The sequence below is a fragment of the Pontibacter populi genome (assembly GCF_019336435.1).
Classification (GTDB): domain Bacteria; phylum Bacteroidota; class Bacteroidia; order Cytophagales; family Hymenobacteraceae; genus Pontibacter; species Pontibacter humidus.
The window spans coordinates 1-57671 of sequence record NZ_JAHWXQ010000009.1 but is presented as its reverse complement, the minus strand read 5'-3'; the positions used below and the strand labels follow the sequence as shown (position 1 = coordinate 57671).

At 45.4% G+C, this 57671-nt stretch carries 50 protein-coding genes (1 of these 50 running past the window's edge); 22 read left to right on the top strand and 28 right to left on the bottom strand.

The features are described from left to right. From feoB to KYK27_RS18255, 3 genes are all read right to left on the bottom strand, one after another. Positions 1-1611 carry the 5' portion of a ferrous iron transport protein B gene (feoB, locus tag KYK27_RS18265; RefSeq protein ID WP_199111757.1) on the bottom strand. The gene continues 543 nt to the left of window position 1, outside the view, so the window shows 1611 of its 2154 coding nt (coding positions 1-1611); it begins with the start codon at positions 1609-1611; its stop codon lies beyond the left edge, outside the window. Positions 1612-1626: 15 nt separating this feature from the next. Beyond that, a complete protein-coding gene (locus KYK27_RS18260) occupies positions 1627-1875 on the bottom strand; it encodes a ferrous iron transport protein A (RefSeq protein WP_199111756.1) in 249 nt (82 codons plus the stop codon). Between the two features lie 187 nt (positions 1876-2062). Then, positions 2063-4531: a bifunctional UDP-N-acetylmuramoyl-tripeptide:D-alanyl-D-alanine ligase/alanine racemase gene (locus tag KYK27_RS18255; RefSeq protein ID WP_199111755.1), complete on the bottom strand. Its 2469-nt coding sequence runs from the start codon at positions 4529-4531 to the stop codon at positions 2063-2065. A gap of 204 nt (positions 4532-4735) precedes the next feature. Between KYK27_RS18255 and KYK27_RS18250 the strand changes: the two genes are divergently transcribed. Next, positions 4736-5686 carry an EamA family transporter gene (locus tag KYK27_RS18250; protein ID WP_199111754.1) on the top strand — a complete coding sequence of 317 codons (951 nt, stop codon included), beginning with the start codon at positions 4736-4738 and terminating at the stop codon, positions 5684-5686. Positions 5687-6458: 772 nt separating this feature from the next. Here KYK27_RS18250 and KYK27_RS18245 read toward each other — a convergent pair. The 3 genes from KYK27_RS18245 to KYK27_RS18235 all read right to left on the bottom strand — a co-directional run bounded on the left by KYK27_RS18245 (position 6459) and on the right by KYK27_RS18235 (position 10390). Then, positions 6459-6761, bottom strand: a complete 303-nt coding sequence (locus KYK27_RS18245; protein WP_199111753.1) for a hypothetical protein — start codon at positions 6759-6761, stop codon at positions 6459-6461. Between the two features lie 66 nt (positions 6762-6827). Continuing rightward, positions 6828-9422, bottom strand: a complete 2595-nt coding sequence (locus KYK27_RS18240; RefSeq protein ID WP_199111752.1) for a DUF5686 and carboxypeptidase regulatory-like domain-containing protein — start codon at positions 9420-9422, stop codon at positions 6828-6830. Between the two features lie 98 nt (positions 9423-9520). Next, positions 9521-10390, bottom strand: a complete 870-nt coding sequence (locus tag KYK27_RS18235; protein WP_199111751.1) for a DMT family transporter — start codon at positions 10388-10390, stop codon at positions 9521-9523. A 238-nt stretch (positions 10391-10628) separates the two neighbouring features. Here KYK27_RS18235 and KYK27_RS18230 point away from each other — a divergent pair, with 238 nt between their 5' ends. From KYK27_RS18230 to KYK27_RS18205, 6 genes are all read left to right on the top strand, one after another. Further along, complete coding sequence (locus tag KYK27_RS18230; RefSeq protein ID WP_199111750.1) at positions 10629-11108, top strand: regulatory protein RecX; 480 nt, start codon at positions 10629-10631, stop codon at positions 11106-11108. Positions 11109-11262: 154 nt separating this feature from the next. Continuing rightward, positions 11263-11655 carry a hypothetical protein gene (locus KYK27_RS18225; RefSeq protein ID WP_199111749.1) on the top strand — a complete coding sequence of 131 codons (393 nt, stop codon included), beginning with the start codon at positions 11263-11265 and terminating at the stop codon, positions 11653-11655. Positions 11656-11768: 113 nt separating this feature from the next. Continuing rightward, complete coding sequence (locus tag KYK27_RS18220) at positions 11769-13790, top strand: copper-translocating P-type ATPase (protein ID WP_199111748.1); 2022 nt, start codon at positions 11769-11771, stop codon at positions 13788-13790. 134 nt (positions 13791-13924) lie between these two features. Next, entirely contained in the window at positions 13925-14188 is a 264-nt protein-coding gene (locus tag KYK27_RS18615) for a PLD nuclease N-terminal domain-containing protein (RefSeq protein WP_219337376.1), read from the top strand. Positions 14189-14218: 30 nt separating this feature from the next. Continuing rightward, positions 14219-14461 carry a PLDc N-terminal domain-containing protein gene (locus tag KYK27_RS18610; protein WP_199111746.1) on the top strand — a complete coding sequence of 81 codons (243 nt, stop codon included), beginning with the start codon at positions 14219-14221 and terminating at the stop codon, positions 14459-14461. 14 nt (positions 14462-14475) lie between these two features. Beyond that, positions 14476-15156 carry an energy transducer TonB gene (locus KYK27_RS18205; RefSeq protein WP_199111745.1) on the top strand — a complete coding sequence of 227 codons (681 nt, stop codon included), beginning with the start codon at positions 14476-14478 and terminating at the stop codon, positions 15154-15156. A 32-nt stretch (positions 15157-15188) separates the two neighbouring features. Here KYK27_RS18205 and KYK27_RS18200 read toward each other — a convergent pair whose 3' ends face one another. The 5 genes from KYK27_RS18200 to KYK27_RS18180 form a co-directional block, all read right to left on the bottom strand. After that, positions 15189-15821 carry a DUF4230 domain-containing protein gene (locus KYK27_RS18200; RefSeq protein WP_199111744.1) on the bottom strand — a complete coding sequence of 211 codons (633 nt, stop codon included), beginning with the start codon at positions 15819-15821 and terminating at the stop codon, positions 15189-15191. Positions 15822-15901: 80 nt separating this feature from the next. Further along, positions 15902-16801: a 1-aminocyclopropane-1-carboxylate deaminase/D-cysteine desulfhydrase gene (locus tag KYK27_RS18195; protein ID WP_199111743.1), complete on the bottom strand. Its 900-nt coding sequence runs from the start codon at positions 16799-16801 to the stop codon at positions 15902-15904. Positions 16802-16960: 159 nt separating this feature from the next. Then, positions 16961-19393: a YfhO family protein gene (locus KYK27_RS18190; RefSeq protein WP_199111742.1), complete on the bottom strand. Its 2433-nt coding sequence runs from the start codon at positions 19391-19393 to the stop codon at positions 16961-16963. Positions 19394-19828: 435 nt separating this feature from the next. After that, entirely contained in the window at positions 19829-20752 is a 924-nt protein-coding gene (locus KYK27_RS18185; RefSeq protein ID WP_199111741.1) for a hypothetical protein, read from the bottom strand. 81 nt (positions 20753-20833) lie between these two features. Further along, positions 20834-21109, bottom strand: a complete 276-nt coding sequence (locus KYK27_RS18180; RefSeq protein ID WP_199111740.1) for a DUF4834 family protein — start codon at positions 21107-21109, stop codon at positions 20834-20836. Between the two features lie 263 nt (positions 21110-21372). Here KYK27_RS18180 and KYK27_RS18175 point away from each other — a divergent pair, with 263 nt between their 5' ends. Further along, a complete protein-coding gene (locus KYK27_RS18175) occupies positions 21373-23310 on the top strand; it encodes an LTA synthase family protein (RefSeq protein ID WP_199111739.1) in 1938 nt (645 codons plus the stop codon). Between the two features lie 632 nt (positions 23311-23942). On the opposite strand, the gene carB is transcribed toward KYK27_RS18175, so the two are convergent. The 3 genes from carB to KYK27_RS18160 all read right to left on the bottom strand — a co-directional run bounded on the left by carB (position 23943) and on the right by KYK27_RS18160 (position 27808). Beyond that, a complete protein-coding gene (carB, locus tag KYK27_RS18170; protein ID WP_199111738.1) occupies positions 23943-26756 on the bottom strand; it encodes a carbamoyl-phosphate synthase large subunit in 2814 nt (937 codons plus the stop codon). 385 nt (positions 26757-27141) lie between these two features. Continuing rightward, a complete protein-coding gene (locus KYK27_RS18165) occupies positions 27142-27342 on the bottom strand; it encodes a helix-turn-helix transcriptional regulator (protein WP_199111737.1) in 201 nt (66 codons plus the stop codon). Further along, positions 27332-27808, bottom strand: a complete 477-nt coding sequence (locus KYK27_RS18160; protein ID WP_199111736.1) for a hypothetical protein — start codon at positions 27806-27808, stop codon at positions 27332-27334. The genes KYK27_RS18165 and KYK27_RS18160 overlap by 11 nt, the downstream gene beginning before the upstream one ends. 187 nt (positions 27809-27995) lie before the next feature. On the opposite strand from KYK27_RS18160, the gene KYK27_RS18155 reads away from it, so the two are divergent. The 5 genes from KYK27_RS18155 to KYK27_RS18135 all read left to right on the top strand — a co-directional run bounded on the left by KYK27_RS18155 (position 27996) and on the right by KYK27_RS18135 (position 31525). Further along, complete coding sequence (locus KYK27_RS18155) at positions 27996-28241, top strand: hypothetical protein (RefSeq protein ID WP_199111735.1); 246 nt, start codon at positions 27996-27998, stop codon at positions 28239-28241. Positions 28242-28428: 187 nt separating this feature from the next. Continuing rightward, positions 28429-28839, top strand: a complete 411-nt coding sequence (locus KYK27_RS18150; protein ID WP_199111734.1) for a hypothetical protein — start codon at positions 28429-28431, stop codon at positions 28837-28839. A gap of 119 nt (positions 28840-28958) precedes the next feature. Continuing rightward, positions 28959-29873, top strand: a complete 915-nt coding sequence (locus KYK27_RS18145) for a M28 family peptidase (protein ID WP_199111733.1) — start codon at positions 28959-28961, stop codon at positions 29871-29873. Between the two features lies 1 nt (position 29874). Further along, complete coding sequence (locus KYK27_RS18140) at positions 29875-31218, top strand: lysophospholipid acyltransferase family protein (RefSeq protein ID WP_199111732.1); 1344 nt, start codon at positions 29875-29877, stop codon at positions 31216-31218. A 109-nt stretch (positions 31219-31327) separates the two neighbouring features. Beyond that, entirely contained in the window at positions 31328-31525 is a 198-nt protein-coding gene (locus tag KYK27_RS18135; protein ID WP_199111731.1) for a hypothetical protein, read from the top strand. Between the two features lie 60 nt (positions 31526-31585). Here the strand turns inward: KYK27_RS18135 and KYK27_RS18130 are convergent, their stop codons facing one another. The 5 genes from KYK27_RS18130 to KYK27_RS18110 form a co-directional block, all read right to left on the bottom strand. Further along, positions 31586-32026 (bottom strand): hypothetical protein, encoded by a 441-nt coding sequence (locus KYK27_RS18130; protein ID WP_199111730.1) that lies wholly within the window; start codon positions 32024-32026, stop codon positions 31586-31588. Positions 32027-32079: 53 nt separating this feature from the next. Further along, positions 32080-33165 (bottom strand): DUF3616 domain-containing protein, encoded by a 1086-nt coding sequence (locus KYK27_RS18125; RefSeq protein WP_199111729.1) that lies wholly within the window; start codon positions 33163-33165, stop codon positions 32080-32082. Between the two features lie 166 nt (positions 33166-33331). Continuing rightward, complete coding sequence (locus KYK27_RS18120) at positions 33332-33772, bottom strand: hypothetical protein (protein ID WP_199111728.1); 441 nt, start codon at positions 33770-33772, stop codon at positions 33332-33334. Positions 33773-33939: 167 nt separating this feature from the next. Next, positions 33940-35220, bottom strand: a complete 1281-nt coding sequence (locus KYK27_RS18115) for a zinc dependent phospholipase C family protein (protein ID WP_199111727.1) — start codon at positions 35218-35220, stop codon at positions 33940-33942. A gap of 51 nt (positions 35221-35271) precedes the next feature. Further along, on the bottom strand, positions 35272-36051 hold the full coding sequence (locus KYK27_RS18110; RefSeq protein WP_199111726.1) for a phosphatase PAP2 family protein: 780 nt from the start codon (positions 36049-36051) through the stop codon (positions 35272-35274). Between the two features lie 111 nt (positions 36052-36162). Here KYK27_RS18110 and KYK27_RS18105 point away from each other — a divergent pair, with 111 nt between their 5' ends. Next, positions 36163-36723: a DUF4864 domain-containing protein gene (locus tag KYK27_RS18105; RefSeq protein ID WP_199111725.1), complete on the top strand. Its 561-nt coding sequence runs from the start codon at positions 36163-36165 to the stop codon at positions 36721-36723. A gap of 12 nt (positions 36724-36735) precedes the next feature. Here KYK27_RS18105 and KYK27_RS18100 read toward each other — a convergent pair whose 3' ends face one another. Next, positions 36736-37212, bottom strand: a complete 477-nt coding sequence (locus KYK27_RS18100) for a GNAT family N-acetyltransferase (RefSeq protein ID WP_199111724.1) — start codon at positions 37210-37212, stop codon at positions 36736-36738. Positions 37213-37321: 109 nt separating this feature from the next. Beyond that, positions 37322-37822, bottom strand: coding sequence for a CHRD domain-containing protein (locus KYK27_RS18095; RefSeq protein WP_199111723.1), 501 nt, complete (start codon positions 37820-37822; stop codon positions 37322-37324). Between the two features lie 244 nt (positions 37823-38066). On the opposite strand from KYK27_RS18095, the gene KYK27_RS18090 reads away from it, so the two are divergent. Further along, positions 38067-38666 (top strand): hypothetical protein, encoded by a 600-nt coding sequence (locus KYK27_RS18090; RefSeq protein WP_199111722.1) that lies wholly within the window; start codon positions 38067-38069, stop codon positions 38664-38666. Between the two features lie 59 nt (positions 38667-38725). On the opposite strand, the gene KYK27_RS18085 is transcribed toward KYK27_RS18090, so the two are convergent. The 3 genes from KYK27_RS18085 to KYK27_RS18075 form a co-directional block, all read right to left on the bottom strand. Next, positions 38726-39517 (bottom strand): pentapeptide repeat-containing protein, encoded by a 792-nt coding sequence (locus KYK27_RS18085; RefSeq protein ID WP_199111721.1) that lies wholly within the window; start codon positions 39515-39517, stop codon positions 38726-38728. Between the two features lie 114 nt (positions 39518-39631). Next, positions 39632-40390 (bottom strand): LytR/AlgR family response regulator transcription factor, encoded by a 759-nt coding sequence (locus KYK27_RS18080; protein ID WP_199111720.1) that lies wholly within the window; start codon positions 40388-40390, stop codon positions 39632-39634. A 15-nt stretch (positions 40391-40405) separates the two neighbouring features. After that, a complete protein-coding gene (locus tag KYK27_RS18075) occupies positions 40406-41503 on the bottom strand; it encodes a sensor histidine kinase (RefSeq protein WP_199111719.1) in 1098 nt (365 codons plus the stop codon). 220 nt (positions 41504-41723) lie between these two features. On the opposite strand from KYK27_RS18075, the gene KYK27_RS18070 reads away from it, so the two are divergent. Beyond that, entirely contained in the window at positions 41724-42716 is a 993-nt protein-coding gene (locus KYK27_RS18070) for a S41 family peptidase (RefSeq protein WP_199111718.1), read from the top strand. Positions 42717-42792: 76 nt separating this feature from the next. Here the strand turns inward: KYK27_RS18070 and lpdA are convergent, their stop codons facing one another. From lpdA to KYK27_RS18050, 4 genes are all read right to left on the bottom strand, one after another. After that, a complete protein-coding gene (lpdA, locus tag KYK27_RS18065; RefSeq protein WP_199111717.1) occupies positions 42793-44196 on the bottom strand; it encodes a dihydrolipoyl dehydrogenase in 1404 nt (467 codons plus the stop codon). 31 nt (positions 44197-44227) lie between these two features. Next, complete coding sequence (locus KYK27_RS18060; RefSeq protein ID WP_199111716.1) at positions 44228-44593, bottom strand: four helix bundle protein; 366 nt, start codon at positions 44591-44593, stop codon at positions 44228-44230. A gap of 37 nt (positions 44594-44630) precedes the next feature. Next, positions 44631-46217: a 2-oxoglutarate dehydrogenase complex dihydrolipoyllysine-residue succinyltransferase gene (gene odhB, locus KYK27_RS18055; RefSeq protein ID WP_199111715.1), complete on the bottom strand. Its 1587-nt coding sequence runs from the start codon at positions 46215-46217 to the stop codon at positions 44631-44633. A 113-nt stretch (positions 46218-46330) separates the two neighbouring features. Then, entirely contained in the window at positions 46331-49084 is a 2754-nt protein-coding gene (locus tag KYK27_RS18050; RefSeq protein WP_199111714.1) for a 2-oxoglutarate dehydrogenase E1 component, read from the bottom strand. Positions 49085-49606: 522 nt separating this feature from the next. Here KYK27_RS18050 and KYK27_RS18045 point away from each other — a divergent pair. From KYK27_RS18045 to aspA, 6 genes are all read left to right on the top strand, one after another. Next, positions 49607-49912: a hypothetical protein gene (locus KYK27_RS18045; protein ID WP_199111713.1), complete on the top strand. Its 306-nt coding sequence runs from the start codon at positions 49607-49609 to the stop codon at positions 49910-49912. 239 nt (positions 49913-50151) lie between these two features. Next, a complete protein-coding gene (locus KYK27_RS18040; RefSeq protein ID WP_199111712.1) occupies positions 50152-52167 on the top strand; it encodes a T9SS type A sorting domain-containing protein in 2016 nt (671 codons plus the stop codon). 118 nt (positions 52168-52285) lie between these two features. Next, positions 52286-54061, top strand: coding sequence for a M28 family metallopeptidase (locus tag KYK27_RS18035; RefSeq protein ID WP_199111711.1), 1776 nt, complete (start codon positions 52286-52288; stop codon positions 54059-54061). Between the two features lie 261 nt (positions 54062-54322). Beyond that, positions 54323-54550 (top strand): hypothetical protein, encoded by a 228-nt coding sequence (locus KYK27_RS18030; protein WP_199111710.1) that lies wholly within the window; start codon positions 54323-54325, stop codon positions 54548-54550. A 149-nt stretch (positions 54551-54699) separates the two neighbouring features. Further along, positions 54700-55872 carry a ribonuclease D gene (locus tag KYK27_RS18025; RefSeq protein WP_199111709.1) on the top strand — a complete coding sequence of 391 codons (1173 nt, stop codon included), beginning with the start codon at positions 54700-54702 and terminating at the stop codon, positions 55870-55872. A gap of 39 nt (positions 55873-55911) precedes the next feature. After that, the gene (aspA, locus tag KYK27_RS18020; protein WP_370583664.1) at positions 55912-57324 is read left to right on the top strand and encodes an aspartate ammonia-lyase; all 1413 of its coding nucleotides are present in this window, start codon (positions 55912-55914) and stop codon (positions 57322-57324) included. The last annotated feature ends 347 nt before the right edge of the window (positions 57325-57671 follow it).

Here is a 57671-nt window from a genome sequence, read left to right as displayed (position 1 = left end):
AACAATTACTTTACCGGCTTCAAATACAAATGCCTTTACTTTTTCAACTATAGTTAAGCCTACGTTTTTCCAGCGGGGCATTTTATACACCGGGAATTCCATAATAAAGTAGCTGCGTTCGCGGGCTTTCAGGATCACTTTTAATAATAAGGCAGAGAAAATGGCAGCCAGGAAACCGATCAGGTATAAGGCCATCAGTACCAGACCTTGTAAATTCAGGAACCCGAAGTAGTAGGTTTCCGGAACGACAAGGGCGATAAGAACAGTGTAAACCGGGATACGGGCCGAACAGCTCATGAGCGGCGTTACAAAAATGGTGATCATCCTGTCTTTCCAGTTCTCAATCGTTCGGGCCGACATAACAGCCGGAACTGCGCAGGCCACACCGGAGATCAAGGGAACGACGCTCTTACCATTCAGGCCAAATTTACGCATGATCTTATCCATCATAAACGTAACGCGGGCCATATACCCGGTCTCTTCCAGCACCGCAATAAAAGCAAACAGAATTGCAATCTGTGGTATAAAGACCATTACACCACCCAAACCGGCAATTATGCCTTCGGTTAATAAGTTTATGAGCGGGCCACTAAAGTTGTCCTGTATCAACCCGTTCAGGCTGGTGAAGCCCTGGTCAATCATGTCCATCGGGTAACTGGCCCAGGTAAAGATGGCCTGGAAGACCAGGAACAGGATAGCCATGAAGATCAGGTAGCCGAAAACTTTATGGGTAAGCACCTGGTCGAGGCGGTTACTGAATTTTTCGTCTTTCTCGACGCGCTCCACACGTACTACATCCAGCAGCAACTCATTTATATAAGTATAGCGGGCTATAGTTTCGTCGGCCTGGGCTACATTAGATTTAAACTCATGTGTTTCCAGTAAAGCACCGATCCACTCCGCTTCTTCGGCAGATAAGAATTTCAGGCTCTTGTACTGATGCGCATAATGCAGGGCCAGGTAATCTGAATCAAGGCCGAAGCGGGCTTTTATAGTTTCAGTTACCGGTTTCAGCGCATCGGGCACGGTATAAAACTGCACCGGCGTAGGCTCTAGGTGCTGCAATATCAAGATCTTAAGGGCCGCAACGCCAATCCCTTTGCGGGCATTCATAGGTATTACCGGTACACCCAGGCCTTTATGTAAAGCGGGAATGTCTATTTTCACACCTTCCTGCTCCGCCACATCCACCATGTTAAGGGCAAGTATAGCAGGTATTTTAAGGTCGGCGAGTTGAGTAAATAGCAGTAGGTTACGCTTCAGGTTTGAGGCATCTGCCGTAACTACAACAAGATCAGGGTAATGGGCAGAAGCCGAATCGTAAAGCAGGTCAATAATTACGCGCTCATCCAGCGACTTCGGGTATAAACTATACGTACCAGGCAAATCTATGATCTGTACCTTCTGGTTAGCGCTAAGCTGGCACGTACCTGTTTTCTTATCTACTGTAACGCCCGGGAAATTGCCGACCTTCTGGTTAAGGCCTGTAAGCTGATTGAATAAAGAGGTTTTTCCTGAGTTTGGGTTACCTACCAACGCCACACGCGCAACCTCACTCCGGGGTGTAGTCTGCGACGCTTCTCTAATCTCAGGTTGGGCTACTACAGTCATGGTAAATGTAATGTGCTATTTCAGCATTATAGTTTCAGCTTCGTCGAGGCGCAGCGATAAAGTGTAGTCGTTCACAATAATCGTGATTGGGTCTCCGAGTGGTGCGCGGCTGTTCAGTTTAACCTGCGTACCTGGCAAACAACCCATTTCGAGAAGCTTCAGGCCCATTTCCGGGTCTTTAAGGCAGCAAATAATGCCACACTCTCCTAATTTAAGGTCGCGTACACTTTTCTTGTCGATATGCTCTTCTTCCCTTTTCTGCACCGTAAGCTGTTTTTATTTAGACTGTTTATAAACAACCGCAAGTTACAAGGTGTTCATCGTTAAAGCAAAAGTTTTAGCCAAATGGTTAGAGGTGCCTGTTAAATGGCTAAAAGTGGAAGGTTTACGCCTCAACACACATACGCTACAACAATTAACATTTAAGAGTTTAACCTAAAGCAATTAAAAATTACTCTGAAAAGAAGATGCGTTTTACGCGTGAACTTACATTTGTGAGGAGTTCGTAAGGTATAGTTCCGATGCGGGCAGCCATATCAACCAGCGTTAATTTGGGTCCAAAGATGATTGCTTCGTCGCCAGGTTTTACACTCAGTCCTGTTACATCAACCATACACATATCCATACACACATTGCCGATGATAGGGCACCGTTTGCCGTTGATGATCACCTGCCCGCCTCCGTTACCGAAACGCCGGTCGTAACCGTCAGCATACCCAATGGCTATAGTTGCAATGGTTTTATCAGAGTCGGCAATGCCTTTGCGGCTGTAGCCTACTGTTTCTCCTTTAACTATAGTTTTAACCTGCGACACAGTGGTTTTCAGAACACTAACCGACTTAAGGGCTTGCTGCTCGGAGCCGGTTGCCTCTACGCCATACAAGCCAATGCCCAGGCGAACCATATCCAACTGGTGTTCCGGGAAACGAACAATGCCCGCCGAGTTGAGCACATGTTTGATGACCTTATAGTTTAACCTTGCTTCCACCTCAGCAGCCATTGCCCTAAAGTTGCTGATCTGCATCTGCGAAAAATCGTTGTGCAGTGCTTCGTCGGCGCCGGCCAAATGAGTGAACGTGCTGACTACCTGCACCTGCGGGTATTGCTGCAACAATGGAAACAGCGCGTCAAAGTCTTCGGAAGTAAAACCGAGGCGGTGCATGCCGGTATCCAGTTTTAGGTGGATGCGGTGGCGTGAGTTATCGGCAGGAAGGTCTTTCAGGTATTGTTCCAGCAGCTCCAGTGAGTAAATTTCCGGCTCCAGGTTGTACTGTCGTAATTTGGCAAAGCTGTCCGGCGAAGGGTTCATGACCATAACCGGGAGGGTAATTCCGTTCTCGCGCAGCATCACGCCTTCATCGGCATAGGCCACGGCCAGGTAATCTACCCGGTGGAACTGCAACAGATTGGCCACTTCGAAACTTCCGCTACCATAGGCAAAGGCTTTTACCATTACCATTAGTTTGGTATCCGGGGCAAGTTTAGATCTATAGTAGTTCAGGTTGTGTACCAGCGCATCGAGGTTAACTTCCAGCACAGTGCCATGTACTTTCTGCTGAAACGCATGCACAATCCGCTCAAACTCAAACACGCGCGCGCCTTTCACCAGTATCAGCTCGTTCCGGAAATCATCGGCTTTAAACTGTGCCAGGAAATCTGCGGTACTACTATAGAAAATCGCTGTTTCTGAAAACTTAGATTTATGATGACTTATAGTTGAGCCAATGCCGATCACTTTTTCAACGCCACGGTTTTTTATAAGTGCAGCCACTTGCCCGTACAAAGCTTCTTCCGGCAAACCAGACTCCAGAAGATCAGAAAGAATAATGGTGCGCTTGCCACGCTGCGGTTGGTTGCCCAGAAATTGTAACGCTATGGCCAGACCCGCCAGGTCATTATTATAGGTATCGTCGATCAGGTAACACCCGTTAATAGCTTCCTTCATTTCCAATCGCATGGCAACGGGGTGCAGGCGGTCTAACCGGTCCTGGATTTCGGCAAAAGGCACTTGGCGGTAAAGTAGTGTAGCCAGGCAATGCAGGGCGTTCTCTACAGATGCTTCGTCGGTAAACGGAATAGCCAGGCGTTGTTTCTCACCCTTGTAAGTAAATACAACTATTGTTTTATGGCCGGCAGCAGTAGTAGCATTTATAGTTACGTCAGCGCTGTGATGCCGGCTCCAGGTAAAAGTATGTATAGTTTGGGCCTGAATTTCGTGGTCTAGCAGTTTGTGGTCGGTGCAGTAAATGAGCACATCCACGTTGGTAAACAGCTTCAGTTTTTCCTGCACCTTTTGCTCACGCGATGTAAAGCCTTCGTCGTGGGCGGTGCCGATGTTGGTAAATATGCCTATCGTTGGCTGGATGATGTGTTGCAGTTTCTCCATTTCGCCGGGCAGCGAAATGCCAGCTTCGAAAATGCCCAGCGTATGGTTGCTGTTTAACTGCCAAACTGAAAGCGGAACCCCCAGCTGCGAATTATAACTGCGCGGACTTTTGACCACCATTTCATCCGGGCTCAGTAACTGCGCCAGCCATTCCTTAACTATAGTTTTGCCATTGCTCCCTGTTATGCCAACTATAGGAATAGTGAACTTCGACCGATGCCATGCGGCCAGTTCCTGCAAAGCGTTTAAACTATCCTTCACCAGCAACAGATTTGCTTCCGGGTACAGCTGGCTATAGTTACGGCCTTTTTCATCCAGCTCTTTTTCAACTATAAACTGCCTGACACCCAGCTCATATAAAGCGGGCAGGTACTTATGACCGTCGTTGAACTTGCCTGTTACTGCAAAAAACAAGGTGCCCGTCGGCTGCGACAATTTGCGGCTGTCGGTAAGCAGGTTTATAACCGAGTGTGCCTGCACAAACTGCAGTACAGTACCATTAGTTATAGTTGCAAGTTCCTGGAAAGTGAGCATAAGCGGTCAATCTGATTGCGGGCTGAAAGTTAGGAGATAATTCAGTTAGAAATTTAAAAAGTTTGAAAGTTAGAAAGGTGATTCAGTTTAGGAGCTAAAGAATTAGCAATCCCGTTTATCCTCTAATCCTGCAAATCCTGATTCTGACAATTCAACAATTTAACTACCAACAATTAACTACCTTTGCCCACTTTTTATTCTTACATGAAACTACTTAAAGCAAATCCCTTTTATGCGGCGGGCATCACGGCTTTCATTATCTGGGGTTTTATACCTTTTCCGTTAAAGGCGCTGGCCGACTACCCGAGCGGGCTTATTCTTTATTTCCGGGTGGCGTTGTCGGTAACGTTGCTGTTATTTATTTGCCTGTTCTTCAGGAGGGACACTATAAAGCAGACCTATAGTTTAGTAAAAGCTTCGGAAGGTAAAGAGAAGCGACGTTTTATAGTTTATACGCTGCTGGGGGGCATACTACTAACTATAAACTGGCTTACGTTTATCTACGTGGTCAACCATATTGATATTCAGACCGGCTCTTTCTCGTATCTGCTTTGCCCTATACTTACAGCGGTGCTTGGTTTTTTATTATTAAAAGAAGAGTTGCGGCCAAACCAGTGGCTGGCTATCGGCCTGGGTATTATCAGTTGTGTGCTTATCGGGACCGGCGAGCTGACCAGCCTTTTGTTTAGTTTGATGATCGCGCTGAGTTATGCATTTTATCTGATCACGCAGCGCATTTTGCGGGCTTATGACAAAATCGTACTGCTGACCCTACAGTTGCTGCTGGCTTTCCTGTTTATCGGGCCGTTCTATAGTTTCTTCAAAGGCGACTCAACGATAGTGCTGGATGGCGGCTTTTTTCTGAAGGTGAGTATCCTGAGTGCTCTGTTTACGGTATTACCCTTGTTCCTGAACCTGTTTGCATTAAAAGAGCTTACTTCCGGCACCATCGGCATTCTCATGTACATAAACCCGATCATGAACTTCGTGATAGCCTTTGTGTATTTTAATGAAGAGACTTCTTTGGTGAAAGCAATGGCTTATGTGCTCATTTTTATCTCTTTGATTATCTATAATATTAATCTAAAAAAGCGCCGGAAAACTGCGAGCGGTATGCCGGTTCCGCCTACTTCGGCGGCTACTATTATAGAGTAGATTTTTTCTCTCTCAAGTGGGATACTTATCTGCTACTATAGTTTTATTTATGGTTTTATAGTTGGAGTTTTAACCCACCCCTGCCCCTCCCAAGAGGGGAATTTCTGTTGTTGCTATAGGTTGAGTTATCGTGCTATAGTTTGTGTGGTCCAACCACCCCAACCCCTCAGAGCTACGCTCGCTACCTTCGAAATCACTTCTCGGTAGTCTAAGGAGGGGAGCTTTGCCTTAGCTATAGATTAAGTTATAGTTCAATAGTTACAGCTCACGAACAGGGCAGGTTTACCTGGCCCCTCAAAATTATGAGCACGATAAAGCGACGCAACTATAGCAGTTCCTTAAACTATAGAATAAACTATCGAACTGATATCAGTCTTGGGGTTGAGCGCCTTGTAGATTTCTGGTGCCGCCAGGCATTGTGAGGAACGAACAAAAGAAATGTACACCGCGCGATGCCCGAAGACGGGGCCTCCCGGCCGTGAGGGCACCAAAGCCAACTATAAAACTGTAGGCAAGTAGAGCTCCCAGGATTATAGAAAGTTTGAAAGGATAACTTGGTTCGGATTTGAGAGATCTCAACTATAAGCTGAGATAGATTTCTCTCTGCGTTCGAAATGACAAAGTAGAAACCATAGGACATATAAGATCCTTCACAGCTACGGTCTGGATGACAAAAGAGAATTTCTGAATTAACCACGATAGATATTAGATAACAAAACAGCCTTACCACAAATAGTGGCAAGGCTGTTTTGTTATGGTTTATAGTTGTAACCTATGGTCTTTGGTCTCCCTGTTTCTTTTGCTCATCTAGCTTGTGCAAAGCGCGCGCTGCCGAATCCTGATTCGGATTCATTTCGCCAAACTGGTCGGCCTGGTTAGCAGTTACCGAAGTATCTCCTATTGGTGCCGGGCGCGGGTTGTTCAGGTTTGCTGCCGAGGAGTCTCCTTCTACTATAGCTTCGGCTGTTCCGGTGTCATGCTCAGCGGTGGTATCCTGCTCGCCGCAACCATAACCAACTACGGCTGCAAAGGCTATGGCTAGTCCTGTTTTAAATATAGATAGTCTCGTTTTCATTGTCATTTCAGTTATAATTCCTGCCATTTTTAACGGCTGTGCAATCAATAAGTTATAAACTGAACCTTAGAAGCCGAGCCCTATCGTTATGCCAGTCCGTGCTTTCTCCCCTTCCTGGAACGATGTTACGAAATCAACACGAAGTACTTTAAAGATATGCTCTACCCCCACACCAAGCTCCAGGTAATTTCTTGATTGCTGCGTGTTCAGGTAGTTCAAGCTCATAACTTCCTGCAGTTTCAACTTACGGAAGAGCGGGATTTTATTGAATAGGAAGCCATTGAAGTGATGCTCGTAATGTGCTTCGAGGTAATTGTTGTTGGTACTGTACCGGTAGTAGTCGAGTAACTGAAAACCGTCGTAGGCACCTGCAAAAATGGTTCTGTTGCCTTTAAAGTGGCGGTAATCCATTAGGGTCATGCTCTCTTTGTTCCAGAAAACACCTGCAGCTGCACTATAGCTGCTGCTACCCAGTAACCCGAAACTCACTTCATCGCTTACGCCCAATGCTGCTGTGCTGTATTTTATGTCGCCGCCAAATGCTTTCAGGCCGGTTCGGTATGCCAGGCTTATAGTTGGGTATTTTGAGCCCAGGTTTATTTTTTGATTAGGACGGGTAATGTAACGCTGCCCCGGTTTAATACTTAAGCTGAAAGATGCCATCAGTACCTCATGTGGCGTGAAGCTTGCATCTGCTAACTCTGCATTTACAGGCACATTAGAGGTAAAAGTACTTATGCCTTCCGGGTTAGGATCTTTAAAGCTATAGAAGGTAGTGTTCTGCATTGGCATGCGGTGCGCGTATTCCAGGTTAGCCGTAAGCTGCAGGCCGTTTGCCAGTTCGCCGCGGTGTGCCAGCCGTACAAAGTCGCGCTGGTATAGTTTCATATAGTTTTTGCCAGCCGCCAGTGTATAAACGGAGTTCACAAACGACGAGATCGGGCTGTTTATATTGATCTGATCAACGTATCGACCGCCTTCCAGCTGTATTGTGCTGTTGGTAGTGGTGTTGTAAACATAAGCGGCCCGAAGTTTGGCATTGAATTTTTCGTTTGAGAAACCATAGCGCACGGTTGGCTCTATAATGTAGCGGCGGCGGTCATCGAAGCGTCGGCCATAACTAACTTTTACATCGGCTACTACACCCTCTACTGTATTATATTGCAGAATGCTGCTATTGGTTGGGCTGATGATCGGGTCGAAGCGCAGGTAATTACCCTCAAAGCTGTTGTTGTAGGTATAGCCACTCAAAAACAGGTTGCCAAATGTCGGTTTGTTCCGGATGCGGTCCAGTGAATCCTGGTACACTTTAGATTCTTTGATGATCTCCAGGCTATCTTTTTTTACATAGTCTTTGGACTCTTCTTTGGTAAGGGGTGTTGGTCTGATCTTGTCCCAGTAAAGCGAGTCGCGTTTGTTTGCATCTTTGTCAACAACCAGTATCTCTTTCGTGAATAGCTTATCGTTATGGATAGGTTTTTCCTGCGGATCTGCTTTTTCGGGCTCTATAATTTTAAAACGTGGCTTGGGCGTTGACTTTGGAGTTTGCGCGTTGGCAACTATAGTTTCTTCGGGCTCGGGCTCTACTTCTTCCAGCACCGGTGGTTTTTTGTAAGCTGCCTGCACTTTATAGTTGGAGTAAACGCCCGTAATGTAGCCCCGGCCTTTAAAACCTAAGCCTGCTGCCTCAAAGGTAAATTTCTGCGATACCGGCATCCAGACGTGTTCCAGCACCGGCTCGTACACCTGCCGCACCCGAATAAAATCCACAAACTCAATTCCTGCTCTTTTGGTTAGCTTCAGGTCGGTGCTATGGATGCGCCAGGTGCCATCCACGATATAAATGCTGCCTTCAAAAACAGGGTCGTTGCGGCGGCGTGGAGTTACTTTAATCTTGTTTATAGTCAGGCCATTTTCCTCAAAAGCGCCCATGTACTGGAAACGGTAAAAAAACAGCGCATTGTTGGCCAGCGGCGACACAAAACCGCGTTCGTTCAGTCCTTCTATCTTCAGCAGGTTCTCATAAAAGCTGATGTTCATTTCCGAAGCCTGGTTAAAACTGAAGCCTTTTTTCTGGCCGCTCACCCGCGACGAAATCACTTTCTCATTTACTTTATTGGGGCGCTTGAAATGCAACTGCGATACCGACTCGGAAAGGTAAACAATACCCGTATCCACATCTACTACCCTTACACCCAACACTTTACTTGGCACTTTATCCATGCGGGCAACGCTTTTCATGTACACGCGGGCGCTCCAGGCCAGGGCTTCGTTGAGGTGGTATTTCCGCAACCGGATGGCATTGCGCATGATCGGGTAAGCCGGATCTTCGTCGGAGGCGTGCACTACTACTTCTTTCAGGTTAAGCACTTCGGGCAGAAGCTGCACATTCAACTCCACAGGATGGCCGTTTATCTTTACCACCTGCGTTTTGGCTTTGTAGCCTACGTACTTAAACTCTAATGTGTAAGTGCCTGAATCGAGCTGCAGTTGGTAATAACCGCTCTCGTTGGTAGCGGTGCCGCTGGAGGTTTCTTTAATGTAGATGCTGGCAAAAGGCAGGCCTTGTCCGTTCTCATCGGTAAGGCGACCGCGCAAGGTACCGCCAAAGCAGAACAGAGGAGCGAATAAAAGCAGGAACAAAAACCAGGTGAAGCGCATGTAAGGTTAGATTAGCTTTTGGCCTTATATGGTGTAAATATAGCTAACGTTACATATTATACGCTTATTTCACATTTTATCTGACTTTTATACTTATATTATTTTGAAACTGCCTCTAACTCGGCAGTTTTGGCAAGTTTGCTTTTATACCGGATATTCAGAATTACGCCTACCAGCACCAGTGCCATCCCCACATACGAGCCGATAGTGAAGGTCTCATCGAACATGATAAACCCTAATAGCAGGGCGTAAAAAATACCGATATAGTTCAGGTGAGCCACTTTAGAGAGTTCTTCGGTCTGGTACGACATGGTCATGTAATACTGCGCCAGCTGCGTGAAAACGCCAACCAGTAACAAAATAGCCCAGTCCCAGCCCATCGGCTGTACCCAATCAAACAAACTATAAATACCCGAAAAAGGCAGCGCCACCATCGGGAAATAAAACACAATGACCAGCGGGTGCTCACGGGTATTCAGCTTGCGGATAATGTTGTAGGAAATACCCGAAATGGCCGCGCCAGCTACGCCTATAGTTAAGTAAAACGGCGAAATGCGCACATCTACCCCTTCAATAACCAGGATACCGATAAACGATACCAGGAAGAAGATCCATTGCCATGGTTTTACCTTTTCTTTAACTATGAAAATGCCCAGTATGGTCGTGAAGATCGGTGAGAGGTATTGTATAGTTACCGCCGTAGCCAGCGGAATATTCTGCAGGGTGGTAAAGTATAGAACGAGCGCGATAGCACCAGTTATACCCCTTGTTATAAGTAAGCCTTTGTTAGTGCCCCAGATGTTCACCTGCTGCCTTCGCAACACCAGATAGCTCATTACCACAGAGATAACCGACCTGAAAAAGATAATCTCTATAGCCGGAATATGCGGAACCAACTTTATGCACACATTCATCAGCGCAAAAAACAGCGTCGATAGCAACATGTACTGCACTCCCTTCGAAAACATAGGCTCGTTATAGTTTACCGCTGCAAAGGTAATTGATTGTTGATTGTTAGTTGTTGATTGTTGTCTGAATCAGGATTTACAGGATTAAAGGATTTGCAGGATTTCTAACTTCTAAACTTTTTAACTCTTTAACTAAAATCAACTTTCTAACTTTCTAACTTCTATAACTCCCAAACTCACTAACTCCCAAACTCTTTAACTTTGTCGTATGTTTATAGTTAAGTAAAGGACTTATAGTTTGGAGAAGAAGAAACAGAAAACCTATACCCCAAAAGAAGCGCTGATAAAAGCCGCTGCCTACTGCGCCTACCAGGACCGCACCCAACAGGAAGTGCGCACAAAGCTCTATAGTTATGGTTTAGAGCCCGACGATGTAGAAGAACTGATTATGCGCCTGAGCCAGGAAAAACTGATTGATGAGGAGCGCTATGCCCAAAGCTATGTGCGCGGTAAATATGGCCTGAAGCGCTGGGGCCGACGCAAGATTATGCAAGGCTTAAAGTCGAAGGGCATTTCGGATTACTGCATTAAGCAAGGCATGAAAGAGATAGACCCTGAACTATACGAACAAAACCTGCTGCACCTGCTCGAAAAAAAGAACACCACCGAAAAAGAGAAAAACCCCTTCACCCGCCGTCAAAAACTGAGCTTTTACCTCATGAGCAAAGGTTATGAAAGTGACTTGGTGCAAGACGCGCTGAAAAGTCTTGAATCTTAAACAATTAGCTGAGTTTATTTAAGGATAATTTAATATATTAGCTATAGCTTATATATGAGCCATCGGCTGAGTTTACTGAACTATAGTTATAGTGCAGATAAGCGTATATTTTTGTTAAACTGGTAGTAAGCATTTATTAATAAGACAACAAATTATGTCAAGAGCTTTAATTGCTTCATTCATATTCTTACAAATCTTAACAAGCTGTTCTCAGAAAGTATCCAGCCAAAGTAGTGAAATATCAAATGCTTCTCTTTCCCAATCTGATATAAGGGCATTTATTCTTAAGGAAACGGAAGAAGGAGGTAAATTCGACTTCTTCACACCAATTAAGGGGCACGAATACGACGGGATACAGATAAAACCTGGGATTTACGATACGAAAATAGGATTGGCAATTTATAAATGGGGTAAAGTAAACTATGATTCTGGTGTAAAGTCTCTAGACGAGGTTTACGCCATTTACTCTGAGTACAAGAAGCGTCCAGTAAATGACATAGAAAAGACCTACCTTAAAATGGGGTTTGGTAGAGAACTAGAAAAATAACAGGTGCTAGCAAGATATAAAGTCACCTCAACCGACGGCTTTCGGCGTCTTTTGTACTAGACTTTCTCAACCTTACTAGCATACCACACACGAAGTAAACCATTCACAAAAAGGTGGAACAGCATACTTCACATTCAGGACATGCACACCATGAGCATGGGCAGCATTCCGATCATAGTGAGAGCGGACATGATAAACATGCAGGACACAATGTTGCCGATTTCTGGAAGCGGTTTATAATATGTTCTATAGTCTCGGTTCCGGTGCTTGCACTATCGCATATGATCCAGCAATGGCTGGGGTTTGAGCTGACTTTTGCAGGAGATAAATATGTCCTGGCTATTCTTTCAACTTTCATCTTTTTCTATGGCGGCTATCCTTTTTTAAAAGGTTTGTATGATGAAGTAAAGGACAACGCAATTGGAATGATGACACTCATCGGTGTAGCAATTACAGTTGCCTGGGCCTATAGTTTGGCAATTACTTTTGGCTTGCAGGGGATGGACTTTTATTGGGAAATGGCCACCCTGATAGACATTATGCTAATCGGGCATTACTTCGAGATGAAGTCGGTAATGGGAGCTTCCCGTTCGCTGGAATTACTTGTAAAAATGATGCCCTCCACAGCTCATCATATCAAAAACGGACACATACACGATATGCTGGTGAGTGAATTGAGAATTGGAGATATGGTAATGGTAAAGCCGGGCGAAAAGGTGCCTGTGGACGGCATTGTCACAGAGGGCGATAGTTACGTGGATGAGAGTATGCTCACAGGAGAAAGCAAACCCGTCAAAAAAGAGAAGAACGACAAAGTCATTGGCGGTGCAGTTAATGGCAATGGCTCCCTAACTATTAAAGTAACCAGCACGGGAAAAGACAGCTATCTGAATAAAGTGGTGAGACTGGTAGAAGATGCTCAGAAAGTAAAATCCAGAACGCAGAATTTTGCTGACCGTGCCGCAAAAATGCTGACTTTTGTTGCTTTAGGTGGCGGTGTGCTTACCTTGGTTGTCTGGCTGCTTTTGGGCTTTCCGTTTGTGTTTGCCCTGGAGAGAATGGTGACAGTTATGGTTATTTCCTGTCCGCATGCTTTAGGCCTGGCAGTTCCGTTGGTCGTGGCAATCTCAACTTCTATCTCTGCTCAAAAAGGGTTACTTATCCGCAACAGAACAGCATTCGAAAATGCAAGACTCATATCTACCATCATTTTCGACAAGACAGGCACACTTACAAAGGGTTCTCACGAATTGCAGGACGTTAAGGTATTAAATCAAAACTTTAATGAAAAAGAGTTATTGCGTCTGGCATCAGGAATCGAGCAACACTCAGAGCATTATATCGCCACAGGCCTGTTACGGAAAGTAAAAGAGCTGCATATAGAGGTCCCCAGATCAGAAAGCTTTAATTACTTACCCGGCAAAGGGCTGGAAGGGATTGTAGATGGAAAAGAAATAAAAGTAGTAGGCCCTAATTACCTTAAAGAACAAACTATAGATTTCCCGGAAACAGATGATGCATTTACAGGCACAGTCGTTTATATTTTAATAGCTAACGAAGTTGCAGGGTATTTCACTTTTTCGGACCAGATAAGAGAAAGCTCTTTTGAGGCTATCCGGATACTTAAAGAAGCAGGAATTAAGAACTTACTTCTTACAGGCGATAATGAAAGGGTAGCAGAAAAAGTAAGCAATGAATTAAAAATGGACGGCTACCTGGCTAATGTGTTACCGCACGATAAATTAGAGAAAGTAAAAGAACTCCAGGAAAGAGGCGAATACGTTGCCATGACAGGCGATGGCGTAAATGATGCTCCGGCATTGGCACAAGCCGATGTAGGCATTGCCGTTGGTTCAGGCACAGATGTAGCCGCAGAAACAGCAGACATTATACTTGTAAACTCTGACCCAAAAGATATTGCCAACCTGATTTTATTCGGGAAAGCCACCTACAATAAAATGATTCAAAACCTGTGGTGGGCAGCGGGATATAACATACTTGCTATTCCTTTGGCAGCAGGTGTGTTATATAACTGGGGGTTTATGCTTAGTCCGGCAGTTGGGGCGGTACTAATGAGTTTAAGCACCATTGTAGTAGCTATAAATGCACAACTCTTAAAAAAAAGCTTGGCTTAGCTATTTACTTTACCCAGAAGAAAAGAAATACCAACAGCGGCTAAAGTATTGCCAAGAACGTGAATAAGGTGTTACTACGCTGGTTAAATACTCAACATACTTTATTTATTAAAATAACCTAAAACACTACTCCCATGCCTGAAACAACTTTACTTTATCTTACCGGATTCAGCTTAGAAAGCTTACTTTATATGATCCTTTTCTTAGCTATTCCCTTTGGTTTATGGCTTGGGGCGCTCATTGATCTACTACGGAGCAATTTTGCAGACAGCATTACCAAACTTATCTGGTTAGTAGTAATTGTTTTTATACCTGTTTTGGGAGCTATACTTTACTTATTTATCGGCCGGAAACAAAAAGTTAATACTATAAACCAGCACAGTAACACTTTTCAGTAACAACGTTTAACAAACTATAACGACAAACTTATGCCAGAAACAACTCTACTCTTCATTGGCGGAATTGGCCCTGTTGAAATTATATTTCTGTTGCTTTTCATAGCCGCACCATTGGTTCTATGGTTGTGGGCTTTGATTGATTTATTGAGAAGCAATTTTTCCGATAACATAACCAAACTGATCTGGGCCGTTGTGATCATTTTTATTCCACTTCTAGGGGCACTGCTGTACCTGTTAATAGGCAGGAATCAGAAAGTTAAACCGGTAAATTAACGCGTAAACCTCTTATGCTTAAGAAAGCGCCCATAGAAAACATAACCCTGTCTTTTACTTGTAACAAGGATTGGAACGGAATGCAGCCATGCGTCAGCGGCAAGCACTGTGCATCCTGTAACAAAACGGTGTTCGATTTCACAGCTAAAGGTATAGCTGAGTTACACGAGACAATAGAAAAGGAAGGAAATGTTTGTGGTCGCTTCAGCCAGTCCCAGCTGTTCAGGGCTAAGGGTAATCAGTGGTTTAGCTTTAAACGGATTGCGGCAAGCGTATTAATAACACTCGGCTTTACTACTTTTTCAAAAGAACTTAAGGCACAATCCGTTAGCACTGCCAATAGAAACCAGAATAATGTACAATCCCAACCCATAGTGTTTGGTATGATACAGGAAACTCATCCTGTGTATAAACATGGTGGCGACCAAGGCATGTTAGACTTCATCCGAAAGAATTTACGACAACCATCTAATGAGAACATCAATGGGTTAGTAGCCATTTCTTTCATTATTGATACAACCGGTAGCGTAACTCAGCCCAAAATTTTGAAAGGTCTTTCTAAGAAAGCAGACGAAGAAGCCTTAAGAGTGGTGAAACTTTTAGAATTTTACCCAAGCATTCTGGATGGAAAGAAAGTACCTGTGCGGTATACCCTACCAGTAAAATTTAATGCTGAAACAAGAAGAGAAGAATAGCCCTGCTAACAATCACCTATTTAGTTGCCTGACTACAGTTTGCGGGGAAGTTCCGGATTCTGGATGCGGCGTTGTGGCACGAGCACCACACGTTTGCCGGTAATTTCTTCCAGCATTGGTTTCAGTATCTTTTCTGCATTTTCTGTTGTCTGACGAAGGATCCCAGAGTTTAGTGCAGCGCGTTTTACGTTGTTCTCAGCATATTTAAAGCTTTCTTCTACCAGTTCGGCATCCTGGAAATAGGTATTCTCTTTGCTGAAAACTTTGGACTGGCTGTGGTCTACTTTATAGTAGCATAGTTCTGGCTCCGGCAGCGCAATCTGAACTATAGAGTCGCCTTCAAACACAATATCGCCAGCCTGTATTTTTGTAAAATCTACACACCCCACCGCTTCGCCGGCTACAATCAACACCACTTTAGAGTCAGGGATATAACGCGATACTTCCTTTTTGTATTCTACCACATCCTTGAAGTTATAACGCACCAGTTCCATTTTACCCAACTCTTCTACCGATGTAAGGATCGTGTTATAGTTTACTGATATAGCAGGTGTTTCTTTCTCATCCGTACCAAAAAAATCCTTAAAGCTGCGCCAGATAAAGATACCAACCGTGATCACCAGTATCCATGGAAGCAGGCGTATTAAAACTCGAAGTAAGGGCATGTGGTTGTTTGGTTAAGTATGATTTCAGGATAAGAACCCTGCAACTATAGTTATGGTTACAAAAACTGTTCCTGTTATAACTATACGTCAATGCCTAGTCGCTCTTTGAAACCTGCATTGCCCTGCAAGCCGCCTGTGTGCACGGCAATTATGCGCGTACCTCTTGTAAAATAACCTTTCGAGATAAGATCGAAGAGGCCGAAAAATAGTTTACCTGTGTAAATCGGCTCCAGCGGAATGTTGTGCTGCTCCTGAAACTGATGAATGAATTCCAGCAGTTCCGGTTTTACTTTGGCATAGCCCCCAAAATGATAATCTGTGATAAGCTGCCAGTTGCTGTAGTGCTGTCCGCTATAGTTGTAAACCAGCTGCTCGATCTCTTCTTTCAGGAAATCGCCACCTTTAAGTGCGGGAAAGCCTAACACCTGCTTCTGACCTTTTAAACCAGCGATAAGTCCTGCTATAGTTCCGCCTGTTCCGCTTGCACAACAGATCACATCAAAATCAATCGATATGTCATCCACAATTTCGGTGCAGCCTTTTACGGCCAGTAGGTTAGTTCCACCTTCAGGCACCAGGTAAGGGTCATTAAATTTCTCTTCGAGTTCAGCTAAAAATGCAGGTTCAGCTTTGGTGCGGTATAGTTCGCGGCTGATGTAATGCAGCTCCATACCCTGCTCCGTAGCGAATTGTAAGGTTGGGTTTAAAGGTAAATGTTCTTCCCCACGAATAACGCCGATGGTTTTAAAACCAAACTCCGCGCCGGCTGCGGCCGTTGCTGCAATGTGGTTGGAATAAGCCCCACCAAACGTAACTATAGTTTTCTTGCCCTGTGCTTTTGCTTCCTGCAGGTTATACTTTAGTTTTCGCCACTTATTGCCTGATATGTGCGGATGCAGCAGATCTTCGCGCTTTACCCAAAGGGTAAGCTCGTGTTTTTGTAGAAGCGGATGCTGTAATTGTTGCAATGGTGCCTGCATGGTGTTAGTTACGCAAAAGCCCCGGCTTTTTATAGTCGGGGCTTTTATGGTTAAATATTATATTCTTAATCGTCATTCCGAGCGCAGCCGAGGAATCTTATACAGCAGGTGGGCACATAAGATGTCTCGACTACGCTCGACATGACAACACAGTATTGTTTATGCCGTTATCGCTTCTTCTCTTTGCTTCTTCTTGAAACCGTAAGCAATGGCTCCGGCAATTACCAATAGTAAAATGATAGAAGAAATAAGCGACACCGTATTACCTATAGTATAGGTCTTCGGCTCAAAACGGAATTCTATCGTGTGCTTACCGGCTGGTACCTGCATAGCGCGCAGTATATAGTTTGCACGGATATGATCCACTGGCTTTCCATCTAAATAAGCCTGCCAGCCTGCCGGGTAATAGATCTCCGAGAACACTACAAAGCCTGGCTGCGCTGCCTGGTATTCATATTTCAGGTAATCCGGCTCGTAAGTGGTCAGTTTTATAGTTGCATTTCCGGCATCGAACTTATCTTGCTGCACCGGGAACTTGGTAACGTCAACTATAGCTGTAGTCTCAGCATCAAAACCTGTCAGGGCATCCAGTTCGGCATCCGGAGTATTCACTTTATCGATGTTCTCCACAAACCAGGCATTCCCTAACGCACCCGGCACACGCTGCACAGGCTGTTTCGGGTCCCCGGTAATGGCATAGCGCGTATTCAGCATACGCAGCACTTCCAGGTTATTTTGTGAGATGTGGCGGTCTATCACATCCTGGTAACGGCGCAACTTGGCACCATGGTAACCACCCACCGATTTATGAAAATAAGAAGCTCGCGCACTGTTGAACGGATTGGTCGCATCAAATACACGGTAATCATCTTTATCCTGCAGAATGATTTGGTCGGCCTGTGTTGGCTGGAAGTAGTTAGCGATCACCTGCTCTTTAAAATCATCGTTGTTCAGGTAGCGTTTGTCAACTGTCCAGAGATCAACCAGCACTAAAACACCTACACCTGCAATAGCTATAGTTGCAGAAAGCTTGTTTTTAACATAGAAATATAGAATAGCCAAGGCCAAAACTATAAAGGCAAACGAACGGAAAGCATCAGCTTTCATCATACCTTCGCGGTCGGCACGGATAGCATCTACCGGATATTGCGCCTGCAGCAATTGTGCATCTACTGCCGAAGCAAAACTTGCCATGCCACCAAACAACCAAACCAGCAAACAGATACCAGCCGTAATGCCACCAGCCATCAGTAGTTTTCTGTCCAGTTCCTTTATCACGTCGCGGTCGCGGATAACTCTCCAAAGCGCCAGCATCGCCAGCAACGGAATGGTAATCTGCGCAATTACCAATGCCGACGAAACCGCCCTGAACTTATTATAGCCCGGGAAGTGATCGAACATAAAGTAATTGAAAGATGAGAAATGGTATCCCCAGGCCAGCATAAGCGAAAGGATAGTTCCGGCTACCAGCCAGCTCGTCCAGCGACGATCCACTATAAACAGGCCTAACACAAACAGGAAACAAACGATAGCCCCTGCATAAACTGGTCCGCTCGTCATAGGTTGTGGGCCCCAGTACGTTGGCATGCCCTGACTCACGATCTGTTCGGCTTGCACCGGCGGCGCGCCCATTCCTACAAAAGCTTTATATGTTTCAGAATCTTTATCTAGAGGAGTGCTACTTGCGCCACCGTAAAAGTCCGGAATAAGCAGTGTTATGGTTTCGCCGACGCCGTAGCTCCAGTTAAAGGCATATTCTCTGTCCAGGCCGCTGCTGGTTTTGTCGCCACTGTTTGGCGCCGTTAATTCAGACTTACCACGGATGCTGTATTTGCTGTATTCTGCGGTTGTTGCCAGTCGGCCAAAGTTTACGCCAACTGCCAGAATTGCTGCCAGTAACAGTACAGAGCCACGCTTCAGGAGCTCAACTATAGCTCCGTTCTTAACTGCGTAAATTACCTCAACTATTCCCCAAACAATCACCAGCAGCAGCATGTAGTAGGTCATCTGCAGGTGGTTGAAGTGCAGGTTTAGCGTGAGGCCAAGTGCAAACAGGGCGGCTCCTAACCATAGGTTTTTACGCAAGGCATAGAACAAACCGGCCAGCACCATTGGTATGTAAGCTATCGTCAGCGATTTAGTGTTGTGACCTGCTTCCAGAATGATGATGTTGTAAGAGGTAAACGCAAAAGCAATGGCGCCAACTATAGCCAGCCACGAGCGCATTCCCAGTGTTACCAGCAAAATGTAGCCACAAAGCAGTGTTATAAAGATATTACCCGCCATTGCCGGCAGGTTCAACGAAAGCACTGTATGGATAGCACCTGACAGATCGCCGGGATAACGCGTGTTGATCAGGTAAGACGGCATACCCCCGAACATAGAATTGGTCCAGAGGGCCTCTTCGCCGGTCTTTTCGCGGTGCTGCATAATTTCCTGGGCACCGCCCCGGAACTGCAGAATATCGTGCTGCGCCATGCCTTTGTCTTCGAACACGACCGGGGCAAAATACACTACTGTAAGTAACAAGAAAACAAGAACCGCGATCAGGTGAGGTAGTATGTCGCGTTTAAAGTTAATAGAAGCTGTCATATCTGTTTTAGATGCGTCAATATAGAGGATGAAAGATATGACTTTTATTTTATTTCTGCATTATGGAGCGGCAGCGTAGGCGTTTTTCATGGCAAACTATAGTTGAGTTGAACGTGAGTTGCCTTCGCTCGCGTCCCACGAGTGTGCGCTATTTCGTGGCGTCTCACCAAGTTGTCCAACTATAGTTCAAGTGATGTCTTCGGATATATATTCCTGTGGCCGGAGTCCGCTGGTAGCGCACACTCGTGGGACGCGAGCGAGGGCACAGAAGGCTAGTGGAAGTGTAAAAACAAAAGTGGCAGAAACAATTTCACTTGTTTCTGCCACTTCCTTCTAGTTATAGTCCCTTTATCACAGCGAGTCTGGAGACTCGCACTCACCCTTCGTCACCGGATAGATTCCGGCGCCAGGGAAGAGTCTTCCTTAGTTCATAGTTTACCTTGTTCTGGCACCTCGGCCGCCGCCAAAGTTTGCCTGCAAGCCTATGGATGGAATAATGGTTACACCTGAGAAATCAAACTGCTTGCCTTCCAGGAAATCGTACGTGCCATAGTCCTGGTAGTACATCGTTAACGATGGCAGCACATACAGAAACTTAAACCCGATCTTGCCATTCACGAACAAGCCAAACGATGGAAAGTTCTTTTTCGCAAAAACACCATCTACCGGCACTTTTTCGCCGGCGGCATCTTTTACAATCCGGCTCGGGTCAAAGCCATATTTTATGAAGGTGTGGTTGTAAACCGGACCAAACGAGATGTTACCGATCTCTTCTTCCGGGCCAAAAGACTTACTGAACACCAAGGGAATAACTATATCACGACGTGTGGCCGAAAACTCCAGCACTGGGATCAGTTTGTCTAAGTATAGTTTATCAAAAATGCCGGAACTCTGGCCTGAATACTGCAACCCTACGCTGCCATACCAATCACCTACGCCTGGGTTCTCAGGCGTGCCGGTCGGGCCCATAAACTGGTACATCGCATCAAAAACGTGCACCCCTGTTGCATATTTGTAGCCTACATCCACACGCTCGGCCACACCATAGCGCAGGTAAAAATCGAAAGTGGTACCAACCGGATCCAGGGCATACGCTACGAGGCCTTTCGAGAGTACATCGATCTGCTCGCTGTATTCCACTTCCTCTTTGTTGGCAATGGCATCTACAGCGGCTTCGGTTATATCGTCGAGCTGGGCAAGCGGCTCGCTGGCAATGTTGCCGCCCATGTTAAAACCGGCTTTAAACTGGCCTTTGGGCGTTACTTTACCCGAATGGATAACAGAACGTGGCGCTGTGCAGCTTACCACGGAGGCAGCCATTAGTACAGCAAAAAAATAGAGGTAAAATTGCTTCCGCATAAACTGCTTTTGTAAGGTACAAACTATAGATTTATAGAAATAGCAGTTCACAAGTATCGTGCCTGCGAAAACAAAACCGGTTTATTTTACTTCTTCGTAATCCACATACTCACCACCCTGAAAATCTTTACGATCGCCCTGGTTAGGAATGTAATCTATCTTAACATCGCCTTTTGCTCTGCCATTGCTGGCATTACCGTTCGGTTGCGGGCGTTGCTGCTGATACATGTTGGTAAAAAACGTACCGTTACGCATGCTTTTTTTCAGGAACATCCCCAGTAAAAAGCGGAATAGAACCGGTGCCACCAACCGGAGAAACATGATAACGAGAATAGAGATAATTATGAACTTGAGCATTTATTTTTAAGTTATTAGCCAGTATGATCGGAGTTTATAGTTACTTATACTACACAACTACCTTACCAAAAGTTTATTGCTGACAGTTTGCCAGCCACTTTTACAAAGGTAAAACATTTGCTCCTAACAGACGAAGGTCTATGGTTTGTGAGAGCATTTATCCTTTAAACACCAAAATTCGTCCTAAAATAACCTAATTTTGCACCGCACTTTTTAGCAAACTATAGCTTAAGATGTGCGCATATTTATAGTTCGGAATAACAATGCTTGCAGATAAAAAATTTACGTGGCAAAATGTGCACGTAGCGCTGGGTTTGTACCTGAGCCTGGCCATGTTGCTTTACACCATTACCCGCATCCTGTTCTTTGTTTTTAACAGGGATATATTTGAGGCGACAACTATAGCTGACTTCGCTTACCTGCTGCTGGCCGGCCTACGCTTCGACCTGTCTACGGTGCTGTATACCAACCTGCTGTTTATGGCGCTCATGCTCCTGCCCTTCAGGTTCCGGTATAACACAGGCTACCGCAAGCTGCTGAAGTATATTTTTATAGTTACTAACAGCATTGCCCTTTCTGCTAACCTGATCGATATTGTTTATTACCGCTTTACACTGCGCCGCACCACCTGGAGCGTGTTGCAGGAGTTTGCCAACGAGAACGGCGGCGCACTGGCCGGTAGTTTTATTGTTGATTTCTGGTACATTCCGCTGCTTTGGATCCTGGTAATCGCGTTTATGGTGTGGCTGTACGATAAAATAAAGATGCAGTCGCCGCCAAGGGTGTCGTCGTGGGTGTATTACCCGGCGCATACAGCGGTTATGGGCCTGGTGGTTTTTCTGTCGATTGGGGGCATGCGCGGCGGTTTTGCACACAGCACCCGTCCTATTACGCTCAGCAACGCCGGGGAATATGTGAAGCGCCCCAACGAAATGTACCTGGTGCTCAATACGCCTTTCTCGATGCTGCGAACTATAGGCAAAACAAACTATAGCAAGGTCAGTTATTTCGATGAGCAGCAACTGGATTCAATCTACTCTCCTATTCATACACCTGCCGATACTGCCGCTTTCCGGAAAAAAAATGTGGTCATTATAGTTCTGGAGAGCTTTGGGAAAGAGGTGATGGGCGGCTATAACCCAAACAGAATAGGCAAAGACGGCTACCAGAGTTATACCCCGTTCCTGGACCAACTCATGCCTGATAGCAAAGTATACTGGCATTCGTTCGCGAGTGGCAGAAAATCTATTGATGCGCTGCCTTCTATCCTTACCAGCATACCAAGCATACAGGAACCTTTTGTACTTACGCCATACGCCAGTAACGACCTGCCAAGTTTGCCGCGCACTTTAAACGCCGAAGGTTACCACACTGCTTTTTTTCATGGAGCGCCTAATGGCTCTATGGGCTTTAAAGCATTCATGAACCTGATCGGCATGAAGGAATATTATGGCAAGGATGAATACAACAACGATGCTGATTTTGATGGCATGTGGGGCATCTGGGACGAGGAGTTCCTGCAATTCACGGCAGATAAGCTGAATACTTTTAAGGAGCCGTTTCTGGGAACTGTTTTCACGCTGTCGTCGCACCACCCTTACAAAGTACCGGAGCGCTACGAAGGCAAACTTAAGAAAGGCCCGTTACCGTTATTCCAGGGCATTAACTATACCGACATGGCGCTGCAGAAATTCTTTGAAAAAGCCAGCAAAATGCCGTGGTACAAAAACACGCTTTTCGTAATCACGGCCGACCACGCCGGTGCGCCACGTCACTACCCGGAATATAATACCGACTGGGGTGCTTTCTCCATCCCTATCCTTTTCTATGCTCCCGGCGATACTACGTTTAAAGGCACAGAGCCCCGCATAGTTCAGCAACTCGACATTATGCCCACTGTGCTTAGTTATCTCAACTATAATAAACCGTACTTCTCGTTCGGTAAAAACATGCTGGATAACTCAGTGCAGGACTTTGCCGTGAACTATAACGCCGGTGTGTACCAATGGTTTGAAGGCAAGCTGTTGCTCCAGTTTGATGGTACCAAAACGATAGCGCTCTACAATTACCAGCAGGACATTATGCTGAAGCAGGATCTGAAAGACAGCCTCCCGAAACAGCGTATACAGTTAGAGAATCGCGTGAAAGCGTTTATACAGCAGTACAATAACCGCATGATCGAGAACAGGTTGCTGAAGTAAGTATTTAGGGCTGGTAGTTATTATCGTTTTATAGTTATCGTTTTAACCCACCCCTACCCCTCCCTAGAGGGGATTTTCTGCCATAGCTAATTTCTAAGCTACAGTTCTATAGTTACAATCCACGAAAGGACAGGTTTACCTGTCCCTTCGAAAATACTACCACGATAAATTTCGAAGCTTACCGATTCAAACTATAGACAAACTATGGCTATGCGAAAGATCTCAGTCTTTGGGTTGAGCGCCTTGTAGATTTCTGGTGCCGCCAGGCATTTCGAGGTACGAGAAAAGGAAATGTACACCGCGCGATGCCCGAAGACGGGGCCTCCCGGCCATGAGGGCACCAAAGCTAACTATAAAACTGTAGGCAAGTAGAGCTCCCAGGATGAAAGAAAGTTTAAAAGGAAGGCTTGGCTCGGATTACAAAAGACGTCAACTATAAGTTGAAATAGATTTCTCGCTACACTCGAAATGACAAAAGTAGTACTATAGCCCAGACGCTAGCAGGAGCTGCGCACACTGCTAGGTCTTAACAGTACAGCAAATCATTCGATCTTGGCAACCTTGATTCAGACAAACAAAAAGCCCTTTGCTAAACTATAGCAAAGGGCTTTTATCAATTTTATCCTTCGAGCTTACTTACTCATATACATGTTCCTTTCAGAATATACATTGGTAAAGTAATCGTCCTGCAGGTCATCTATAAAATAAATGGCTTCGCCGGTAGATTTCATCTCAGGGCCGAGCTCCTTGTTTACTTCCGGGAATTTGTTGTAAGAGAATACCGGAACTTTGATGGCGTAGCCCTTCTTATATGGGTTAAAGGTAAAGTCCTTCACCTTGGCGTGGCCCAACATAATTTTGGTAGCGTAGTTAATGTACGGCTCACGGTAAGCCTTGGCAATGAACGGGAAGGTTCGTGATGCACGTGGGTTTGCCTCGATGATGTACACTACCTCATCTTTAATAGCAAACTGAATGTTGATTACACCAACCGTATTCAAGGCAACAGCGATCTTTTTCGTGTGGTCTTCTATCTGGCGCATCACGTTCTCGCTCAGGTCGAAAGGAGGCAGCACAGCGTATGAGTCTCCGGAGTGAATACCGGCCGGCTCGATGTGCTCCATGATACCGCAGATATACACGTCTTCGCCGTCACAAATAGCATCAGCTTCCGCTTCAATGGCTCTATCCAGGAAGTGGTCTAAGAGTACTTTGTTACCCGGGTGATCCTTCAGCAGGTCAATCACGTGGGCTTCGAGTTCTTTCTCGTTTATTACGATCTTCATGTTCTGGCCACCTAGTACGTAGCTTGGGCGCACCAGCAGCGGGAACTTAAGTTGCTTGCACATTTCCAGCGCCTCTTCTGCCGTCTCGATCACAGCAAACGGAGGATATGGAATGTTTAGGTCGCGCAGCATAGAAGAAAACGAACCGCGGTCTTCGGCAAGGTCAAGGGCTTTGTAGCTTGTACCCAGCACTTTTATGCCATAACGATCCAGTTTCTCAGCCAGTTTCAGAGCAGTTTGTCCGCCCAACTGCACAATAACACCTTCCGGTTTTTCGTGCAGGATGATATCGTAAATATGCTCCCAGAAAACAGGCTCAAAGTATAGTTTATCCGAAATATCGAAGTCTGTACTTACTGTTTCAGGGTTGCAGTTGATCATGATAGTTTCGTAGCCCAGCTCTTTGGCAGCCAGCACCCCGTGCACGCAACTATAGTCGAACTCAATGCCCTGCCCGATTCGGTTCGGACCAGAGCCCAGTACCACTACTTTTTTCTTTTCTGTAACGATGCTTTCGTTCTCGCCTTCAAAAGTGCTGTAGAAGTATGGTGTTTTTGCCTCGAACTCAGCAGCACAGGTATCTACCATTTTAAATACCCGCTTAATGCCCATTTCAGTTCTTAAAGCATGCACCTCACTTTCGCGGCAGCGCAGCAGGTGTGCAATCTGGCGGTCTGCGTAGCCTTTTACTTTGGCTTCGCGCAGCAGATCAGCCGGGATATTGGCTAGGGTATACTTCTCGATTTCCTTCTCCATCATGTCCAGCTCCTCAATCTGGGCCAGGAACCATGGGTCTATCTTGGTAATCTTCTGAATCGTACTCGTTGGTATACCAATGCGCATAGCATCTTTTATACTGAACAGGCGGTTCCAGCTGGCATTGGTAAGGCTATCGATCAGGTAGTTATAGTCTGTTTTTTCTTTACCATCGGCACCAAGTCCGTTACGCTTTATCTCCAGGCTTTGGCAAGCCTTCTGCAGCGCTTCCTGGAACGTACGGCCAATACCCATCACTTCACCCACCGATTTCATCTGCAGGCCGAGTTTACGGTCGGCACCCGGGAATTTATCGAAGTTCCAGCGCGGTATCTTAACGATAACGTAGTCCAGAGCAGGCTCGAAGTAAGCGGATGTAGTTTTGGTGATGGCGTTTTTCAGCTCATCCAGGTTATAACCAATTGCCAGTTTAGCTGCAATTTTAGCGATCGGGTAACCGGTTGCTTTAGAGGCCAGAGCAGATGAACGAGACACACGCGGGTTGATCTCAATAGCAATGATAGTATCATCATCCGGGTTAACAGAGAACTGTACGTTACAGCCACCTGCAAATTGCCCGATGCCGTTCATCATTTTGATAGCCAGGTCGCGCATTTTCTGGTACACAGTGTCTGGCAGCGTCATGGCCGGTGCTACGGTTATCGAGTCGCCGGTATGGATACCCATCGGGTCGAAGTTCTCGATAGAGCAGATGATGATGATGTTGCCAATGTTATCGCGCAGCAATTCCAGTTCGTACTCTTTCCAGCCAAGGATGCTTTGCTCCACCAGTACCTCGTGGGTTGGAGAAGCGTGCAGGCCGCGTGTTAAAGCAACGTCAAATTCTTCGGGCGTATTAACAAAGCCGCCGCCAAAGCCGCCCAGTGTAAACGAAGGACGAATTACAAGCGGGAAACCAATTTCCTGAGCAATTTCCTTTCCTTCCAGGAACGATGTGGCTGTTTCGCCTTTACAAACGTTAACGCCAAGCTCCAGCATTTTCAGTCGGAACTGCTCGCGGTCTTCTGTGGTCTCAATAGCTTTGATATCTACACCAATAATGCGGACACCATATTTTTTCCAGATACCAGCCTTTTCACAATCGATGGCCAGGTTCAGAGCAGTTTGTCCGCCCATAGTTGGCAACACGGCATCAATTTTATGCTTCTCCAGTATCTCGATGATGTATTTCTTCTCCAGTGGCTTCAGATAGACATTATCGGCAGTAACCGGGTCTGTCATGATAGTAGCAGGGTTGGAGTTGATGAGCGTTACTTCTATTCCCTCTTCTCTTAAAGAACGGGCGGCCTGGGAGCCTGAATAATCGAATTCGCAAGCTTGTCCGATAACAATGGGACCGGAACCGATAATGAGAACTGATTTAATACTGGTGTCTTTTGGCATAGTAAGAAAGTGTGGCAGGTATAAATTGCCCAAAGTTAAGGCAAAATGTTGGGGCAGACAAAGAGAAACCAATTAAAGGCTAATTTAATTTCGGATTACCGGGCTATAGTTGGTGCGTTGGCTGGCTATAGTTTGCTTCCCATTATGGCTATATGCGACAGAAATTCCTGCTATAGTTGGGGTTCCGTGCATAACCTTAGGTTAAAGAAAAGATTGCTGTTTTGGACATCTGTGTCCGAAACGTTGCCTGCTGCGGACTTCAGAGTCCGTGTAAATGGGCAGCTGGGTACGGGGATTAGGAAATCCCCGGCAGAGTGCTTTCGGACCTGGAAGTCCGAAAGAGCAACAGCGGGAATGACAACTCAAGAACTATAGTTTAAACCTACTAATCTCCTTCTTCCAGTATAAAAAGCTCGTTAACGGTTACGCCAAACAAAGCCGACATTTTAAGGGCAAGCAGTGTAGAGGGCAGATATTTATTTTTTTCGATGGCATTTATAGTTTGGCGGGTAACACCAAGCGTTTCGGCTAGTTGTTCCTGGGTCAGGTCTTTTTTGGCCCGCTCTACCTTTATGTTATTCTTCATCTGTTTCCAGGGCCCTGCGTGTGCGGTGCAGGTTGTATTTAAATGAAAGGTAGGTATAGAACAGAAGCATGAACAGCGCACCGAGCATGCCGCCAACATCTGGCATTTCAATCCTATTACCTTCGAGCAACGCAACCATACTGCTAAACACCGGCAAAAGCAGCAGCGCTATTACCAGAAAAAACACGCCGCTCACAAAGGCTTTGTAGCGCAGGTTCTGTACCATCTCGTCTTCCTGTTTCTCTTTTGAAAAAACGAGCAGCGCCATCCCGATTATGATCGGATAATATACCAGGGTGTCATTCCACTCATCAAAGAAAGACCTGGAATCGGTGATCATGCCTGTACTTTTAAACAGATAAACTATAGCTGCAACTATAGGCAAGCCTAAGATCAGGATCCAGAAGCCATACTTCTTGTAGGCATAAGGTAATAGCTGTACCTGGAATGTAGTTTCATTTATCATAATAAATCCGTTTAGTATGTATAAATTAGTTTACCAAATGTAAAATATAATTTACATAAAGTAAATACTTATTTCCATTCATTTTGTTGCCAGAGTAGCAGCTAAAATTCAGCCGATAATAAACAGAGCATCAGCTTAAACTATGTGCTGCATTTGCGTACCTATAAGTGTACTAAACTATACAACTATGGAAACCCCCAAAGAAGACGATATCATAACAAATGCTGATGAAGGTAAGCGCCTGCCGGATGAGAACCCGGAACCGCTGGAAGGCGTGAAAAAAGATGAAGTGGAAATTAAATCTCCTAAATCGGAAGACATACTGGACCCGGAGCCCGAAGGCAAGGAAGTAGGTGGCAATGTAGCAGCCAAAGACGAAAAAGATACCCGTGAACTGGACGGCAGCAACGCCAACAACCTGCGCACCAAGTAAATTGTCTATTTATAAACTGTAGCAGCCCTGCGTTAGTCTAAAAACTGGCGCAGGGCTTTATTTCAGGTATTATACTGCGGCCAACTATAAATTTGAGCATCAGCAGTTACGTATATATTAATTTTTATAAAACACTTTGAAAACCAATTAATTATAATTAATATTATACAACCTAACACTTAAAGGCATGGTGTATTTTCAGACGGATTACCTGCAGGTTGAGCATCATGAGGCGAATAATGTTTTAATTACCCAGTGGTATAGCGACTGCAGCAGCCTGCAATACCGCCAGGCACTTATAAACATCGCCCGGATTGCGCGCGAACTACAGGTAGAATATGCAGTGATGGACAGACGTCTGCTTCAGCCCGTTTCGGAAGAAGACCTGCACTGGACCTGCACCATTTTTGCCAAAGCCTACACTAAGCTCCCATTAAAGAAAGTAGCTGTTATTCATCCCTTTCATCCCGAAACGGAGTTGCAGCAACAGCTATTCTATAAACAACTGGAATCTTATATCGAAACCCGCTCCTTCAGCGACCTCACCTCTGCCTACGACTGGCTCACAACCGTACCTTCGGTTAAGAGACATTCCTGATTCATGCCAGCAGTTCCATCTTACATCTGCTATTTCGCTGTGGCTTGCCCCTTGCTTTAGATAGTGGTTATCTACTATAAATTGCTATCTTGGTCATTATATTTATTTCTAAAATTCTGATGAAGGCATTATTTGTATGGCTGGCTTGCTTTGTATGTACTACATCTGCATTTGCCGGCAATGCAGACACCGTAAAGCTAAAACAGCACCTGCTTGCCATTACCGGGACAGCGCAGCCACGCAACCACCAGCACACCGATGCACTTAACCAGGTAGCAGCCTATATCCGCCACGAGTTTGAACAACTGAACGGGCAGGTACAGGAGCAGGTGTATACCGTGGCCGGAAAAGAATATCGGAATGTTATATTTTCGGCAGGGCCTGCAGATGCGCCACGGCTGGTGGTAGGAGCACATTATGATGTATGTGAAGACCAACCCGGCGCAGATGATAATGCCAGCGGTGTAGCAGGCTTGCTGGAACTTGCCAGGTTACTCAATACCCATACGTTGCCTTTCAGGATAGATTTTGTTGCCTACACGCTGGAAGAGCCTCCGTACTTCCGGACAGAGCACATGGGCAGCTACGTGCATGCCAACTCGCTTTATGAGCAACAGGCCAAGCTAATGGGTATGATCTCTCTGGAAATGATAGGTTATTTTAAAGATGAGAAAGGCACACAACGTTATCCCTTAGCTCCTATGAAACTTTTGTATGGTAGTCGCGGCAACTACATTGCCGTAGTGCAGCGCTTTGGTAATGGCAGTTTCGGGCGAAGCATGTTGCGCAACTATAAAAAGGCCGCTACGCTACCTGTAAAATCATTGCGTGCGCCAGCTTTCGTAACCGGCGTAGACTTTTCAGATCATCTCAACTACTGGCGTTTCGGGTTTGATGCGCTCATGATCACAGATACTTCCTTCTACAGGAACAGCAATTATCACCAACCTACCGATACCATTCATACCCTGGATTTTAAGCGCATGGGTGAAGTGGTAGATGCCGTGTATACCTCCATTCTGAAACTACCTTAACATGCTTTACACCTTCCTGAAGCTGCTTTATAAAGCCGGGCTTTGGTTCTTTTTCCGGAAACTGGAAGTGCGCCACGCCCACCTGATACCCGACACCGGCCCGTTGCTGGTCGTTTCGAACCACCCGAACACGTTTATGGACCCGATTGTGATAGCTGCCCAGTTAAAGCAGCCGGTATTTTTTATTGCCAAGAGCACCGTGTTTGGCTCTTCATTTCAGAACTGGATGCTGCGCCAGATGCACCTGATACCGATACACCGCAAAGAAGATAATCCCAACGCAACTATAAGCAACGACGATGCTTTTGCTGCCAGTTTTAAAGCGCTCGACCAACAAAAGACATTACTTATTTTTCCGGAAGGCAACAGCTTTAACCAGCGGCGCCTGCGCAAACTTAAAACTGGTACGGCCCGGATTGCTTTAGGCGCTGCTTTGGAAAGTAACCAGGAAGTAAAAATATTGCCGGTCGGGTTGAATTATTCTGCCCCTACCCGCTTCAGGAGCGATGTTTTTGTAAATGTTGGCAAACCGATTTCCGTTTCAGAGTACCTAACAACCTACCAGCAGGATGGCCCTGATGCCGTGCTTGCCCTTACCGAAGAAATTCGGGTAAGGTTGGAAAAGCTGATCATACACACCCCAACAGACGAGGAAGATGAACTGGCCCGGCAAGTAGAAGCAATTTACAGAGACCGACTTTCGCCTGCAGTGCCAGCCAGCACGTTACCGCACGAGCAGGATTTTATAGTTACCAAAGGCATCATTAAAAGCATAACCCACTTTAGTCAGACCGAGCCTGACCGGATAGCAACTATAAAACAGGAACTGAGCAACTATACCAGGCAATTGCAGCGCCTGGGCATTCAGGACCCGATGCTAAGCAAAGAAAGCAGCGATGTGATGAAGCAAAGCATCATCGGGTTGTTATACATTTTACTAGGATTCCCGATTTACCTTTTTGGACTGCTGCACAACTATATTCCGTACATAGTGCCGTCTAAAGTGGCCCGCGCCGTAACCCGCGAAGAAGAATGGTTTGCACCGATAATGCTTACCGTCGGCATCTTTACCTTCCCGATATGTTATGGACTGGAACTATGGCTGGCGCACGAATGGCTGAACATAGATGGGATAGAACTGCTATTCTATTTCCTTAGCCTGCCATTAAGTGGCTTTTTTACCCTGCATTACTGGAACAGGCTGCAGCACACACAAAGCCATTGGCTGCTTTTACGCCTGTTTTATGGCAGGCAAAATATAGTTAAAAAGCTCCGGGCACAACGCCAGCATATTATCACCTTACTTGAAGAAGCACAGCGCGATTACCTGCAAAAAGTAAGCTAACTATAGCTAGGATTAAGTTGATAGCACACCTCTTACCTTAAAAATGCGTAAAAGTGAGTTGATTGCTCCGGAATAAGAGCATGACCTAAACTATAAATTGAAAACAACTATGAAAAAGATAACAATGAATTTACTGGCCGTTGGCGTATTGGCTACAGGCCTGCTGGCAGGCTGTACTTCCGAATCCACAACCGGCGTTGATTCCAGCAATACCGATACCAAAGAAACACAGACAGATATGAACGGAGAAATGACGGACACAACGAACACCGGCACTCCAACAGACACCATGCAGAACCAGCAATAAACTAAACAATAAACCCCGGCAACCATTCAGTTACCGGGGTTTATTGTTTACAGGCCTTTCTTATTTTGTTGCTTTTACGATAGCGCGTGCTGCCAGTGCTGCAACGATACCACCCATCAGGTACAGTCCAACGGCCATCACTTTGGTTTGGGTAGTGCGCTCGCTTGGCGCCTCTCCCAGGCCCAGCGGGCCAGGCAAGGTAATAGCACCAATACCCGCCATCGCTCCCAGGAATGTGCCGCGCAACAAAGCATTTTTATCGGCACCTGCCAGGCTATAGTACAATCCATTCGAGATCACATCTCCAATAATTGCCCAGTCGTGCAGGGTATCGTCGTCGGGTGGTGTAGCGCCGGCTTTCTCCATTAGTTTTGCAATTGCGCGCATCCCCAATATATCCATCCGCGGGGCTTCAGGCACTATACTTCGTAAACTTTCGTGGGTCAGGGTTAAGACACAGGCACCTGTCAGGCCGCCTGCTAATGCTTCCATTATTTTCATAGCTAAATTTTGTTTGTAGATTGTTGTATACGGGTTTATAGTTTCGGGGCTGCTTAATCAACTTTTATAATATCGCCAGTTACGCTGTGCTCGCCTACCTTCCGGTCATCCTTAGGGCTATCAAAAACTACCATCAGGTTGTGCTCATCATACACGGCAAGTCCTTCAGCTTTATCCTTACCGGTTTCTTCACCGTGGCCGTGCGCTACTTCACACAGGCGTTCCAGGTCAGCGGTGTGCACCATCGTTTCATCTTCTATAGTTACAGCGTTGCGCCAGCGGTACACGGCAATCACACCATCCAGATCCATAGTCGGGCCAGCTAAAATGTACATATCGTTGCCCATAATGCGAAGCTCGCGTATGCCCTTGCCCTTCAGGTGCAGGAAATGTTTTTTATAAGGCCTGCCCGGTTTCAGTTGTTTCAGTTTCAGAAATCCTTCTCCGGCTTCTTCCAGCTCCACTTCCAGCACTATAGCCCAGCCGCGCAGCACCGGCCCGCGCAAGCCCAGGTATAGTTTGTTGCCGCTGGTAGCCAGCCCTTCAATATCAAAGCCGTTATCTTTGCCCGGTATGTGCATAAAGGGCCCGATGTGTTCGTCGTTGCGCAATTCTTCATAAAGTTCGTTGCTATTTTCGCTTCCCTGCAGTTGGGCTGCCCACAACATTTTCCCAGGGTTAGCAGGGTCCGGGCATTCTTTGCAGATAACGTAGTCACCGGTTTTGTCATCTTTATAAATAGGCACGCGGGCCAGCAGATACCGGTTCGGGTCAGATTTTACCTGTGCCAGCCGTTTCATCTGTTTGGCAACACTATCATGTTTGCGGGGCTTCTTACGTTTTAAGCTATGCGAGCCTATCAGCCACAGGTAATTATTCTCCATTCCCATGCCTTCTATATCGATCTCGCTGTTGGTACTGTCGGGGAGTTGCAGGTAGTCGCTAAGGCAAAAAGATGTATGATCCCCGAAAGAGCCGTCCTGCTGCTGGGTCAGCCGTTCTATAGTTGTCCGTTCGTCGCAGCTAAGCCACAGGTTATCGCCGGTGTTCAGTACAGTAGAAAGCCCATCACGCACGTGCTTGCCCTCCTTGTTCACACTCAGTTCCGGGTCGAAATGAAGGATTACTTTTTTTGCCATGCAGCGTTAGTTTATAGGTTGGATTATGAGGTAAAGTTTACGGACCAGCTTTGTTTTAGTAGCCGGCAACTATAAAAATCTGAAATTATAGTTACTGCACCAACTATAAAACAAAAAGCCCGATGCTGTAGCACCGGGCTTTCTGGATGTTAAACTATAGTTTCGACTACGATGATGATCTGCCGAACTTGTTGCTTCTTGTTGTATTCAGGTTTGTCTTGTTCTTACCGGTTTTGTTACGGTTCATGGCTAACCAGCCTGCACCTAACGCAAGCAGCGAGCCACCTACTACTTTCTGAGTAGTGCTCAGGCTGTTTACCTTGTTCATGGCTGTTGTACCATATTCCTGCAGTTTGCTGGTTACGGTATTCATGTCGATACCGCCTATTTTAGATGAAGAAGATCCTGAATTAGAATTCATATTTGAGCCGGAGCCGGAACGTGAGCTTTGCTGATTGCCTATGCTGGAACCAGTGCTTGATGAAGTTGGCTGGTTGCTCTGCGAACGGCTGCTGCTCTGTGAAGACTGATTCGCGTTTGGCTGGTTGCTCTGTGATGATTGATTAGAAAATTGATTGCTCTGCGAGCTATTCTGCTTGTTTTCCATGGTTTTATTGTTTTTAGTTTCTGTTAATTAAACCGAAAATCCGTCAACTCAACTACACTTTCTCAGCGTCTGTTGCGGACATGTCAGACTTATTTTATCGGTTTTCAGAGCATATAGTTACATCAATTGCGTTATTTCATTTAATGCACAATTACTTCTGTTTATAGTTACAGGCTATTTTGAGCTACCGGTTTGTGTGCTTTCATTCTTTCCAGCGCCTCCGTGGTCTTTTTCTGTTCTTTTTGCTGCTCCTTATCTTTTCCGAGCTTCATATTTTTATAAAAGCTTGTAATATCCTGCTGCAGTTCGGGCGTCAGGTATTTATAGTTGTTACCGTCCAGTTTCTCAAGCAGCGTGGTGTAAGTTTCATCGGTTAAGGCATAGGAACCCGGTTCGGTTTTCTTGCCGGTATCGAGTTGCATGTTTGCCATATCAGACTTGTTACTACTTAGTTGCTGCAGCATGCCGGCATATTTGCTTACCGTGGTGTTAAAGCTTTTATAGAAAAGTTGCTCTGCTTCGGGTGTTGGCATCGTAAAACCCAGCGACCGGAGCGGCCCCACCTTCGGCGATATCTTGATAATCCAGGCCATTACCCGGGTAAAGAAGCCTGGCCTTTCGTAGGTTTCGCCCCAGTTGCTGTTATACTTGGCGCGACTCATGCGGTAAACAAATTCGCGGCGTGTTGTGCCGGGGGTTGCCTGCTTTATATCATTTTGCTTGGCTTTCCAGGCGGCCTGGGTGAGGTCGGGCATCAGGTTTTTTATAGTATAGCGGTACGAGCCAATTGCCAACGGAACATTTATAAAAACATCGCCCAGCTCTAAGCCATACGTTTTAAGAAAGGCACGTTCCAGAGGCTCCTGGGCTACTTCAAAACCAATAAACTGCTGATACGATTCGGGTGCATAATTGCCGCGCGCCACCTGCAATACATCAAAGCCAAATTCAGTTTTCACATGCGAAACCGGGTGGTCGGCAAAGGTAACGGAGCTGCCGAATTCCTGCTTTAACTCGGGGTAAACCAGCGGCACAGCTTTGTTGGTACCCAGCGAGTGCCCATAAATATCAGCATTGTAATGCGCTAAGGTGCCTAAGGCAAAGGCATATTCGTTTATGTTCTGTGCTTCGTAGAGCAGGTTCTGCACAAAGTCCCCGCTCCTTACATAGTGCATCAGGTCTGTAAAGAATTTACTGCCAAACGGGAAGTAGCCCATATCCTGTAGTATGGCGCCGCCATAGGCATAGGCATGTGCTTTCTTGAGTTCTTCTTCTGTAGCTTTGGGGTAGCGTTTATGCAGCAGCGGTTTCAGGTCTTTATCCCAGGCGGCATCTATAATGGCCTGGTGCGAGAGCACGCCATACGCCGAAACCGGAGACCATGCAGCTATCCAGAAAAATACGATAAGGGCAAAGCAGCGTAAACTGCGTAACGTTCTTTGGTGCATGCCTTTGCATACGAGGGCAGGCTTAAAAAGTATAGTAAAAAAGGGATAGTACTATACTTGTCTTCTTTTCTTTCTATGCAGCATTACCTCAGACAGACTTATACCCACCAGTGTCCAGAGAAAACCAAGTATAAAACCTGCCAGCACATCAGACAGAAAGTGTACGCCCAGGTAAATTCTGCTGAACCCAACCAACAGGATAAGTATAGCAGCCGCCCAGAGTATAAATTTACGATAGGGGTTTTTACTGTTATGCCTGTAAATAAAGTATGCCAGCAGGCCAAACAGCGCCATGGCTGTAGTAGCATGCCCGCTCGGAAAAGAATAATGTTCTACCTGGTAATAGGCCACATCGGCGGGACGGGCGCGGCTGATAAATGTTTTGGCAAACCTCACCGAAAGGCCAACACCTGCCATGGCCAGCCAGAAGGCCACCAGCGCCCAGTACCGTTTCCGGAACAGAAAAATGAGCGTAGCAAGGCCACCAATTGCAAAAACTGCGATCTGTTCGCCCAGTTGTGTTAAGCCAAACATCACTACACTAAGCCAGTCAGAGCGCATACTAAACAGCAGATTTGTAAACTCCTGGTCTACCACCACCACCCACTCAGCATCTACCACACTCTCAGCTATTTCGGAAAGCAGCATTACGTTTACAATACCAACCACTAACAGCATTGTAAGCGGTAAGCCAACAAACTGCTCTGTATCAAATCTGTCGCTTATAAAACCCGACACGGTGGGGTGTTGTCTCTGGAACCGCTGCGCAGCAGGAATGCCGGCAAACCAGTTCTTAAATCGGGTGATATAGTGCAGTAACGGATTCGTCATAAATATAGCGTTGAGCAGGTATACGCAGCCAGGCAGTTTTGTTTATAGTTGCTGCTCTCAAAAATCGGTCAAAAGCACAACTATAGCATTCTATATAAAGTACAGTACTATATGAAGGGCTTGGATGGTATAGTAGATAAGGCCTTACTGGCAGTAGGGTTGTTGCTGCTCCTGGTTTTTATAGGTAGTTTTCCTTTAATGCCGGAGCAGGGACAGGCGCAATATACCAACTATACCAGTTCCGAAAGCTCAGCTGCTTCCGCATCCAGCTGGAGCTATTTACGCCCGTCAAAAACACTCACACCCCAGGAGGTAGTACAGATCCAGCTAAAAGCATTACAGCAAAACGATGGCAGCGACAGTGGGATTATCACTGTTTTCAACTTCTCATCACCGATAAGTAAAATAAGCGTGGGCCCGATAGAGCATTTCAGGGTAATGGTGCGGGACCCGGTTTACAAACCAATGCTCAACTTTAAATCCTACAAAAAAGGCAACATGGTGATAACCGGCAAGTCGGCTTACCAACTGGTAGTGCTCACTACCGAAAATGATATAAAAGTGGCTTACCTGTTTATGCTGGCTCGCCAAACCAAAGGTTACTATAAGGGTTGCTGGCTTACCGTAGGCGTTGTGCGCCTGGATGATAACAGGCCCGTTTACAGCGCCTGAACTATAGCATAACTATAGTTCTATTTCCATTTTGATATCGGCACGTTCGTAAATGCTGGGAGGCATAGGCACTTCTACAAAACCAAGGCGTTTGTAAAGGTTAAGCGCTGTCTCTAATCTTCGGTTTGACACCAGGTACACTTTAACAGCGCCGGCTTCACGGGCTTTTTGTATGGCTGCTTCGCCCAGCAATTTCCCGATCTTGAGCCCCTGCGCTTTAGGAGTCACAGCCATTTTAGCCAGCTCGTATATGCCATTGCCTTCATGTATCAGGGCGCAGGTGCCTACAATCTCTTGGTTGTACTCCGCCATCAGAATATAACCGCCTTCACCCAGAATATATCCCTGCGGGTCGCCCAGCGATTTATGGTCGGCTTCTTCCATTACAAAGTAGCGCGTTATCCATTCTTCGTTCAGTTCCCTGAATTTAGCGGCGTGCCGGGGCTCAAAATCAAGTATAGCGACAGGTGTGGTTTGCGGCTTATGCATAAAGGGTAAGTAATAAATATAGTTGCAAAGGTACGCACTCTGGTTATCACCTAAAACAAAAAGGTCCTTCTCTAGATAGAAAAGAACCTTTTAAAGGGTAATGAATAAATTAATCTTCTAACAATTGGCCCCGCAATTCGCCGTTAGGGTATGTTGTGCTGTGGATGTTGAAATACCAAAGCCCGGCTTTCAGGTCAGCTTCCTGTTGCGAAGTAAGCGGGGCAGTTTCATCGGTAAGAGTACCTGTGTATGAGCTTGTAAATCCGGTTACTGGTATTACCGGAGGAGCTGATTCGGTTGTATCGGCCGGCCCATGGAAGTGCATGGCGATGGTACTGTCCTGCGGATTGCCGAGTGTCCAGGTTACAGTGTAACTCAGCACATTGGTATCATCGTCGTAAGTACCGTTAAATGTTCCGGTGCCCGTCGTTTCAACTGAATCCGGTCTTTCGTTGGCACCACTCAGTTGTATATTTTTAAATACCAGTTCATCCGTTACAGGTGGTGTGGTAACACCGTCGTCATCGTCATCGTCGCAGGCGGTGGCTACAGCAAGCAGCGGTAAACATACCGCCAGCATGCGTAAGATTGAAATTCCAGACTTCTTCATAGCTTTCTAATTTAAATTTCATACATTTTTTTACTTACAGCAGTTGTTATGGTTGTTAGCAGCGGCTTTTTTTCCGTGAGTTGCTATAGTTGCTTGTGTGGATATATAAAACTTTAATACAAAATCAGGTACCGGCAACTACCAGCATTCTAACAGAAAACTGTGCTCGCGTGCTGCCTGATGACTAATTTATCCTGATAACTGTGTTCATAGATGGTATCTGTAAAGAGCACGTACAACAGCTATGGCAACTATAGATCATACTCAAAGGCCAACTATAGCCAGGGCTGCCTTGCCCGAACCGGCACTTTTTCACCCGCTTAAACACCACCTTGGCTATATTAAAGCCTTTATAAAAGAGGAGAGCAGTTTATCAGACTCTGATATCGGAGCATCTTTAGTAAGTATCGGCACCTCGCAACTAGACTTTTATACCGGGCAGCTTTCACCCTTACAGATAACTAATGAAGTGTTATTTAACCTTCAACAACAAGGTTTGCTGCAGCCTGAGGCATACCATAGTTACTTAACTGCAGCGGGCGGCCACTACCGCACAGTTACACTTTCTGATACTTCTGACTGGGTTTTGCGATGGGGTATAGTGGCCGGGCGGTTTGTTCATCTGCACCCTGCCCGTTATGCTGCTCAAACTATACGGGTAAAAGCCACATCGCTAAAAACGGCCATTGCCGCAACTATAGCTGCCCATAAAGTAGCTGCACCAACTATAGATTTGGACCTGGTAAACGATGTGCGTATGAAGTGGCTTGCATTGCCTCCCCTTCAGGTTTTAAATCCCAGCGAAGGGGCCGGTAAATTGCTGGCGCTTTTAGCTAACCCATAAAACAAAAACGCCACACTATAGGTGCGGCATTTTTAGTAAAACTAAAGCTTCTTTAATACTTATTTACTCCTCTCCTGCAGTGCCGATAGCGTTACAGATCGGTTATTGAGTTTGGTAAATTTAAAATCGGTGCTGCCCTTAAAGCTGGCACCTTTCAGGTTAGCTGATTCTGAGAACTGCGTATATTTAAAGTCGGCGTTGCCGTTGAAGGTTGCCTGCTGCATGTCTGCTCCCTTCTGAAACTTTGCATACTTGAAGTTGGCCTCTTCGTTGAACTGCGCGTTTTTAAAGTTCGCAACAGTCGGGAAGGTCACGTATTTAAAGTTGGCATCATCTTCAAACTCCGTCTTGCTAAAATCTGCCGTTTCTTTAAACTTCGCATATTTAAACAGGGCCTCTTCTTCAAAACGACTGCCCGCAAACGATACCTTCCCTTTAAACTCGCTGTATTTAAAAGCTGCATCATCTTCGAACGTACAGTTCTCGAAACGAACATCTTTCTCAAAATTGGTATTGTAAACCTCGTTAGATGATTTTACCACATTAACTCCGTTATCCGGATTAAAGTAGCCCAGTACGCTGCCATTAAAAGTACATTTCTCGAAAGTAACCGGTGCTGTTACCGTGCTGATGTATTCTTTTGTGCTGTTGTCGTTGCCTTTCTCTTTTTTCAGCTTCATGTTGCTGAGCTTTGTCAGGTCCAGGTTACCGGTAATTTCGGCGTTTTTATAGTTCACAGCCTCACCGCGGTTTATTTTAGCAATGATCTCGGATGCATCTACTTTGGTTTGCGCTATAGTTAGCAGTGGCAGGAACAGCAGCGCAAGCAGCAGGTGTACTTGTTTTTTCATAGTTCTTTAATTCAGGTTTGTGAGTTATTCTTTAGACTCTGAATAATAGATGGAGTAACTATAGCAAAGGTTGCCTGGCCGGCATAAAAAACTTTACCTGCTTTAAAGAAGGTATCAACTGAGGGAATTGGCCTGCGCGATCAGGTGCATGAAATTATCCTTGTAGGTCTCCCCCACAGGAATCACCGCTTCACCTATAAAAATGCGGTTACGCTCTATGGAATCTATTTTATCCAGCGAGATAATGTAGGATTTATGAACCCGCACAAACTGGCCTGACGGCAACAGCTCCTCCATTTTCTTAATGTTCTTCAGCGACAGAATGCGCTCGGTTTTGGTATAGATGGACACATAATTCTGCAGCCCTTCCACATACAGGATATCATCCAGCCGCAGCTTTACGATCTTGTACTCTGTCTTCACAAAAATAATGTCGCGGGCTACAGGTATTTCAGCTGGCTTTTCTTCCTTCGGGCTACTTACTACTGTCGGGGCAACTATAGTTTGCTGCAGATCAAAAACCTGTTTTGCTTTCTGGACTGCTTTGTAAAACCGGTCGAAGGCGATGGGCTTGAGCAGGTAGTCCACCACGTTGTGTTCATAGCCTTCCAGTGCGTACTCGGTATAAGCAGTGGTCAGGATCACCCGGCACTTTTCGCCCAGTATCTTCATGACCTGTATACCTGTTAGCTCCGGCATCTGTATATCCAGGAAGAGCAGGTCGATGCGTTCCTTTTCTACCAGTTTAAGGGCTTCGAGGGCGCTGGTGGTGCTGGCTACAAACTCCAGGAAGTCTACTTTTTTAATGTAATCTGTAAGGATGTCGAGGGCCAGGGGCTTGTCGTCTACTACAAGGCAGCGGATTGTTTTCATGTGTTATGCTATAGTTTAATATGCTTCGGAAAGTACAGGTATAGTTAGCTCGGCTTCGGTACGAACTATAGTTTTATGCAGCTGCAGCGACAGTTCCACCAAAAAAGTGTGCTCATCTTCTGTTATCTCCAGTGTATGCTTTCCGGGGTAAAGTAATTCCAGCCTGCGCCGCACGTTGGTCAGGCCAATGCCGCCGGTCCTGTCTTTCTGGTCTTTGTTTTTGAGGTTGAAAACAGTGAAATATAGGGTATCTCCTGCTACGCGCAATGCTATAGTTACCGGGTTCTCAGGATCTGTACAAACCCCGTGCTTAAAGGCATTCTCGACAAAAGAAATAAGCATGAGTGGAGCGATCTGTTTGCCTTCTATAGTCCCTTCCGTCGAGAAATGAATAAAAGCGTTTCCCTTCAGGCCGATTTTCTGAAGCTCGACCACATCCTTTATATAATCAGCTTCCTTGGTAAGCAGCACCTGCTGTTGCTCGCTCTCGCGCAGCATATAGCGCAGCAATCCCGAAAGCTTTAGCAAGGCATCCGGCGCCAGGTCTGATTTCTGATAAGTTAAAGAATAGATGTCGTTGATCGTGTTGAACAAAAAGTGCGGGTTGATCTGCGAGCGCAGGAAAGCGAGTTCGGTGGTAAGCTTGGCCTGCTCCAGTGCCTTCTTTTCCTGCTGTGTTTTAAAGTAATTGACCACGTAGCCGTAAGCAATTCCCAGCAAAATGTACATCAGACTTGCACGCAGCACACTCTGGTAAATCCAGATCATCGTGATTTCGCGCCCGTAGGTAGACCAGCTGAAATACTTGAGCAGAATCGTTTCGAGCAGGTAATGCACCGGCGTAAAAACGCCCACCAGTAGCAGTACGCTACCCGCATAAAGCACATACTTCCCTTTGCCAAATAAGCGCGGCACCAGGAAACTGGCATTGGCATAAAACAGCGCTACAGTAAGCAGCGTCCGCACAAGATCTATCGCCGTGGTTTTGTAAAGCGACTCCAGCGTGTACTGGCTTTCATAAAAATAATAGTACTGGAAACCATAGACCACATCCTTAAAGAAGTTGATAAACCAGAAAAGGAAATGAAACAGGATGATCTTGTTTTTATGCATCCCTAAAAATAGAAGAATTGATCAGAATAAACCTACAGCAATACACCAACTCCTTAAAAACATTTACCAACAGGCCCTGCAGGGGTAGCAAACTATAAATCTATAGTTAGAGGCGTTCGTCAATTAAAACAGGAGGTTGATGTATTATAGTTGTTACAGTTGCTGCGTGTCTTTTATGTTTGCATCAGTTAACCGAAACAAACTGACACAAACATACCTCATGAAAAAGTTACTCTCCGTTATCGCTTTCCTGTTCGCTACAGCACCGCTTTCTTTCGCCCAGACCACACCCGATTCTGTAAAGACCTATGTCATTCAGGCGCTGGATATTATGAAAAACCATTCCCTTAACAAGCAAAAGGTAGACTGGGAGAAACTGTATACCACAACACTGGAAGCCGCCAGGGATGCCAAAACTATAAGAGAGACATATCCCGCTTTAAATAATGCTTTAGAAGAGTTAGGAGATCGCCATAGCAGATTTTTTCCTAAAGAAGTATTTGATGCCCATAATGTCGGTTATAAATCACTGGGTAGGAAGCTGCCGATGCCATCGGGCCACATGATCGACAAAAAGTATGCTTTTATACTTGTGCCTCCATTCTATATGTTTGAGAAGGATGAGCAGTTGGCTTATGCGGATTCTCTGCAAACTATTATCCGGCAACTAGACGCGCAAAACCCGAAGGGCTGGATAATTGATTTGCGCCTGAACGATGGTGGTAACATGCACCCGTTGCTGGCCGGGCTGGCTCCCATCCTGGGCGAAGGACAATTCATCGGCTGGCAGTCTGCTGATAATGTTATTACTTATGATACAGTACGAAATGGCATGGTTCGGGACGTAACCGGCGGAAAATACTTTTTGGCAACACCTTATACCATCAAAAACACGAAAGCGCCTGTAAGTGTACTCGTAAGCGACAAAACAGCAAGTTCAGCAGAAATGATAGCAGGTGCATTTATTGGCAGACCAAAAACAAAGCTGATCGGCACCTATACCGGAAGCCTGACAACCAGTAACGAGCTTTATAAATTATCAGACGGATCGTATCTGAACCTAACTGTATCAACTATGGTGGATAGAACAGGCAAAGTATATGGCCACGGCATTACACCTGATATAGCGTTAGATCTTACCAATAACACCATTACTAACGGCTATCTATACATCCGGGCCGCCATCAAGCACATTGATAAGCCGAAGAAGTAAACTATAGTTGCCCGTAAAACAAAAGCGCCATCCTTTGCAGGGTGGCGCTTTTATAGTTTATAGTTTTAGCGTAAGCTTAAATGTGCAACGCACGGTTTTCTGTAGCTGCTAAGCAAGCCTCTTTCATGGCTTCGGTATAGGTTGGGTGCGCATGGCTCATGCGGGCAATATCTTCTGCCGATGCACGGAACTCCATCGCTACCACCGCTTCCGCGATCATATCTGCCGCACGTGGGCCGATCATGTGCACGCCCAGAATCTCATCCGTATTCTTATCAGCCAGTACCTTCACAAAACCATCGGTATCCATAGATGCTTTAGCACGGCCAGACGCTTTGAACGGGAATGAACCAGACTTATAAGCACGGCCCTGCTCCTTTAGCTGCTCTTCTGTGTAGCCTACGCCTGCCACTTCCGGCCAGGTGTAAACTACACCCGGTATCAGGTTATAGTTGATGTGCGGCTTCTGACCAACGATCTGCTCAGCAACCAGTACACCTTCCTCCTCAGCTTTGTGTGCCAGCATAGCGCCACGCACTACGTCACCAATGGCGTAAATGCCCGGTACGTTTGTCTCCAGGTGGTCGTTCACAGCAATCATCCCGCGCTCGCCCATCTGCACACCAGCATTCTCCAGGCCTAAGCCTTCGGTGTATGGCTTACGGCCCACCGATACCAGCACATAGTCGCCTTCAAACGTAACAGTTTCGCCCTTCGGGTTCTCAGCCGTTACTTTTACTACTTCACCTTCGTTTGTAGCGCCGGTTACTTTGTGGTTGAAGAAAAACTCGAAACCAAGCGTTTTCTTCAATACACGCTGCAGTTCTTTGCCTAGTGCGCGGTCCATCGTCGGAATAATGGCATTTACGTACTCAACTACCTGTACTTTTGTACCAAGGCGAGCGTAAACCGAACCAAGCTCCAGACCAATTACACCACCACCGATCACGATCAAATTTTTAGGAACTTCAGTAAGCGTTAAGGCTTCTGTTGACGTGATGATACGTTTTTTGTCGATTGGCAAAAACGGCAAAGCCACCGGCTTGGAACCAGTCGCGATAATGGTTTTATCTGTCTCGATCTGCTGCTCGTTGCCATCAGTACCGGCTATTTTGATCATGTTCTTGTTCACAAAAGAACCAAGGCCATAGTACGTATCGATCTTATGCTTCTTCATCAGGAAGGCAATACCGTCGTTGTTCGACTTTACCACGCCTGCCTTGCGAGTGATCATCTGCTCAATATTCACCTGCAGGTTTTCCAGGTCAATGCCATGCTCCTTAAAAGTATGCGCAGCATTGTGAAAGTGCTCTGATGAGTCAAGTAATGCTTTGGAAGGAATACAGCCTACATTAAGGCAGGTACCACCCAGCACATTATATTTTTCTATGATCGCGGTTTTCAGGCCCAACTGTGCGCAACGGATTGCTGCCACGTAGCCTCCAGGACCAGAACCGATTACGGTAACATCGTATTTCATTTCTTTCAAATTAGAAATTAAAAATTAGAAATTATGTGTTCGACTTCATGGTAATCAGGATCTTGCTGATGATCTTTCTCAGCTGCATACAATCCTCATGTATGGAATCAAACGCATTCTCGGGAATGTACTGGCTGTCTTTCAGTAAGCGCAGCCAGTATGATGTTTCCCGTGCCTCTTTCGCGGCAATATTTAATTTATGAACGAAATCAGCTTTAGAACTTGCAGCGATGGCTTCCTCTACATTTGCTCCGATGGAAGTACCGCTTCGTAGCAATTGCTTTGCCAGCACAAACTCTTTTTGTTCTACTGTTAAGAACTTATAAAGCTTTATTACACGAAGGGCAAAAGCATAGCTCTTGTCGCAAAGGACATTTTCCTTCTTTTCCTCCCCCACAATTTCTAATTTCTAATTTCTAATTCATAATTGGAGTTTATACTCCAAGCAGCAATCTCATCGGATCTTCCAGCAGCTCTTTCACGCGTACCAGGAAGCTTACTGACTCGCGGCCGTCGATAATACGGTGGTCGTAAGAAAGTGCCAGGTACATCATCGGGCGAATTTCTACTTGTCCGTTGATGGCAACCGGACGCTGCACGATGTTGTGCATACCCAATATAGCCGACTGCGGCGCGTTGATGATCGGTGTTGACATCATAGAACCGAATACACCACCGTTGGTGATGGTGAACGTGCCGCCAGTCATTTCTTCGATAGACAATTTACCGTCGCGCGCTTTCTTGGCTAAACGTACAACTTCTTTTTCGATGCCATCTAAAGATAACTGCTCCGCATTACGTATAACCGGTACTACAAGGCCTTTCGGAGAAGAAACAGCAATAGAGATATCCACGAAATCGCTGAAGATCATGTCATTGCCATCGATCTGCGCATTTACGGCAGGCCACTCTTTAAGAGCAACAGTACACGCTTTGGTAAAGAATGACATAAAGCCTAAACCAACTTCGTGCACTTCCTTAAACTTGTCCTTATACTTGGCTCTGATATCCATGATTGGCTTCATATCTACCTCGTTGAAGGTAGTTAGCATAGCCGTCTCGTTTTTAACGGTTACCAGTCTACGGGCAACAGTTTTGCGAAGCGAGCTCATCTTCTCGCGTCGCTGGTTTCTGTCGCCTGTTGCAGCAGGGGCAGCAGCCTCTTGCCTGGCGGCCGGAGCAGCGGCAGCTTGTGCGGCAGGTCTTGCCTGCGCGTTCTGCGCATCTTCTTTTGTGATGCGGCCATCACGGCCAGAACCCTGCACATCGGCAGCATTTATACCTCTTTCAGCTAATATTTTGCCTGCAGCCGGTGATGGTGTACCAGAAGCATATGTCTGCGCACCTGATGAAGCAGAAACAGTCTGAGCTACCTGCTGGGTTGCAGCTTCCTGCTTGGCGTTTGCCTGAGCGTTTGCTACTGCTGAGCCTGCACCACCCGGTGTAATTCTGCAAAGCAAACCACCTATCTCTACAGTGTCGCCTTGTTGTGCCACAATCTGTAACGTACCGGCAGCTTCGGCTGGCAACTCAAAAGTTGCTTTATCCGATTCCAGTTCAGCAATTACTTCGTCCATCTGCACAAAGTCTCCATCCTTCTTTAGCCAGCTGGCTATAGTTACTTCTGAAATAGATTCACCTACGGTTGGCACTTTCATCTCAACAGTTTCGCCGACTACTGTAGCAGTTGCGGCGGCTGGCTGAGCTGCAGCCTGAGCAGGCGCTGCGGCTTGTGCCGGAGCGGCTTCGGTTTTAGCAGCAGGAGCTGATGGAGCAGCTCCTGCACCATCCTGGTCTATTGTACAGATCACGGCACCAACATTTATAGTATCGCCTTCCTGTGCTACAATGCGTAAAATGCCTGCGGCTTCGGCTGGCAGTTCGAATGTGGCTTTGTCAGATTCCAGTTCCGCAATTACCTCATCCATCTCCACGCGGTCACCGTCTTTTTTCAGCCACTGGGCTATAGTTACCTCAGTGATCGACTCACCTACGACAGGCACTTTAACTTCTAAGCTCATATTTTATCAATTATGAATTACGAATTTTGAATTACGAATTAGTAATGATTAATGACGAATGAATAATGAATTCTTTCCGGAACCATTACTCATTCATCATTAGTAATTAATCATTAAATAGCGAACGCTCTTGCGATCAGTTCCTGTTGCTCTTTGGCATGTACTTTCAGGTAACCGGTTGCCGGCGATGCACTTGCTTTGCGGGCGATCACATCTTCCACGCTGTTACGCATAATGCGCAGGATATAGGTCCAGGCACCCATGTTCTCAGGCTCTTCCTGTACCCAGTATACTTTAGCATTTTTATACTTGCCAAGCTCTGCTTCCAACTGCACTTTCGGGAATGGCGCTAACTGTTCTAAACGAATAATCGCCACATCCTTACGCTTGTTCTTCTGCTGCTCTTCCAGTAGATCAAAGTAAACTTTACCTGAGCACAGCAACACTTTCTTAACCGACTTAGGGGTAGCAAAGTTATCACCGATCACTTCTCTGAAACTACCGGATGTGAAATCCTCTACCGGAGAAACTACAGCCGGATGACGAAGCAACGACTTAGGCGACATGTTAATAGCCGGCTTGCGGAATGGCAATGCTAACTGGCGACGCATAAAGTGGAACAGGTTGGCTGGTGTTGTAATGTAAGTAACAAACATGTTGTTCTCAGCAGCTAACTGCAGGAACCGTTCAGGGCGGGCATTTGAGTGCTCTGGTCCCTGGCCTTCGTAACCGTGCGGCAACAACATTACCAGACCGTTCATACGCTGCCACTTAGATTCTGTAGAAGAGATGAACTGGTCAATCATTACCTGCGCTCCGTTGGCAAAGTCACCGAACTGCGCTTCCCAGATAACCAATGCATTCGGGTTCGCCATGGCATAACCAAATTCAAAACCAAGCACACCGTATTCAGAAAGCAGAGAGTTGTAGATCTCAAACGAGCCCTGGCCCTCTTTCATATAGTCCAGGCTATTATAAGGCGCGCTGGTAACCGCATCGTGCAATACTGCATGGCGATGCGAGAATGTACCACGCTGCACATCCTGCCCTGAGAAACGAACGATTCTACCATCCAGCAACACTGATCCGTACGCCAGTAACTCACCGGCTGCCCAGTTCAGTTGCTTACTTTCGAAGAACATTTCTCTACGCTCTTTCAGCAACTTCTCGATCTGCTTCAGTGGTTTAAAACCTTGCGGTAATGTTGTAAGCGCTTTCCCAACTGTTTCAACAGCTTCAGGAGAAATGCCGGTTTCAGGAGACTGGTTGAAATCTTCCGGGGTAGAGCGGCGCAGCGATTGCCACTCTTTTTCCATTTGCTGGTAGTTGTAAGGTAATGGCTTTTGCTTCACCATGTCCAGGCGGTCCTGCAGCATCTGGCGGAACTCCTTGTCCATGCTTTCAGCTAACTCAGCATCAATCTCGCCACGAGTGATCAGGTCTTTGTTATAAACCTCGCGTGGGTTCGGGTGCTTCGAGATCAGGTTGTATAGTTGTGGCTGCGTAAATTTCGGCTCGTCAGACTCGTTGTGGCCATGACGGCGGTAGCACACCATATCAATAAAGATATCGTTATTGTAACGCTGACGATATTCCATTGCCAGGCGCATCGCAAATACCACAGCCTCCGGGTCGTCACCGTTTACGTGCAGCACCGGGGCATCAATTACCTTGGCAACATCTGTGCTATAGATAGAGGAACGGGCATCTTCAAAGTCGGTAGTAAAACCAACCTGGTTGTTGATCACAAAGTGGATGGTACCACCTGTATTGTAGCCTTCCAGGTTAGCCATTTGTGTCACTTCGTACACAATGCCTTGGCCAGCTAATGCCGCGTCACCGTGTATCAGTATAGGCAATACCTTGTCTATATCTTTGCCATACATGCAGTCAATCTTGGCGCGTACAAAGCCTTCCACAACCGGGTTAACCGCCTCTAAGTGCGATGGGTTAGGTGCCAGTTTCAGATTAACTTTATTGCCGGATGGCGTTATAACCTCAGACGAGAAGCCCATGTGGTATTTTACGTCACCATCGCCCATGGTTAAATCCGGAACAGCCGTACCTTCAAACTCAGAGAAGATCTGCTCATAGGTTTTACCCATGATGTTGGCCAGCACGTTCAGGCGGCCACGGTGCGCCATACCGATCACTACTTCTTCTACACCAAGCTCAGAGGCCTTGTCAATAGCGGCATCCAGGGCTGGTATAGTTGTTTCGCCACCTTCCAGGGAGAAGCGCTTCTGACCTAAGAACTTTGTATGCAGGAAGTTTTCAAAAACCACTGCCTCGTTCAGTTTGGAAAGAATGCGTTTTTTATATTCGATACCCGGGTTAAAATTAAGGGAATCGCGTTCTACTTTTTGCTTGAACCACTCCAGCACTTCCGGGTCACGGATGTACATGTATTCGAAGCCGATAGGACCTGCATAAATCTTTTTGAGAGCTGCCTCAATATCGCGGAGTGTAGCTGCACCAATACCAATTACATCACCTACCTGGAAAACAGTATCCAGATCAGCATCCGTTAAACCGAAATCAGAAAGATCAAGTCTTGCTTTGCGGTCTTTACGTGCACGAACCGGGTTGGTATTAGAACGCAGGTGGCCGCGCGTGCGGTAAGCATGTATCAGGTTACGAACAGCAACTTCTTTATCAGATACGCCAGCAGCAGCACCTTTAGCAGGAGCAGTTATTGTGCCTACTGAAGCCTCATGGCCGTTTTCGCCATATGCTGTGGCAAATTCAAAACCTTCAAAAAATTTGCGCCATCCGGCATCAACAGATTCCGGATCCTGCTGATAAGCTTTATAGAGCTGATCAATATAATCGCCATGCGCGTTGGCGATGTATGTATATTTATCCATAAGATTACCCTCTTTGTATAGAGGCAAAGTTAGAAGTATTATTCACAAATCAAATTATGCATAATCGCATAAGCAAATATAACTAACATACAATTAGATAGCTTTAAACTATATTCTTTATTATAGTATAATACCTATGTAACGGCCTGCCTTTACTGCCCAAATACTAGTTATAGTTGTAAGCCCTGCTAAAGGTTATGCCATTTCGATTTGCTGCCATCTTTTAAATTAATTGCAGCTTATAGATTACCAATTTAAAATATAACTAAGCTCTGATGCAGGTAGCAATTGTTTTTTAAACGCCCCTCTTAAAATGTTACTTTCCGCCATATTCTCACAGAACAATACCTACCCATATAGACCGGTAAGCAACTTTTTACATGTATAGCTGCTAATAAAATACGGTTATCCTGTGTTACTTTTCTTCAAATCCTTTCCTGTTATCTGACTTTTTATGAGAGTAGCTTTATACAAGTACTACAGGAAATACTTGTCCGGAAGTTAAAGCTAAATACATCAGCTATGAATACCCTTTTGCTGGAAGAACTTTCAAAGGCTATCGGAGCAAGACAGTTTGTTCAGTTTACGTATAGCGGCCAGACATTTTTATTGGAACCTCACCTGCTGGGTCAGAACAAAACCAAGCAGGACTGCCTTTGTGGGTGGAGCGGCGAAAGAGGGGAATCACAAGGTACCAAAGTTGGCTGGCACTGCTTTTTGCTGGATGAAATAAAAAATCTGAAGATACTTGAAAGGAGGTTCTATAAAACACGGCCAGGCTATGACCCTTACGACAGCACTATGAGCCGCATTTATTACCGGGCTTAGAAGGCCAACAATACACAACTATAAGTAATTGCCCTACATTCCTTTTAGCCTACTCAACTAAATATCCTCTATCAGTCAGGTAAAGAGAGATATTTTCTTGCATAAGATTCAGTTCACCTTTAATCGTATGTAAAATGGAAAATGAATTGACACCCTTCGCCTCTGACGAGCCCAAAACTACTACAAAGGGAAATGCTGATGTCAGAGCATTAATTGGACTTACTATTTTAATCTGCCTTATGCTATTGTATACACAGGTATGCAGCGCACAGGCTAATACTATAAAGAGCGTTACAAGCGGCGACTGGTACACCGGAAGTACCTGGTCGAGCAACACTCCACCCAAAGCAGGAGAAAATGTGCAGATCGTAGATGGTCATAAAATATCTTTGTCTGGCATGGCAACCTGTGCTAATCTGGAGCTCATACCACCTGCCAATAGCGCTAAAATAGATGAGAAGTCTGAGCTGGTGCTGGAAAGCGGTGCAGTACTTACAACAGGAACCCTTTCCCTGAATTCTAAAAACGAACGACGCTATGCCAGCCTCATAAATAACGGAGCTACTGTAACAGCAGCTACACTTTCTATTGGCAGAGGGAGTATACTGGAAAACGCAGCAGGAAAAGTTAGTGTTAAGGGCAACATAACAAACAACGGAGATATTACCACTACTATAGGTTTGCTCGAAATAGGGGGAGCTTACAGCGGCTCAGGTATATTTACCGAAGGCAATGGCACTGTTACATTTAATGGCACCGCTGCTACCGGGCAAGCAATAACAACACTACCGTACTATAATTTGAAGCTGGCTGGCAATAACCCGAAAGCGCCTTCTGCTAACCTTACAGTTTACGGTGACCTGGAGATAAGCCCGGGCACAACCTTAAACGCAGGCAACTATAGCCATAGTATAACAGGAAATATCCGGAATAATGGCACGCTTACATCCCAGGCTACCAGCTTAACTATAGGCGGAGATATGATAAACACCGGCACTATTTCAGTAGGCAGCGCTACGTATACTATAGCAGGAGACTGGAATAACACAGGCACTTTTACAGCCGCCACCTCAACTATAGTTTTAAAGGGCAATAGACTGCAGCAGGTTTCGGGTAACAACACTTTTTACAATTTTAGTTTTGCAGGAACTGCACAGGCCCAACTGCAGCAGGACATAACTATAGTTAATACTATAAGCGTTACCAACAGCCACCTGAACACATTAGAAAACACTATATGGTTAGGAACAAACGCTGCCTTAGCCACCCTAGAAACAGATGCATCGCATATAATAGGTACCGTACAAACCAGCCGCACATTAGCCCCGGCTGTAGAAGAAGATTTTGGTAAAATAGGCCTTACCCTGACCAGGAATAATATCAATCCGGGTCAGATAACAGTAGAGCGTTTAACCGGCGTAACAACCGAAATAACAAACGGCACTGAAAGTGTTACCCGCCAGTACAACATTACCAGAACAGACACCACAAGCGACATTACTGCTCTGAGCATGACCATGGACCTGGAGTTTCTGCCAAACGAATTACAATCCAAGCCACTTGGCGATTATAAACTATACAATAAAGGCAAAAACAAAGAGGCGTTACCAGTACCAAGTTCTATAGTTGACCAACGTACGCTTCGCCATACAAACTCCAGCAGTTTTGGCACTTATACCCTGGCCCGACCTATTATGCCTTTGCCGGTAGAACTAATGTGGTTTAAAGCCAGACGTAAGGACCAGGTAGTTGTATTGGAATGGAAAACAGCATCGGAGAACGATAACAGGGGATTTGAAGTGCAGCTGTCTACAGATGGTCAGACTTTTGAAACGCTGGGCTTTGTGGAAAGCAAGTCTCCGGAAAGCAGGATAGTACAGCAGTATAGTTTTACAGACAGCAACCCTGCTCGCCGGCAGGTTACTTATTACCGTTTAAAACAACTGGATTTCTCTGGTAAGTTCAGCTATTCTAAAATACAGGCTGTTAGCGCAGATAACTCATTACTTATAGTTCAGGCATCGCCAAATCCTTTTAAAGATCATATAACATTCGCCTTTGAAGCCCCTACTGTAGAGGTAACCTTAACTGACCTGAATGGCAAACCAGTATTAACGGAAAATCTTACCTTACAACACCGTACCCCTGATGGATACTTTAGTTTAAACACAAGCCGTGTAAAAGCAACTGGTATGTACATGCTTACAATAAAGTCTTCAGATAGAATATACCGAACAAAGCTTCTGAAGCAGTAATACAGACCTCATTTTGCACAAATAACACCTAATTCACCTTACATCGTACAAGTGGTCAGGCTATAGTTTAAACTATAAACCCTGACCATTTTTTATAGAACTATAACACTACTAAACTATGAGAAAGACCATCCTGTTTTCGCTGCTAATAGGGAGTATTGCCTTTAGCTGTAACGAGAACTCGCGCCAGGTAGCGGAAGAAAAAGAGACTGAAACCAGTACCGAAACCCAAACGCAGGTCCTACCCGATTCTGCCAACCTGTCTCCGGCATTACAGAGCATAAATACGACAGATATACTTAACCATACCAAAGTACTGGCTTCTGATGCATTTGAAGGCCGTGGCCCGGGCACACGTGGCGAAGACTCTACCGTGAATTACCTGACACGCCAGTTCCGGAAAATGGGCTTGAAACCCGGCAACCCTAACGGCACTTATGTACAGGAAGTACCCATGTTCGGGTTTACAGCCACACCAAAAGCATCTTTTACGGCAGGCGGTAAAACTATAAACCTCAACTTCCCGACAGATTATGTAGCCGTATCGCGCAGGTTTGTGCCAACTGTTGAGGTTAACAATTCGGATATGGTTTTTGTAGGCTATGGTATAGTGGCGCCGGAATATGGCTGGGACGATTACAAGGGCCTGGATGTAAAAGGCAAAACTATAGTTATGCTTATTAACGATCCGCCTGTTCCTTCATCAGCAGATAAATCGAAATTAGATAGTACTATGTTTGGCGGAAAAGCGATGACCTACTATGGCCGCTGGACCTATAAGTATGAAATAGCCGCCCAGAAAGGTGCTGCTGCTGCCATTATCATCCACGAAACTGAACCTGCCAGCTATCCATACGAAGTGGTTTCCGGAAGCTGGAGCCGCGAGAACTTCGATATCAGTAATCCGAACAAGAACATGGATAAAGCTGCTGTAGAAGCCTGGATAACCCGGGAAAAAGCAAAACAACTGTTCACGGCCGCCGGCAAGAACTTTGAACAGTTAAAAGCCTCAGCCGCTAAAAAGGATTTTAAACCGGTAGCATTAGGCGCAAAGGCAAACTTCACTATCAAAAATAAGCTGCGCGAAATAAAGTCTAAAAATGTGGTAGCCAAACTGGAAGGAAGTGATCCTCAACTGAAAGATGAGTATATAGTTTACACCGCACACTGGGACCACCTCGGCAAAGACCCAAATCTGAAAGGCGATCAGATCTATAACGGTGCTCTTGATAACGCCTCGGGTACGGCAGGCCTACTGGAATTAGCAGAAGCTTATACCAAGCTCGAGCAAAAACCGAAACGGTCTATCCTGTTTTTGGCGGTTACAGCTGAAGAAAAAGGTTTGCTGGGCTCCAAGTACTATGCTGAAAATCCTTTGTACCCGCTAAATAAAACGCTGGCTAACATTAACATGGATGTGCTGAATGCCTATGGCCCAACCGAAGACGTGATCGTGATTGGGTATGGCAACTCTGAACTGGAAGACATTCTTGCACAGGAAGCAAAATTACAGAACCGTCGGATCGTACCTGAGACCAGTCCTGAAAAAGGATCTTATTACCGCTCTGACCATTTTGAGTTTGCTAAGAAGGGAGTGCCTGCGCTTTATGCTAAATCCGGAGATAAAGCTATAAATCAGCCTGCAGACTATGTACAGAAATGGCAGGATAAATACACAACTGACGACTATCACAAATTAACTGACGAGGTAAGACCGGAGTGGAATTTAGATGGTGCTGTAGAAGATCTTAGACTGTTCTTCAGAGTTGGGTATACAATTGCCAATACAACTGACTACCCTGAATGGAAAGAAGGATCTGAGTTTAAGGCGCGTCGCGATAAAATGCTATCTCAGCCAACTGACACCACTAAGGCAGAAGGTGTAGAAATGTAATTAAATTTTGCGATGAGCCATGGCTAAAACACAACTATAACTTATCTGCTATTTTTTTTGAACCTTAAAATAAAGCTGTTAACTAATAATATATAGCTGTTTACCTAAATAGTTCCGGTCGTCAGGTAAATAGGGCCGTTTACTTATATTTTAAGCCCGTTGCCTTTAAAAAAGTCAAATTTATAGCATAACAGGGGTTACTTACCGAGTACTCCCGTATAAATATGTACAAAATTGGTTGTTGAACTAATAATGTTATTTATGAAAAAGATATGGAAATCAGCCCTTATTGTTTTTGCTCTTACAGCATTTACAGCATGTGGCGGAAGCGACAATACTACAGAAACAGATACTACCGAACAGGTTGATACTGACACCGACATGGATATGGACACTGATACGGATGTAGATACTACAACCGTTCAGGATACCACTGTAAATGATGGTGTAGCAGATGATATTCAGGAAGAAGTACCACCTGCACAATAATTATTACTTTCTAAACTATAGTACATAAAAGTCTCTGCTCTTAGATGGGCAGAGACTTTTGTTTTAATAAGTACCAGCATATCGCGGTTTACCATTAAAACATTTCCTGATTGTGATGCACAAACTATAATACTTGTTAAATTTAGGGAATGGAATTCACGACACTGTCAAACAATAATATTAAGATTAAACTGGTAAGCACCCCGGAGCAGTTGCAGGAGGCTGTAAAGGACCTTAGTACCAAACAGGAGCTTGCTCTGGATCTGGAATTTGATCAGAACCGGTTTACGTATGGCTTTAACCTTTGCCTGATTCAGGTAACCGACGGAAAGGGTATCTGTTATATCATTGATCCTTTCGGTTTACCGGATCTACAGCCGTTTTTTCTGCTGTTAGAGAATAAAGCCATTATGAAGATCATCCATCATTCAAACAATGATATTCTGCTCCTTGATAAAATGGGTTGCAGCATACAGAACGTAATGGATACGGATGTTGCTGCCAAGATTCTTAACTATGAGCGTTCGTCGCTGGCGACAGTTCTTAAAGAAGAGTTTAATATAGAGATCGATAAATCACAGCAATCCAGTAACTGGAATAAACGCCCGCTTACAGAGCAACAGCTACAATACGCTGCTATAGATGTAGTATACCTGCACGAAGTAAAAGATAAACTATTAGCAGAAATTGAGCGTGTAGGTCGTTTGCATTGGCTTGAAGAGGAGAACAGGCTGCTGGAAAGATTGAAATATACAGAAGTAGAAAATCCACATCTACGTTTGCGTAACGCTTCGCGCCTTACCTACTATAACCAGTTCATTCTTAAAGCACTTTATAGTTTCCGGGATAACTTAGGCAAGAATTTAAATAAACCTTCTTCGTACATCATTCCCAACGATGCTTTAGTTGAGCTTGCCATTAACCCCGATGTAGACCTGCATGAGTGGCTTAACCATACCCGCGGCATACATGGCCGGTTAAAAAGTCCGTCTTATGAAAATAAGCTGAGAGAAGTAATCCAGAAAACAAAGCAAGCTGCCGAAGACCAGAATATTTCACACGATTATGCTGGCAGCCAGTTTAAACGTCCTTTCCGGACGGCTGACACCGAAAAGCGCAAGGAAGAACTAACGCGTGTACAGGCTGAAATTGTGAATCAGTTTGGAGAATTTGCAGGGCGCCTCATTATCAATCAAAGCCTGATAAACGAGTATAGTTACACAGGTAAACTTAAATGCACTAAACAATACGCAACACAAATAGTATTGGATACTGCTGCAAGCCTTGAGATCAGTCTGCCTCAGCCTGAAGTCAGCAACTAAAATAGAACATAGTATTACGTATAAAACCATCTAGCTTATATAATGACTACTTTCAGAAAAGAACATGACTTCTTAGGTGAAAAAGACATCCCGAATGAAGTGTATTATGGCATTCAAACATTAAGAGCTTTAGAGAACTTCGACATAACGGGGATTCCTATCTCAAAAGAGCCATTATTGATACAGGCATTTGGTTATGTAAAGAAAGCGGCAGCCATGGCAAACCAGGAGTGCGGCGTGCTTGACCCTAAAATAGCAGATGCTATCTGTAAAGCATGCGATCAGTTAATAGAAGGCAAGTTCATGGACCAATTCGTTACAGATATGATTCAGGGAGGCGCAGGTACTTCTATAAACATGAACGTAAACGAAGTAGTAGCCAATATCGGACTTGAGTTACTTGGTTTTGAGAAAGGAGATTATGATCATCTTCACCCGAATAACCACGTTAACTTTTCACAGTCCACAAACGATGCTTATCCAACAGCTTTTCGTTTAGCATTATATGTTAAAATCGGTCATTTTATAGATGCCCTGACAAAACTCAGTAAAGCATTTGCAGTAAAAGCAGCCGAATTTAAAGATGTTCTTAAAATGGGTCGCACACAGTTACAGGATGCTGTACCGATGACCCTGGGAGCTGAATTTAATGGTTTCGCTACAACTATAAGAGAAGATATCCAGCGCCTTGAAGAGGTGAGGCTCCTAATCTGCGAAATAAATATGGGGGCAACAGCTATAGGCACATCTATAAACGCACCGGAAGGCTATCCTGAAATAGTAACCAGACACTTAAGAGAAATAACAGGTATACCGGTTGTATTAGCTGAAGATCTTATTGAAGCTACATGTGACACCGGCGCTTATGTGCAGGTATCAGGCGTTTTAAAGAGATGTGCTGTTAAGATTTCAAAAATCTGTAATGATCTCCGTTTACTATCATCTGGCCCACGTGCAGGTATAAATGAAATCAATCTACCACGTATGCAGCCGGGATCATCTATAATGCCAGGCAAAGTAAACCCTGTAATTCCGGAAGTAGTGAATCAGACTGCCTATTACGTTATAGGTAGCGACGTGACTATAACTATGGCTGCAGAGGCAGGCCAGTTACAATTAAATGTTATGGAGCCAGTAATAGCATTTAGCTTATTCTCTTCATTGAGCTATCTCACAAATGCAACTCATACATTAACTGATAAATGTATAATAGGCATAACAGCTAATGAAGAGATCTGCAAAAACATGGTCATGAACAGTATTGGTATAGTTACCTCGTTAAACCCAATCTTAGGCTACGAAACTGTTTCCTCCATAGCCAAAGAAGCATTACTTACAGGTAAATCAGTACATCAAATAACAGTTATAGACAGACGTCTTATTGAGCAGTCTAAATGGGATGAGATTTTCTCAATTGAGAACTTAATTAATCCAAAGTTTATTATGAACTAGGTTTTAAGATAGGAAATAGAAACGCCCCACTGTTACTATAACAGTGGGGCGTTTCTATTTATAATGAAGTAGGTAATTTATATTGAAGTATAGCTCGTAAATCGGAGAGGAATAAAATTAAGCATTCCATATTTCAGGTCTCTCTCTGCCTGAGGGCGAGTTCATTTACTTTCACCAATTTGTTTTTTGCTGCTCCCTCACCAACGGGCTTGAGCAACTACAATATAGAACAGGGGTCTACCTCAGGTTAATTCTTAAGCGCCTTATGCTTCCCCTTCCCATCTGCCTAAAACGCAAAAGCCCTGTCCTCTTGCGAAGGACAGGGCTTAGATAGGGTTGGCGGCCAC

Coding starts and splice junctions, on each gene's coding strand:
- KYK27_RS18255 (WP_199111755.1), bottom strand. CDS start 4,531: ATGCTCACTTTCCAGGAACTTGCAACTATAACTAATGGTACTGTACTG.
- KYK27_RS18250 (WP_199111754.1), top strand. CDS start 4,736: ATGAAACTACTTAAAGCAAATCCCTTTTATGCGGCGGGCATCACGGCT.
- KYK27_RS18245 (WP_199111753.1), bottom strand. CDS start 6,761: ATGAAAACGAGACTATCTATATTTAAAACAGGACTAGCCATAGCCTTT.
- KYK27_RS18240 (WP_199111752.1), bottom strand. CDS start 9,422: ATGCGCTTCACCTGGTTTTTGTTCCTGCTTTTATTCGCTCCTCTGTTC.
- KYK27_RS18235 (WP_199111751.1), bottom strand. CDS start 10,390: ATGTTTTCGAAGGGAGTGCAGTACATGTTGCTATCGACGCTGTTTTTT.
- KYK27_RS18225 (WP_199111749.1), top strand. CDS start 11,263: ATGTCAAGAGCTTTAATTGCTTCATTCATATTCTTACAAATCTTAACA.
- KYK27_RS18615 (WP_219337376.1), top strand. CDS start 13,925: ATGCCTGAAACAACTTTACTTTATCTTACCGGATTCAGCTTAGAAAGC.
- KYK27_RS18610 (WP_199111746.1), top strand. CDS start 14,219: ATGCCAGAAACAACTCTACTCTTCATTGGCGGAATTGGCCCTGTTGAA.
- KYK27_RS18205 (WP_199111745.1), top strand. CDS start 14,476: ATGCTTAAGAAAGCGCCCATAGAAAACATAACCCTGTCTTTTACTTGT.
- KYK27_RS18200 (WP_199111744.1), bottom strand. CDS start 15,821: ATGCCCTTACTTCGAGTTTTAATACGCCTGCTTCCATGGATACTGGTG.
- KYK27_RS18195 (WP_199111743.1), bottom strand. CDS start 16,801: ATGCAGGCACCATTGCAACAATTACAGCATCCGCTTCTACAAAAACAC.
- KYK27_RS18190 (WP_199111742.1), bottom strand. CDS start 19,393: ATGACAGCTTCTATTAACTTTAAACGCGACATACTACCTCACCTGATC.
- KYK27_RS18185 (WP_199111741.1), bottom strand. CDS start 20,752: ATGCGGAAGCAATTTTACCTCTATTTTTTTGCTGTACTAATGGCTGCC.
- KYK27_RS18180 (WP_199111740.1), bottom strand. CDS start 21,109: ATGCTCAAGTTCATAATTATCTCTATTCTCGTTATCATGTTTCTCCGG.
- KYK27_RS18175 (WP_199111739.1), top strand. CDS start 21,373: ATGCTTGCAGATAAAAAATTTACGTGGCAAAATGTGCACGTAGCGCTG.
- carB (WP_199111738.1), bottom strand. CDS start 26,756: ATGCCAAAAGACACCAGTATTAAATCAGTTCTCATTATCGGTTCCGGT.
- KYK27_RS18165 (WP_199111737.1), bottom strand. CDS start 27,342: ATGAAGAATAACATAAAGGTAGAGCGGGCCAAAAAAGACCTGACCCAG.
- KYK27_RS18160 (WP_199111736.1), bottom strand. CDS start 27,808: ATGATAAATGAAACTACATTCCAGGTACAGCTATTACCTTATGCCTAC.
- KYK27_RS18155 (WP_199111735.1), top strand. CDS start 27,996: ATGGAAACCCCCAAAGAAGACGATATCATAACAAATGCTGATGAAGGT.
- KYK27_RS18150 (WP_199111734.1), top strand. CDS start 28,429: ATGGTGTATTTTCAGACGGATTACCTGCAGGTTGAGCATCATGAGGCG.
- KYK27_RS18145 (WP_199111733.1), top strand. CDS start 28,959: ATGAAGGCATTATTTGTATGGCTGGCTTGCTTTGTATGTACTACATCT.
- KYK27_RS18140 (WP_199111732.1), top strand. CDS start 29,875: ATGCTTTACACCTTCCTGAAGCTGCTTTATAAAGCCGGGCTTTGGTTC.
- KYK27_RS18135 (WP_199111731.1), top strand. CDS start 31,328: ATGAAAAAGATAACAATGAATTTACTGGCCGTTGGCGTATTGGCTACA.
- KYK27_RS18130 (WP_199111730.1), bottom strand. CDS start 32,026: ATGAAAATAATGGAAGCATTAGCAGGCGGCCTGACAGGTGCCTGTGTC.
- KYK27_RS18125 (WP_199111729.1), bottom strand. CDS start 33,165: ATGGCAAAAAAAGTAATCCTTCATTTCGACCCGGAACTGAGTGTGAAC.
- KYK27_RS18120 (WP_199111728.1), bottom strand. CDS start 33,772: ATGGAAAACAAGCAGAATAGCTCGCAGAGCAATCAATTTTCTAATCAA.
- KYK27_RS18115 (WP_199111727.1), bottom strand. CDS start 35,220: ATGCACCAAAGAACGTTACGCAGTTTACGCTGCTTTGCCCTTATCGTA.
- KYK27_RS18110 (WP_199111726.1), bottom strand. CDS start 36,051: ATGACGAATCCGTTACTGCACTATATCACCCGATTTAAGAACTGGTTT.
- KYK27_RS18105 (WP_199111725.1), top strand. CDS start 36,163: ATGAAGGGCTTGGATGGTATAGTAGATAAGGCCTTACTGGCAGTAGGG.
- KYK27_RS18100 (WP_199111724.1), bottom strand. CDS start 37,212: ATGCATAAGCCGCAAACCACACCTGTCGCTATACTTGATTTTGAGCCC.
- KYK27_RS18095 (WP_199111723.1), bottom strand. CDS start 37,822: ATGAAGAAGTCTGGAATTTCAATCTTACGCATGCTGGCGGTATGTTTA.
- KYK27_RS18090 (WP_199111722.1), top strand. CDS start 38,067: ATGGCAACTATAGATCATACTCAAAGGCCAACTATAGCCAGGGCTGCC.
- KYK27_RS18085 (WP_199111721.1), bottom strand. CDS start 39,517: ATGAAAAAACAAGTACACCTGCTGCTTGCGCTGCTGTTCCTGCCACTG.
- KYK27_RS18080 (WP_199111720.1), bottom strand. CDS start 40,390: ATGAAAACAATCCGCTGCCTTGTAGTAGACGACAAGCCCCTGGCCCTC.
- KYK27_RS18075 (WP_199111719.1), bottom strand. CDS start 41,503: ATGCATAAAAACAAGATCATCCTGTTTCATTTCCTTTTCTGGTTTATC.
- KYK27_RS18070 (WP_199111718.1), top strand. CDS start 41,724: ATGAAAAAGTTACTCTCCGTTATCGCTTTCCTGTTCGCTACAGCACCG.
- lpdA (WP_199111717.1), bottom strand. CDS start 44,196: ATGAAATACGATGTTACCGTAATCGGTTCTGGTCCTGGAGGCTACGTG.
- odhB (WP_199111715.1), bottom strand. CDS start 46,217: ATGAGCTTAGAAGTTAAAGTGCCTGTCGTAGGTGAGTCGATCACTGAG.
- KYK27_RS18050 (WP_199111714.1), bottom strand. CDS start 49,084: ATGGATAAATATACATACATCGCCAACGCGCATGGCGATTATATTGAT.
- KYK27_RS18045 (WP_199111713.1), top strand. CDS start 49,607: ATGAATACCCTTTTGCTGGAAGAACTTTCAAAGGCTATCGGAGCAAGA.
- KYK27_RS18040 (WP_199111712.1), top strand. CDS start 50,152: ATGCTATTGTATACACAGGTATGCAGCGCACAGGCTAATACTATAAAG.
- KYK27_RS18035 (WP_199111711.1), top strand. CDS start 52,286: ATGAGAAAGACCATCCTGTTTTCGCTGCTAATAGGGAGTATTGCCTTT.
- KYK27_RS18030 (WP_199111710.1), top strand. CDS start 54,323: ATGAAAAAGATATGGAAATCAGCCCTTATTGTTTTTGCTCTTACAGCA.
- KYK27_RS18025 (WP_199111709.1), top strand. CDS start 54,700: ATGGAATTCACGACACTGTCAAACAATAATATTAAGATTAAACTGGTA.